At 75.6% G+C, this 50262-nt stretch carries 60 protein-coding genes; 31 read left to right on the top strand and 29 right to left on the bottom strand.

Annotation, left to right across the window (positions count from 1 at the left end; all coding sequences use genetic code 11):
• The coding region (locus ACYVOF_RS10675; protein WP_460866311.1) for a DUF222 domain-containing protein at positions 1-590 on the bottom strand (590 nt) is incomplete at its 3' end.
• Positions 591-712: 122 nt separating this feature from the next.
• On the opposite strand from ACYVOF_RS10675, the gene ACYVOF_RS10670 reads away from it, so the two are divergent.
• The 8 genes from ACYVOF_RS10670 (at position 713) to ACYVOF_RS10635 (ending at position 8019) form a co-directional block, all read left to right on the top strand.
• Entirely contained in the window at positions 713-1129 is a 417-nt protein-coding gene (locus ACYVOF_RS10670; RefSeq protein ID WP_460866309.1) for a hypothetical protein, read from the top strand.
• 143 nt (positions 1130-1272) lie between these two features.
• Positions 1273-1635: a lipocalin-like domain-containing protein gene (locus tag ACYVOF_RS10665; RefSeq protein ID WP_460866308.1), complete on the top strand. Its 363-nt coding sequence runs from the start codon at positions 1273-1275 to the stop codon at positions 1633-1635.
• Between the two features lie 76 nt (positions 1636-1711).
• Positions 1712-2662 carry an ABC transporter ATP-binding protein gene (locus ACYVOF_RS10660; RefSeq protein WP_460866306.1) on the top strand — a complete coding sequence of 317 codons (951 nt, stop codon included), beginning with the start codon at positions 1712-1714 and terminating at the stop codon, positions 2660-2662.
• Entirely contained in the window at positions 2659-3414 is a 756-nt protein-coding gene (locus ACYVOF_RS10655; protein WP_460866304.1) for an ABC transporter permease, read from the top strand. The genes ACYVOF_RS10660 and ACYVOF_RS10655 overlap by 4 nt, the downstream gene beginning before the upstream one ends.
• Positions 3415-3506: 92 nt before the next feature.
• Entirely contained in the window at positions 3507-4004 is a 498-nt protein-coding gene (locus ACYVOF_RS10650) for an FxsA family protein (RefSeq protein WP_460866302.1), read from the top strand.
• Between the two features lie 25 nt (positions 4005-4029).
• Positions 4030-5652 carry an amidohydrolase gene (locus ACYVOF_RS10645; protein WP_460866300.1) on the top strand — a complete coding sequence of 541 codons (1623 nt, stop codon included), beginning with the start codon at positions 4030-4032 and terminating at the stop codon, positions 5650-5652.
• Positions 5649-7271, top strand: coding sequence for an apolipoprotein N-acyltransferase (lnt, locus tag ACYVOF_RS10640; protein WP_460866297.1), 1623 nt, complete (start codon positions 5649-5651; stop codon positions 7269-7271). Before ACYVOF_RS10645 ends, lnt begins: the two co-directional genes overlap by 4 nt.
• On the top strand, positions 7225-8019 hold the full coding sequence (locus ACYVOF_RS10635) for a polyprenol monophosphomannose synthase (RefSeq protein ID WP_460866296.1): 795 nt from the start codon (positions 7225-7227) through the stop codon (positions 8017-8019). Before lnt ends, ACYVOF_RS10635 begins: the two co-directional genes overlap by 47 nt.
• 55 nt (positions 8020-8074) lie before the next feature.
• Here the strand turns inward: ACYVOF_RS10635 and ACYVOF_RS10630 are convergent, their stop codons facing one another.
• From ACYVOF_RS10630 to ACYVOF_RS10620, 3 genes are all read right to left on the bottom strand, one after another.
• Entirely contained in the window at positions 8075-8413 is a 339-nt protein-coding gene (locus ACYVOF_RS10630; protein ID WP_460866294.1) for an RNA polymerase-binding protein RbpA, read from the bottom strand.
• Between the two features lie 86 nt (positions 8414-8499).
• A complete protein-coding gene (locus ACYVOF_RS10625) occupies positions 8500-9240 on the bottom strand; it encodes a thymidine kinase (protein ID WP_460866293.1) in 741 nt (246 codons plus the stop codon).
• Between the two features lie 27 nt (positions 9241-9267).
• Positions 9268-10005, bottom strand: a complete 738-nt coding sequence (locus ACYVOF_RS10620; RefSeq protein ID WP_460866291.1) for a glycerophosphodiester phosphodiesterase family protein — start codon at positions 10003-10005, stop codon at positions 9268-9270.
• Positions 10006-10076: 71 nt separating this feature from the next.
• On the opposite strand from ACYVOF_RS10620, the gene ACYVOF_RS10615 reads away from it, so the two are divergent.
• Together ACYVOF_RS10615 and ACYVOF_RS10610 are read left to right on the top strand one after the other, a co-directional pair.
• Positions 10077-10400, top strand: coding sequence for a hypothetical protein (locus ACYVOF_RS10615; RefSeq protein ID WP_460866290.1), 324 nt, complete (start codon positions 10077-10079; stop codon positions 10398-10400).
• A gap of 230 nt (positions 10401-10630) precedes the next feature.
• The gene (locus tag ACYVOF_RS10610) at positions 10631-11614 is read left to right on the top strand and encodes a transglycosylase family protein (protein WP_460866288.1); all 984 of its coding nucleotides are present in this window, start codon (positions 10631-10633) and stop codon (positions 11612-11614) included.
• Between the two features lie 13 nt (positions 11615-11627).
• On the opposite strand, the gene ACYVOF_RS10605 is transcribed toward ACYVOF_RS10610, so the two are convergent.
• Positions 11628-12188 carry a hypothetical protein gene (locus tag ACYVOF_RS10605; protein ID WP_460866286.1) on the bottom strand — a complete coding sequence of 187 codons (561 nt, stop codon included), beginning with the start codon at positions 12186-12188 and terminating at the stop codon, positions 11628-11630.
• A gap of 62 nt (positions 12189-12250) precedes the next feature.
• On the opposite strand from ACYVOF_RS10605, the gene ACYVOF_RS10600 reads away from it, so the two are divergent.
• On the top strand, positions 12251-12859 hold the full coding sequence (locus ACYVOF_RS10600; RefSeq protein ID WP_460866285.1) for a CGNR zinc finger domain-containing protein: 609 nt from the start codon (positions 12251-12253) through the stop codon (positions 12857-12859).
• Between the two features lie 13 nt (positions 12860-12872).
• Here the strand turns inward: ACYVOF_RS10600 and ACYVOF_RS10595 are convergent, their stop codons facing one another.
• Positions 12873-14081 (bottom strand): glycoside hydrolase family 43 protein, encoded by a 1209-nt coding sequence (locus tag ACYVOF_RS10595; protein WP_460866283.1) that lies wholly within the window; start codon positions 14079-14081, stop codon positions 12873-12875.
• 130 nt (positions 14082-14211) lie between these two features.
• Between ACYVOF_RS10595 and ACYVOF_RS10590 the strand changes: the two genes are divergently transcribed.
• The gene (locus ACYVOF_RS10590) at positions 14212-14688 is read left to right on the top strand and encodes a T3SS (YopN, CesT) and YbjN peptide-binding chaperone 1 (protein WP_460866281.1); all 477 of its coding nucleotides are present in this window, start codon (positions 14212-14214) and stop codon (positions 14686-14688) included.
• A 347-nt stretch (positions 14689-15035) separates the two neighbouring features.
• Entirely contained in the window at positions 15036-15956 is a 921-nt protein-coding gene (locus ACYVOF_RS10585; protein ID WP_460866280.1) for a pseudouridine synthase, read from the top strand.
• 72 nt (positions 15957-16028) lie between these two features.
• On the opposite strand, the gene ACYVOF_RS10580 is transcribed toward ACYVOF_RS10585, so the two are convergent.
• Together ACYVOF_RS10580 and ACYVOF_RS10575 are read right to left on the bottom strand one after the other, a co-directional pair.
• Positions 16029-16463, bottom strand: coding sequence for an organic hydroperoxide resistance protein (locus ACYVOF_RS10580; RefSeq protein WP_460866278.1), 435 nt, complete (start codon positions 16461-16463; stop codon positions 16029-16031).
• Positions 16464-16522: 59 nt separating this feature from the next.
• Complete coding sequence (locus ACYVOF_RS10575) at positions 16523-17161, bottom strand: TetR/AcrR family transcriptional regulator (protein ID WP_460866276.1); 639 nt, start codon at positions 17159-17161, stop codon at positions 16523-16525.
• Positions 17162-17233: 72 nt separating this feature from the next.
• On the opposite strand from ACYVOF_RS10575, the gene ACYVOF_RS10570 reads away from it, so the two are divergent.
• Together ACYVOF_RS10570 and ACYVOF_RS10565 are read left to right on the top strand one after the other, a co-directional pair.
• A complete protein-coding gene (locus tag ACYVOF_RS10570; protein WP_460866274.1) occupies positions 17234-18757 on the top strand; it encodes an MFS transporter in 1524 nt (507 codons plus the stop codon).
• Between the two features lie 85 nt (positions 18758-18842).
• Positions 18843-19223, top strand: a complete 381-nt coding sequence (locus tag ACYVOF_RS10565; RefSeq protein WP_460866273.1) for a DUF1801 domain-containing protein — start codon at positions 18843-18845, stop codon at positions 19221-19223.
• 7 nt (positions 19224-19230) lie between these two features.
• Here ACYVOF_RS10565 and ACYVOF_RS10560 read toward each other — a convergent pair whose 3' ends face one another.
• From ACYVOF_RS10560 to ACYVOF_RS10550, 3 genes are read right to left on the bottom strand one after another with little or no spacing between them, the layout of a single operon-like run.
• Positions 19231-20085 (bottom strand): NAD-dependent epimerase/dehydratase family protein, encoded by an 855-nt coding sequence (locus ACYVOF_RS10560; protein ID WP_460866271.1) that lies wholly within the window; start codon positions 20083-20085, stop codon positions 19231-19233.
• A 48-nt stretch (positions 20086-20133) separates the two neighbouring features.
• Entirely contained in the window at positions 20134-20661 is a 528-nt protein-coding gene (locus tag ACYVOF_RS10555) for a DUF1697 domain-containing protein (RefSeq protein ID WP_460866269.1), read from the bottom strand.
• Between the two features lie 29 nt (positions 20662-20690).
• Positions 20691-21176, bottom strand: coding sequence for a GNAT family N-acetyltransferase (locus ACYVOF_RS10550; RefSeq protein WP_460866267.1), 486 nt, complete (start codon positions 21174-21176; stop codon positions 20691-20693).
• 89 nt (positions 21177-21265) lie between these two features.
• On the opposite strand from ACYVOF_RS10550, the gene ACYVOF_RS10545 reads away from it, so the two are divergent.
• Together ACYVOF_RS10545 and ACYVOF_RS10540 are read left to right on the top strand one after the other, a co-directional pair.
• Positions 21266-21829: a DUF305 domain-containing protein gene (locus ACYVOF_RS10545; RefSeq protein WP_460866266.1), complete on the top strand. Its 564-nt coding sequence runs from the start codon at positions 21266-21268 to the stop codon at positions 21827-21829.
• 19 nt (positions 21830-21848) lie between these two features.
• The gene (locus tag ACYVOF_RS10540) at positions 21849-22610 is read left to right on the top strand and encodes a putative protein N(5)-glutamine methyltransferase (RefSeq protein ID WP_460866264.1); all 762 of its coding nucleotides are present in this window, start codon (positions 21849-21851) and stop codon (positions 22608-22610) included.
• A gap of 31 nt (positions 22611-22641) precedes the next feature.
• On the opposite strand, the gene ACYVOF_RS10535 is transcribed toward ACYVOF_RS10540, so the two are convergent.
• Positions 22642-23154, bottom strand: a complete 513-nt coding sequence (locus ACYVOF_RS10535) for a PaaI family thioesterase (RefSeq protein ID WP_460866262.1) — start codon at positions 23152-23154, stop codon at positions 22642-22644.
• Entirely contained in the window at positions 23151-23669 is a 519-nt protein-coding gene (locus ACYVOF_RS10530) for a winged helix-turn-helix transcriptional regulator (RefSeq protein ID WP_460866259.1), read from the bottom strand. The genes ACYVOF_RS10535 and ACYVOF_RS10530 overlap by 4 nt, the downstream gene beginning before the upstream one ends.
• 171 nt (positions 23670-23840) lie before the next feature.
• Between ACYVOF_RS10530 and ACYVOF_RS10525 the strand changes: the two genes are divergently transcribed.
• Positions 23841-25229 carry an MFS transporter gene (locus ACYVOF_RS10525; protein ID WP_460866314.1) on the top strand — a complete coding sequence of 463 codons (1389 nt, stop codon included), beginning with the start codon at positions 23841-23843 and terminating at the stop codon, positions 25227-25229.
• A gap of 7 nt (positions 25230-25236) precedes the next feature.
• On the opposite strand, the gene ACYVOF_RS10520 is transcribed toward ACYVOF_RS10525, so the two are convergent.
• The 8 genes from ACYVOF_RS10520 to ACYVOF_RS10485 form a co-directional block, all read right to left on the bottom strand.
• Entirely contained in the window at positions 25237-26280 is a 1044-nt protein-coding gene (locus tag ACYVOF_RS10520) for an alpha/beta fold hydrolase (RefSeq protein ID WP_460866257.1), read from the bottom strand.
• Positions 26277-27302, bottom strand: coding sequence for an aliphatic amidase (locus ACYVOF_RS10515; RefSeq protein WP_460866255.1), 1026 nt, complete (start codon positions 27300-27302; stop codon positions 26277-26279). The genes ACYVOF_RS10520 and ACYVOF_RS10515 overlap by 4 nt, the downstream gene beginning before the upstream one ends.
• A gap of 25 nt (positions 27303-27327) precedes the next feature.
• Positions 27328-28581 (bottom strand): formamidase, encoded by a 1254-nt coding sequence (gene fmdA / locus ACYVOF_RS10510; protein ID WP_460866253.1) that lies wholly within the window; start codon positions 28579-28581, stop codon positions 27328-27330.
• A gap of 30 nt (positions 28582-28611) precedes the next feature.
• Positions 28612-28896, bottom strand: a complete 285-nt coding sequence (locus tag ACYVOF_RS10505) for an FmdB family zinc ribbon protein (RefSeq protein ID WP_460866252.1) — start codon at positions 28894-28896, stop codon at positions 28612-28614.
• A 67-nt stretch (positions 28897-28963) separates the two neighbouring features.
• Positions 28964-30688: a purine-cytosine permease family protein gene (locus tag ACYVOF_RS10500; protein WP_460866250.1), complete on the bottom strand. Its 1725-nt coding sequence runs from the start codon at positions 30686-30688 to the stop codon at positions 28964-28966.
• A 193-nt stretch (positions 30689-30881) separates the two neighbouring features.
• Entirely contained in the window at positions 30882-31574 is a 693-nt protein-coding gene (locus tag ACYVOF_RS10495) for an FAD-binding oxidoreductase (protein WP_460866249.1), read from the bottom strand.
• Positions 31567-32178 carry a sulfite oxidase-like oxidoreductase gene (locus ACYVOF_RS10490; RefSeq protein WP_460866247.1) on the bottom strand — a complete coding sequence of 204 codons (612 nt, stop codon included), beginning with the start codon at positions 32176-32178 and terminating at the stop codon, positions 31567-31569. The genes ACYVOF_RS10495 and ACYVOF_RS10490 overlap by 8 nt, the downstream gene beginning before the upstream one ends.
• A 39-nt stretch (positions 32179-32217) precedes the next feature.
• Entirely contained in the window at positions 32218-33270 is a 1053-nt protein-coding gene (locus ACYVOF_RS10485; RefSeq protein ID WP_460866246.1) for an alpha/beta fold hydrolase, read from the bottom strand.
• Positions 33271-33412: 142 nt separating this feature from the next.
• Here ACYVOF_RS10485 and ACYVOF_RS10480 point away from each other — a divergent pair, with 142 nt between their 5' ends.
• Positions 33413-33865 (top strand): nuclear transport factor 2 family protein, encoded by a 453-nt coding sequence (locus ACYVOF_RS10480; protein ID WP_460866244.1) that lies wholly within the window; start codon positions 33413-33415, stop codon positions 33863-33865.
• On the opposite strand, the gene ACYVOF_RS10475 is transcribed toward ACYVOF_RS10480, so the two are convergent.
• Together ACYVOF_RS10475 and ACYVOF_RS10470 are read right to left on the bottom strand one after the other, a co-directional pair.
• Positions 33859-35373 carry a glycerol-3-phosphate dehydrogenase/oxidase gene (locus ACYVOF_RS10475; protein WP_460866313.1) on the bottom strand — a complete coding sequence of 505 codons (1515 nt, stop codon included), beginning with the start codon at positions 35371-35373 and terminating at the stop codon, positions 33859-33861. The genes ACYVOF_RS10480 and ACYVOF_RS10475 overlap by 7 nt on opposite strands.
• Positions 35374-35381: 8 nt before the next feature.
• Entirely contained in the window at positions 35382-35948 is a 567-nt protein-coding gene (locus ACYVOF_RS10470; protein ID WP_460866242.1) for a TetR/AcrR family transcriptional regulator, read from the bottom strand.
• A gap of 20 nt (positions 35949-35968) precedes the next feature.
• On the opposite strand from ACYVOF_RS10470, the gene ACYVOF_RS10465 reads away from it, so the two are divergent.
• The 5 genes from ACYVOF_RS10465 (at position 35969) to ACYVOF_RS10445 (ending at position 41839) form a co-directional block, all read left to right on the top strand.
• Positions 35969-37597: an FAD-binding oxidoreductase gene (locus ACYVOF_RS10465; protein WP_460866240.1), complete on the top strand. Its 1629-nt coding sequence runs from the start codon at positions 35969-35971 to the stop codon at positions 37595-37597.
• Entirely contained in the window at positions 37594-38484 is an 891-nt protein-coding gene (locus ACYVOF_RS10460) for a diacylglycerol kinase (RefSeq protein ID WP_460866239.1), read from the top strand. The genes ACYVOF_RS10465 and ACYVOF_RS10460 overlap by 4 nt, the downstream gene beginning before the upstream one ends.
• A 71-nt stretch (positions 38485-38555) precedes the next feature.
• The gene (locus ACYVOF_RS10455; RefSeq protein WP_460866237.1) at positions 38556-40091 is read left to right on the top strand and encodes an amidase; all 1536 of its coding nucleotides are present in this window, start codon (positions 38556-38558) and stop codon (positions 40089-40091) included.
• Positions 40088-41002, top strand: a complete 915-nt coding sequence (locus ACYVOF_RS10450) for an alpha/beta fold hydrolase (protein WP_460866235.1) — start codon at positions 40088-40090, stop codon at positions 41000-41002. The genes ACYVOF_RS10455 and ACYVOF_RS10450 overlap by 4 nt, the downstream gene beginning before the upstream one ends.
• Before the next feature lie 9 nt (positions 41003-41011).
• A complete protein-coding gene (locus ACYVOF_RS10445) occupies positions 41012-41839 on the top strand; it encodes a DUF1028 domain-containing protein (RefSeq protein ID WP_460866233.1) in 828 nt (275 codons plus the stop codon).
• Between the two features lie 9 nt (positions 41840-41848).
• On the opposite strand, the gene ACYVOF_RS10440 is transcribed toward ACYVOF_RS10445, so the two are convergent.
• A complete protein-coding gene (locus tag ACYVOF_RS10440) occupies positions 41849-42307 on the bottom strand; it encodes a tRNA (cytidine(34)-2'-O)-methyltransferase (RefSeq protein ID WP_460866231.1) in 459 nt (152 codons plus the stop codon).
• 42 nt (positions 42308-42349) lie between these two features.
• On the opposite strand from ACYVOF_RS10440, the gene ACYVOF_RS10435 reads away from it, so the two are divergent.
• From ACYVOF_RS10435 to ACYVOF_RS10425, 3 genes are all read left to right on the top strand, one after another.
• Positions 42350-42829 (top strand): hypothetical protein, encoded by a 480-nt coding sequence (locus ACYVOF_RS10435; protein WP_460866229.1) that lies wholly within the window; start codon positions 42350-42352, stop codon positions 42827-42829.
• A gap of 145 nt (positions 42830-42974) precedes the next feature.
• Complete coding sequence (locus ACYVOF_RS10430) at positions 42975-43586, top strand: phosphatase PAP2 family protein (RefSeq protein ID WP_460866227.1); 612 nt, start codon at positions 42975-42977, stop codon at positions 43584-43586.
• A gap of 17 nt (positions 43587-43603) precedes the next feature.
• Positions 43604-43816, top strand: a complete 213-nt coding sequence (locus ACYVOF_RS10425) for a hypervirulence associated TUDOR domain-containing protein (RefSeq protein WP_460866225.1) — start codon at positions 43604-43606, stop codon at positions 43814-43816.
• 5 nt (positions 43817-43821) lie between these two features.
• Here the strand turns inward: ACYVOF_RS10425 and ACYVOF_RS10420 are convergent, their stop codons facing one another.
• Positions 43822-44205, bottom strand: coding sequence for a hypothetical protein (locus ACYVOF_RS10420; RefSeq protein ID WP_460866223.1), 384 nt, complete (start codon positions 44203-44205; stop codon positions 43822-43824).
• Position 44206: 1 nt separating this feature from the next.
• Entirely contained in the window at positions 44207-44644 is a 438-nt protein-coding gene (locus tag ACYVOF_RS10415; RefSeq protein WP_460866222.1) for an SRPBCC family protein, read from the bottom strand.
• A gap of 79 nt (positions 44645-44723) precedes the next feature.
• On the opposite strand from ACYVOF_RS10415, the gene ku reads away from it, so the two are divergent.
• From ku to ACYVOF_RS10395, 4 genes are read left to right on the top strand one after another with little or no spacing between them, the layout of a single operon-like run.
• The gene (ku, locus tag ACYVOF_RS10410; protein ID WP_460866220.1) at positions 44724-45764 is read left to right on the top strand and encodes a non-homologous end joining protein Ku; all 1041 of its coding nucleotides are present in this window, start codon (positions 44724-44726) and stop codon (positions 45762-45764) included.
• Entirely contained in the window at positions 45757-46659 is a 903-nt protein-coding gene (gene ligD / locus ACYVOF_RS10405) for a non-homologous end-joining DNA ligase (RefSeq protein ID WP_460866218.1), read from the top strand. Before ku ends, ligD begins: the two co-directional genes overlap by 8 nt.
• A gap of 33 nt (positions 46660-46692) precedes the next feature.
• Positions 46693-47454, top strand: coding sequence for a DeoR/GlpR family DNA-binding transcription regulator (locus ACYVOF_RS10400; protein WP_460866216.1), 762 nt, complete (start codon positions 46693-46695; stop codon positions 47452-47454).
• A gap of 8 nt (positions 47455-47462) precedes the next feature.
• Positions 47463-48395 (top strand): D-isomer specific 2-hydroxyacid dehydrogenase family protein, encoded by a 933-nt coding sequence (locus tag ACYVOF_RS10395; protein WP_460866215.1) that lies wholly within the window; start codon positions 47463-47465, stop codon positions 48393-48395.
• 31 nt (positions 48396-48426) lie between these two features.
• On the opposite strand, the gene ACYVOF_RS10390 is transcribed toward ACYVOF_RS10395, so the two are convergent.
• The 3 genes from ACYVOF_RS10390 to ACYVOF_RS10380 all read right to left on the bottom strand — a co-directional run.
• Positions 48427-49098, bottom strand: a complete 672-nt coding sequence (locus ACYVOF_RS10390; RefSeq protein ID WP_460866213.1) for an urease accessory protein UreD — start codon at positions 49096-49098, stop codon at positions 48427-48429.
• 10 nt (positions 49099-49108) lie between these two features.
• Positions 49109-49771: an urease accessory protein UreG gene (gene ureG, locus ACYVOF_RS10385; RefSeq protein ID WP_460866212.1), complete on the bottom strand. Its 663-nt coding sequence runs from the start codon at positions 49769-49771 to the stop codon at positions 49109-49111.
• 45 nt (positions 49772-49816) lie between these two features.
• Positions 49817-50262, bottom strand: a 446-nt coding sequence (locus ACYVOF_RS10380; RefSeq protein ID WP_460866210.1) for an urease accessory UreF family protein, incomplete at its 5' end; no start/stop codon positions are given.

The raw sequence follows: 50262 nt of genomic DNA, 5'->3' as shown, positions 1-50262 counted from the left end.
TCGAGCCGGGCATCGACGGCCCGCCCGTCCTGCGCCCCGAGCAGCCCGTGGACCCCGGCCATGCCGTCCGCCTCCGGGTAGACCCGCACCTCCCGGTCCCCCACGGCCCGCCGCGCCCGGGCGCGGCGCAGGGCCGGATCGACGGCGGCGAGGACCCGGTCACACGCGGCCCCGGCCGCCCCCGCGGTCAGGGCCCGGCCCAGCACCCGGTCCAGGACCTGCTCCTCCACCCGGGCCCGCACCGACGCATCGACCGCGTCACCGGCGAGGTGGGTGAGCCGGTCGAGCAGGGTCCGGCACACCACCCAGGTCAGGTCCCCAGCGGCCAACGCACGCCCCAGCGCGCGGAAGTCGTCACGCAGCTGCTCCCCGTGGAACACCACCAACCGAGCCGCGTGCGTCGAGATCCCCAGTGCTTCCCCCACCTCGAGGACGGCGAACTCGGCGGCGTCCGGGTCCGACCCGCGCCGCCGGTCCGCCACCAACCCCGCCGCCAACCGCAGCTTCGCCGCCGTCGCGGCCGACTCCGCCCGACCCGCAGCACGCAGCGCCGCCACAGCAGCCGCGTCAGAGGTCAAGGTATCGAACACGTGTGCGATTCTACGAGTCGGGGCCGACAAGAATCACGGCTCGGGTTTCGGCGGACTGATGCGACCCGCGGCCCTCCAGCTGCCGCGCGTGCTCCTGTCGTGTCGTCGGCGATGCTTGGCCCGTGCCGAGCAGCGATCCGACGAACAGCGTGGAGCTGCTCATGACACACATCGACGACGTCCTGGTCCCGCTGGGCTTCAGCCGGTGCCAGGGCGATGTCTCCGACGGTTCGGGTCAGATGCTCTGGTGCTCAGCGGCAGACGAGTTCGCTGACCGCTTCCCGAGCCTGCCGGTCAGCGAAACGCCACCGGGCGGCTGGGGGACCATGTGCACCGATGTCTCGGTCCGCGTCGGTGACGGTGGGCGAGTCATCCGAGTCGATGTCGAGGGGCACGACCTCGACACGCTCCTGGCCGGCTCGGGCCTGACCACCGGCGCTGCTCGCGCTGCCACCCTGATCGGCTCGTCGGTCACGGATTGCGGCGCGCTGCCGTCCCTGATCCGCGAGCTGCTCGACGGCTCGAGCGCACAGAGATGATCTCGGCGTCTGGCTGGTCTCGCCAGGAGCGAGGTCCCCACGCACGTGCGCAGCGCCGTCCGCGTCGAGAGCGACGTCGCCCCACCACCGTGCGAGTCCGGCCCACCCCACGTCGACGCGTCCTCGGTCGTAGCGTCGACGCCATGACGAGGGACGAGATCCTGGGTGCCTGGCGACTGGCCGAGGCGACCCAGCACGACAGCTCCGGCCAGGTGGTCGGCCACCCCTTCGGCGAGGAACCGGCCGGGCTCATCCTCTACACCGACGACGGCTACATGTCGGCCACCATCACCAGCGCGGTCTCGGACGACCTGCCGAGCGTCTACGCGGGACCGTTCGAGGTGACCGACGACGAGGTCGTCCACCACGTCGAGGTGGGGGAGGACCCGGCCGGCGCCGGCACGGTGCAGCACCGCGGCGCCCACGTGGCCGACGGCGCGCTGCACCTGCGGGCGCAGGTCGGGGGCGGCGAGGTCCGGCTGCGGTGGGAGCGGCCCGCGCGGTGAGGTCATCCCTGCGGATGACCCACGTCGAGACCCCCGGCTGACGCGGGCGCCCGTCCCCGGCGCCCACGATGGAGCCATGATCGAAGTCCGCAACCTGACCAAGACCTACGGGGCGACCCGTGCCGTCGACGACCTGACCTTCACCATCGCCCCGGGCACCGTCACCGGCTTCCTCGGCCCCAACGGCGCCGGCAAGTCCACGACGATGCGCATGATCCTGGGCCTGGACCGTCCGACGTCGGGCACCGCGCTCGTCTTCGGCAAGCCCTACGCGGAGCTGAAGAACCCGCTGACCCAGGTGGGGGCGCTGCTCGACGCCAAGTGGGTGCACCCCAACCGCTCCGCCCGGGCCCACCTGCGGTGGATGGCCGCGGCCAACAAGCTGCCCGCCTCCCGGGTCGACGAGGTCCTCGACCTCGTCGGCCTCAGCTCGGTGGCCGGCAAGCGCGCCGGCCAGTTCTCCCTGGGGATGTCCCAGCGCCTCGGCATCGCCGGTGCGCTGCTGGGCGACCCGGGCGTGCTGCTGTTCGACGAGCCCGTCAACGGCCTCGACCCGGAGGGCATCGCCTGGATCCGCACCTTCATGCAGCGCCTGGCCACCGAGGGCCGCACCGTGCTCGTCTCCAGCCACCTGCTCTCCGAGATGGCGCAGACCGCCGACCACCTCGTCGTCATCGGCCGCGGCCGGCTCATCTCCGACTCCTCGACCGCCGACTTCGTGGCCCGGGCCAGCGACAGCTCGGTCCGGGTCCGCAGCCCGCGGCTGGACCTGCTGCGCAGCGCCATCACCTCCGCGGGGATGACGATCCGGGAGGAGTCCCACGACGCCCTCGTCGTCGCCGACACCACCCCGGAGCGCATCGGCGAGCTCGCCGCCGAGCACGGCGTGGTGCTGCACGAGCTCTCACCCCAGCGCGGCTCCCTGGAGCAGGCGTTCATGTCCCTGACCGGCGACGACGTCCAGTACGCCGGCGGTGGCCGCGGCCCGGCCGCCCACCCCCAGCAGATGCAGGAGCAGCAGCGATGAGCCTCATGTCCGTCGAGCGCACCAAGCTCATGACCACCCGCTCGCCCTGGTGGTGCCTGGCCGCCGCCGTCGTCGTCTCGCTCGGCTTCGCGATCCTGTTCTCCTCGCTGGCCGGCACGACGGTGGAGGGCGGACCGCGACGCGGCGAGACCCTGACCCTGAGCCCCGGCCTCGTGGTCACGGGGGTCTCGGGGATCGGCCTCTACATCGTCATGATCATGGCCGCGTTGGCCGTGACCACCGAGTACCGCTTCGGCGTCATCCGCACCACGTTCCTCGCCGCCCCGCACCGCGCCGTCGTCATCGGGTCGAAGGCCGCGTTCCTCGGCCTGGTCGGGCTCGTCGTCGGCGAGGTCCTCGCGTTCGGGTCCTACGGCTTCGCCAAGCTCATCAACTCCAGCCTGGGCCCGATCTCCACCGCGGCCGACTGGCGGGCCGTGGCCGGCATCGGGCTCGTCTACGCGCTGGGGTCGGTCCTCGCGGTCGCGGTGGGCACCCTGCTGCGGCAGTCCGCCGGGGCCATCGCCCTGCTGGTGCTGTTCCCGCTGCTCGTCGAGCAGCTCGTGCAGCTGATCCCGACCTACGGCCAGGACGTCTACCAGTGGATGCCCTTCGTCAACGCGAGCAACTTCCTGGGCACCGCCACCCTCGACGGCCCGCTCGGGCCGTGGGGCAGCCTGGTCTACTTCGCCGCGATCGTGGGCGTGGTGCTCGTGGCCGCGCTGGTCGTGGTCGACCGCCGGGACGCCTGACGCCGGGAGAAACCACGCCCGCCCGTGCGTTGGGAGGGCAGTACCACCCGCGACGCCGAGAGCCGGTGCGGGGAGACGAGGAGGCGAGCACCGTGCCACTGATCCTGTTCCTGCTCTACGTCGTCGTCGAGGTGACCGCGCTGGTCTGGGTCGCGAGCGCGCTCGGCGTGCTCGCGACCGTGGGCCTGCTGCTGCTGGGGCTCGTCGCCGGCCTGGCCCTGCTGCGCTCGCAGGGCCGCCGCAGCATCGCCCAGCTCCGCGACGCCGTCCGCCGGGGACGCTCCACCGACAGCGAGGTCGCCGACGGCTCGCTGGTCGTCCTGGGTGGGCTGCTGTTCCTGCTCCCGGGGCTGGTCACGAGCACGCTGGGCATCCTGCTGCTGCTGCCGCCGGTCCGCGCCCTCGTCCGCCCCGCGGTGGCCTCGGCGGCCGCCCGACGGGTCGTCAGGGTGCCGCGGGGGACGGGCGGGCTGGGCCGGCGCGGCGTCGTCGTCGACGGCGAGGTGGTCACCGGTCCCACCGGGGCACCCCCGCGGCGCCCCGGCGACGGTGGCCGCCCCGTGCTGGAGGGCGAGGTCGAGCAGGGCTGACCGGGCGGCAGGGCAGACTGCGTCCGTGAGCACACAGCTGTTGCTGGGCGGACACGTCCAGGCCCCGGGGACCCCCGACGCCACCGCGATGGCCGTCACCGACGGCACCGTGGTGTGGGTGGGCCAGGACCGGCCCGGCCGGGCGCTGCACCCCGACGCCGAGGTCGTCGAGCTCGACGGCGCCTGGGTGGCACCGGCGTTCGTCGACACCCACGTCCACGCGACCTCGGCGGGCCTGGCGCTGCTGGGCCTCGACCTCACCGCCGCCACCTCCACCGAGCACTGCCTGGCCCTGGTGGCCGAGCACGCCGCCGCGCACCCCGAGGACGCGGTGGTCTGGGGCCACGGCTGGGACGAGAGCCGCTGGCCCGGCCAACGCCCCCCGAGCCGCGCCGAGGTCGACGCCTGCGCCCCGGGCCGGCCCATCTACCTCTCCCGGGTCGACGTGCACTCCGCCCTGGCCTCCACCGCGCTGGTCAGCGCCGCCGACGGGGCGTGGCGCGACCCGGGCTGGTCCGACGACGGCCCGCTCGTCGAGCAGGCCCACCACCGGGTCCGCGACGCGGCCAACGGCCTGCTCGGCGGCGGGCAGCGCAGCCGCGCGCAGCACGCGTTCCTCGACCACGCCGCGTCCCTGGGCGTGGTCGCGGTCCACGAGTGCGGGGGCGCCGAGATCGGGGGCCTGGCCGACTTCCAGCAGCTGCTCGCCGTCGGCCGACCCGACGGCCACGGGGTGGAGGTCCGCGGCTACTGGGGCGAGGCGGTGCGGACGGCCGACGAGGCCCGCGCCCTGCTCGAGCGCACCGGGGCGCACGCCCTGGGCGGTGACCTCTTCGTCGACGGCTCCCTGGGCTCGCGGACCGCGTGGCTGCGCGAGCCGTTCTGCGACGACCCGCACGACGGGCACAACACCGGCATGGGGTTCCTCGACGCCGACGCGGTGGCCGCGCACCTCGCCGCGTGCACCGAGGTCGGCGTGCAGGGCGGGTTCCACGTCATCGGCGACGCCGGGGTGGCCGCGGTGGTCGACGGCCTGGCCCGCACCGTGGCGCAGCTGGGCGGGCCCGTCGTGGCCAGCCGTGGCCACCGCCTCGAGCACGTGGAGATGGTCGACGCCGAGCAGGCGGCCGCGCTGGCGGGCTGGGGCGTGCTGGTCAGCGTGCAGCCCGCGTTCGACGCGCTGTGGGGCGGGCCCGACGGCCTCTACGTGCAGCGCCTGGGCCCCGACCGGGGCACCCGGCTCAACCCGTTCGCCACCCTGGCCTCCGCCGGGGTGGGCCTGGCCATCGGCTCCGACGTCCCGGTGACCACGATGGACCCGTGGGCCGCGGTCCGGGCGGCCGTGCACCACCGCACCCCCGGCCAGGGCATCTCCCCGCGCGCCGCCTTCGCCGCCGCCACCCGCGGCGCGTGGCGTGCCGGCGGGGTCCGCGACGGCGTCACCGGTCTGCTCACCCCCGGTGCCCCCGCCTCCTACGCGGTGTGGGACGTCGACGAGCTGGTCGTCGCCGCCCCCCGCGACGCCGTGGCCCGGTGGTCGACCGACCCGCGCGCCGGGGTGGCCCCGCTGCCCGACGTCGCCCCCGGGGCCCGGCTGCCCCGCTGCCTGCGCACCGTCCACCGCGGCCGGACCCTGTACGCCGCGTGAGGACGCTGCTGACGGGCCCCGTGCTGCTGCGGGTGCTGGCCTCCCTCGCCGGGGGGTACGCGCTCTACCTGAGCTTCCCGCCGCGCCACGTGTGGTGGCTGGCCCCGCTCGGGATCGCCGCGGTGGCCCTGGCGCTGCGCGGGGTCCGGGTGCGGGCCGGCTTCGGCTACGGCTACCTCGCCGGGGCGGCGTTCCTGCTCCCGCTGATCCCCTGGGTGGGGGAGTACGTCGGGCCCGTGCCCTGGCTGGCCCTCGCCCTGGTGGAGGCCCTGTTCGTCGGCCTCTTCGGGGCGGTGGGCGCGGCCGTCGGCCGGCTGCCCGCCGGCCCGTTCTGGGTGGCGTGCACCTGGGTGGCGGCGGAGTCGCTGCGCTCCTACGTCCCGTTCGGCGGCTTCCCGTGGGGCCGCCTGGCGTTCGGCCAGCCCGACGGGCTGCTGCTCCCGCTGGCCTCGGTCGGCGGGCCCACCCTGCTCTCGTTCGGGGTGGCGCTCACCGGCACCGGCCTGGCCGCGCTGCTGGTGTCGCTGCGCCGTCGCCGCGCCCTCACCGCGGCCGGGGCGCTGCTGGCCACGGTGGTGCCGCTGGCCGGGGCCCTGGCGCTGGGCCCGGCCACCCGCGCCGCCGACACCTCCGACCGGACGCTGACCGTGGCCGCGGTGCAGGGCAACGTCCCCCGCCTGGGGCTGGAGTTCAACAGCCAGCGCCGCGCGGTGCTGGACAACCACGTGGCCCGCACCCTGCAGCTCGCCGCGGACGTCGCCGCCGGGCGCGTGCCCCGCCCGGACGTCGTCATCTGGCCGGAGAACTCCGCCGACGTGGACCCGCTGCGCAACCCCGACGCGGGTGCGGTCATCGACGAGGCCGCCCGCGCCATCGGGGTGCCCATCCTCGTCGGGGCCGTGCTCGTCGGGCCGGACCGCACCACGACGAACTCGGTCATCGTCTGGGACCCCGTCACCGGCCCGGGCCAGCAGCACGACAAGACGATCCTGCAGCCCTTCGGCGAGTACCTGCCCTACCGCAGCTTCTTCTCGCTGTTCAGCTCCTACGCCGACAAGGCCGGCTACTTCGTGCCCGGCGACGACGACGGGGTGCTCACCGCGGCCGGCGTGCCCGTCGCGGTGTCCACCTGCTGGGAGGTCGCCTTCGACCGCCAGCTGCGGACGGCGGTCCGCGACGGCGGGCAGTACATCGCGGTGCCCACGAACAACGCCACCTTCGGCCGCACGGAGATGACCTACCAGCAGCTGGCCATGTCCCGGGTGCGCGCGGTGGAGCACGGCCGGGCCGTCGTCGTCGCCGCGACCAGCGGCATCAGCGCCGTGGTGGCGCCGGACGGGTCGGTGACGCAGGCGACACAGTTCTTCACCCCCGCCGCACTGGTGTCGCAGGTCCCGCTGCACACCACGACTACTGTGGCCACTCGGATCGGGGAGGCGCCGGAGCTCGCGCTCGCGGCGCTGACCCTGGCTGCCCTCGGGTGGTCGGTGCTGCGGCGCCGCCGCACCGGGGACCCGGCCGGACAGACGACGGACGACGCACGGCCCGCCCCGGGCCGCGAGGAGGACACCGATGGCGGAGCAGGCGCTCCCGGACGGGTCGGGACCGGCCGCAGCTGACGGGCCGGGGCCGGGCGACCGGGTCCTCGCCATCGTCCCGACCTACGACGAGCGGGAGAACCTGCCGCTCATCGTGGGCCGGCTGCACGCCGCGCTGCCCCAGGTGCACGTCCTCGTCGTCGACGACGGCAGCCCGGACGGGACGGGCGAGGTCGCCGACGGTCTCGCCGCGGCCGACGAGCGCGTCCACGTGCTGCACCGCACCGAGAAGGCCGGGCTCGGCGCGGCCTACATCGCGGGCTTCCGGTGGGGGCTGGGCCGCGGCTACGACGTGCTCGTGGAGATGGACGCCGACGGCAGCCACGCCCCGGAGCAGCTGCACCGGCTGCTGGACCGCGTCAACGGGGGCGCCGACCTGGTGCTGGGCTCGCGCTACGTGCCCGGCGGCAGCGTCGTCAACTGGCCCAAGCACCGCGAGTGGCTCTCCCGGGGCGGCAACCTGTACTCCCGGGTCGCCCTCGGGGTCTCGCTGCACGACATCACCGGCGGCTTCCGCGCCTACCGGGCGGCCGTGCTCCAGGCGCTGCCGCTCGACGACATCGCCTCGGAGGGCTACTGCTTCCAGGTCGACCTGGCGTGGCGCACCGTGCAGCTGGGGTACCGGGTCGATGAGGTGCCGATCACGTTCACCGAGCGGGAGATCGGCGAGTCCAAGATGAGCGGCGGGATCGTCCGCGAGGCGCTGCTGCGGGTGACGCAGTGGGGCGTGCGCGACCGCTGGCAGCGGCTGCGCGGCGACCGGGCCTGACACGCGACGACGCCCGCCCCCCGAGGTCGGGGGACGGGCGTCGTGACCGGGTGGCTCAGCCGCGGCGGCGGGCCTTGAGCAGGTCCATCCGCTCCTGCAGCAGCTCCTCGAGCTCCTCGACGGAGCGGCGCTCGAGCAGCATGTCCCAGTGGGTGCGCGGGGGCTTGACCTTCTTCGCCTCCGGGGCGGCGCCGTCGATCAGCTTCGACTCGGTGCCGTGCAGCCGGCACTCCCACGTGCCCGGGAACTCGGCGTCGTCGGCGAAGGGCACCTCGAAGTCGTGGCCCTTGGGGCAGGCGTAGCGCGCGGCCTGGCGGGGAGCCAGGTCGTGGTCGCGGTCGGTCTCGTAGCTGACGGCGCCGAGACGGCTGCCGCGGAGCACACGGTCGGCCATGGGGTCCTCTCCTCCTGCGCAGTGCTGCGCTGGTGTTCACGTCCACCCCGTGCAACGTCCTCGCGGGGTGGTTCGTTCCGCCACCGTCAACCCAGCGGGAGCTCGTCCTGGCGCGGGAGCGCCGGACCGAGGTCCCCGAGGCGGTGGTGCCGACGACAGAGTACCTGGTAGCGCACCTCGTCCCCGGTGTCCGGACCGACCGCGGTGTCGGCCACGACGACCGTGCTGCCCTCGCGGACGACGTGGCCGTGGACCACCCGGGCGTTGAACCGACCGACGGCCCCGCACCAGCACAGCACCTGGACCTGCACCGGGGTGACCTCGTCGGCGAGCTCGACGAGGCGCCGCGAGCCGTCGAACAGCTCGCCGCGGAAGTCGGTGGCGATGCCGAAGCAGAACGCGTCCACCGCGCGCTCGTCGGCCAGCTCCGCCAGCTGGTCGACCTGGGCGGGGGTGAGGAACTGCGCCTCGTCGACGACGACGTAGTCCACCGGGCGCCCACCCGCCCAGGAGCGGCGGACCACCTCGCGCAGGTCGTCGGAGGCGCGGACCTCCAGCGCCTCGCGCACCAGGCCCATCCGGCTGGAGATCTGCGGGCGGCCCGAGCGGTCGTGGCGGGTCAGCACCAGGCCGCGACGGCCCTGCCGGGTCTGGTTGTGGTCGACCTGCAGGGCCAGCGTGGACTTGCCGCAGTCCATGGGGCCGTGGAAGAAGCGGACCCGGCCCGTCGCAGGGGCGGCCGGGCCGCCGCGGGCGGGGACCGCGGAGAGCGCGTCGGTCGGGTCGGGAGTGGGATCGGGCACGGTGTCCTCACCACGGTCGCTCACCCGGGCAGTCTCGCAGCCCGGCCCGGCTCAGCCGGGCCAGCACCCCCGGGCGACGAGCAGGTCGCGCAGCAGGTCGGGCCGGTCGGTGATGACGCCGTCCACCCCCAGGTCGAGCAGCCGGGCGGTGGCCCGCGGGTCGTCGACCGTCCAGGCGTGCACCTCGAGGCCGAGGCGGTGGGCCTGCAGCAGCAGCCGCCGGTCGACCAGCGGGGCCGCCGCCGGGCCGAGGGGGACCTGCGCGCACAGGCCCGCGGGCAGCCACCGGTGCGGCAGGTCGACCAGCGCCACGGCACGCACGCGCAGCGCCAGCACGCCGGCGGGGGAGAGGGCGGTGCACAGCCGGGGCCCGGCGGCGGCGCGCAGCCGGGCCAGGCGCCGGCCCGAGAAGGACGCCAGGCACACCCGGTCCCAGGCATCGGTGGCGGCGAGGTCCTCGAGCACGCCGGGGACCGCGTCGTCGGTCTTCACGTCGACGTTGAACCGGGTGCGGGGCAGTGCCCGCAGGGCCTCGCGCAGGGTCGGCACGGGCTCGCGGCCGCCGACGCGGGCGTGGGCGAGCTCGGCCGCGGAGCGGGCGGCCACCGGGCCCGACGCGGTGGTCGTGCGGTCGAGGCCGGCGTCGTGGTGCAGCACCGCCGTGCCGTCCGCGGCCGCGCGGGCGTCGGTCTCGACATAGGCGTAGCCCTCGTCGACCGCCCGGGTGAACGCGGCCAGGGTGTTCTCGAGCCCGGCCAGGTCGGCGGTGTGCCAGCCCCGGTGGGCCATGGCCCGCGGGTGCGGGCCGGCGAGGTACGGGTGTACCGGGCCTCCCCGGGACCGTCGTAGGGTCATCGCTCGTGGCCAACTCCGTCGAGCACTGCGGGTGGTGCGGCCGCGAGGTGGCGAGCAACCCCGTGGGCCGGCGGCGGCGGTACTGCCAGCAGTCGTGCCGGCAGCGAGCCTACGAGCAGCGCGTCGCGCTGCGCGACACCGTGCTGCCCGCCGGGTCGGTGGTCCTGACCGCCGAGGAGGCGGGCGGGGTGGCCGACCGCGCGTTCGCGGTCCGCTGCGCCGCGGAGGACGTCGCCACCGCGGTCACCGACGGGGCAGGCCCCGCCGAGCTCGCCCGCCTGGCCGCGGACCTCGTCCGGCTGGCCCGCGCGGCCGAGCGCCTGCGCTGAGCCTCACGCACCCGGTCCGGACGACACGCCGGACCGCGGTACGCGTGTGACTCGTGGTGTCGAACTACAGTGTTGTTCTTTCGTGATGCGCTTGTGACGCCTGTTCCTGCTGGTTACCGTGCTCCTGTCCCGCGACGCTCCGCGACGCGGTCGAGCCCCGGGGAGCACCGTTGCGCCGAGTCGTCCCGACCCGTGTCCACCCTCGTCCGCCCCGTCGTCTGCGCCGGCTCGTGGCCGCGCTGCTCGTCACCGCCGCCGGCGGGACCGGCGCCGCCGTGCTCGCCGCCGGGAGCGCGGCCGCCGACCCGCCCGCCTCGGACTGGGCCAAGGTCCGCATGTGCGAGTCCAGCGGCAACTACGCCATCAACACCGGCAACGGGTACTACGGCGCGTACCAGTTCAACCAGGCCACGTGGACCAGCGTCGGTGGGCAGGGCCGGCCCGACCAGGCCTCCCCGCGCGAGCAGGACTACCGCGCGCTGTACCTCTACCGGATGCGCGGCTGGCAGCCGTGGACCTGCGGGGCCGGCCTGCGCGAGGACGGTGACGCCCGGTCCGGGCGGGTGCCCACCTACGCCGAGTCGGCCTACATGGGGGGAGCCGGCACCGTGCCGGTCGTGACCCCTCCCGTCGTGACACCGCCCGTCGTGACACCACCTGTCGTGACCCCGCCCGTGGTCGTGCCACCGCCGCCCGCACCGGTCCCGGGCGGGGGTGGGGTGCCGAGCGACCCGGGCACCTTCGCGGCCTGGCCGGTGGCGATCTTCTTCCCCGGCCAGTGCGACCCCGCGGCCGTGCCGTTCCAGCGGCGCATGGCCACCTTCGGCTACGCGACGGTGCCCGACGGCTGCATCACGGGGGAGACGTCGCGGGCGATCCTCGACGAGCAGCGAGCCAACACCCTGCCGGTGACCGGGGTGCTCGGTCCGCTGACCTGGGTGGCGGCCTGGTACGGCGTGGACCCCGACACCAGCCCCGGCGACCCGAACGCCTGGCCCGGGGCGCTGTACCTCCCCGGCCAGTGCGACCCGGCGATCGGACGGTGGCAGCGCTCGCTGGCCTCCTACGGCCGGGCCGTCGACACCGGGGGCTGCCTCACCCCGCAGACCCTCGGTGTCCTCGACGAGGTGCAGCGGGCCAACGGGCTGCCGGCGCTGCCCCTGCTCGGGCCGCTGAGCTGGATGGCGGCGTTCGCGCCCGACGCCCAGCACTAGTCGACGGGTCCGCTCAGCCGCCCAGCGCCGCGCAGGTGTCGACCTCGGTCCCGTGGTCGACGAGCATCGTGCGCGTGCCGTCGGGGGCGAAACCGACCACGTGGACACCGTCGAGGGAGTAGTAGCCCTGCGGGAAGCCGTCGCCGGCGTGGAAGCCCAGGCCCACCGGGCCGTAGGTCGTGTACGTCTCCAGCGAGCCGTCCTCGCGCAGCTGCTGCACCGCGGTGCCGCTGGCGTTGGTGGTCACCGTGGCACCCGTCCGGAGGTTCGTGAACGTCCCGATCAGCAGGCCGTGGAACTCGACGGTCCGGACCGCACCGTCCGCGTACCGGCTCAGGACGCGGCTGCTCAGGTCCTGGCGGTCGGGGGTGTAGGAGAACGCGTCCTGGCAGTAGACCCCGGCGGCGACGGTGAACGGCTCCTGCGTCTCGGGCTGCCACGGCTCGGGCCGCGCCCCGGGCACGGCCGGCGACGGGGTGACCGGGGTGGTGGCGGCCGTGGCGGGGGAGCCGAGGAGCCCCGCCGTGACGGCGAGCGCGGCGAGTCCCGCCGCGGTGGTGGTTCGGGTGCTCATGGTCGACCTCCGTGTGTGGGGCAGATAACCGTTTGACGCCATCAAACGGTTAGAATGACCAGGTGGTCAAGAGCACGCCCGTCTGGTGGGTCACCGTCGAGGGCCTCGTCCTGCCCGCACCGGTGGCCGGCCAGCCCGGCCTCGAGCTGGCCAACACCTGGGCGGGCTGGGCCACTGACGGCACCCCGCTCGCCCCCACGGACAGGGCGGAGCGGGACTACCTCCGGACTCCGGCCCACCTCGACGTGCTGGCCCGGGACCGCGGCCTGCTCGACCCCGGCGCGCCCGCCTCGGACGAGGGCGCCCTGGCGGCGGCGCGCACCCTGCGCCCGGCCGTGCACCGCGCCGCCCGCGGCCTCGCCCGGGCCGACGACCTCGCGCTGCTGGGCTCCCTCGCGACCGAGGGCCGGACGCACCAGCAGCTGGTGGACACCGGGGACGGCGTGGCCTGGCGGTGCGCCGGCGACGCCGGGCCGAGGACGGCGCTGCTCGCGTTCGCCCTGGCGACGGCCGCCCTGGTCACCGGCGACGACGCCCGGCGGGTCCGCGCGTGCGGTGGCCACGAGTGCGGGTGGCTGTTCCTCGACACCTCGGGGCGCCGGCGCTGGTGCCGGATGGAGGTGTGCGGCAACCGGTCCAAGCAGGCCGCTTTCCAGGCGCGCCGGACCTGAGCTGCGCGACGGCTCAGGGCACGAACACCGGCGCCCCCGACGACACGTCCAGGACGTCCGCCCACAGCGCCCGCACGCCGCCGTTCGCGTACCCGACCACGCCGTCCCACGCGTGGTAGACCATGACCAGCCGACCCGCTGCGTCGACGACGAGGCTCTGCCCGCCCGGGCCCTGTGCCCGGCCGTGCGAGCCCACCCACGGGGTGGTCGTCGAGGTGTTGGTGCACGGTCCCTGGGGACCGTCGCAGGTCGCGTAGCCGATGCCGTAGGCGGCGCTGGTGTAGACGTTGCCGCTGTAGAACAGCAGCCAGCCCCGGCCGGTGTCGACCAGGGACGGGCCCTCGACGTTGCCGAGGTTCCAGGAGATGCCGGTCGAGCGCAGCAGCGGGACCGCGGGCGCCGTGGCCGCGAAGCCGAGGCCGTCGTCGGTCAGCCGGCGTGAGAACAGCGTCGCGGCACCGGCGTCGTTGGTCTTCCACGCCAGGTAGCGGGTCCCGGTCGTGGTGTCGGTGTACGGGGAGGGGTCGATCGACCCACCACCGGCGGCCTGGCAGACCATCGGCGCCGAGCTGCTGTCGACGAACTGGTCGGCGATCCCGGTGGCGGTCGCCGTGGAGATGCACTCGGCGCCGCCGCGCTGGTGGACCGTGTAGTACAGGACGAACCGGCCGCCGACCCGCGCCGGTTCCGGGGCCCAGGTGCCCAGGCTGTCGGCCCAGGACGGCAGGGAGCGCAGGGCGTCGGCGGGGGTCGGCCGGGTCCAGTGGACGAGGTCGGTCGAGGTCAGCCGCTGCAGGTTGACCGCCCCGTCCTGGGTGGCGAACGCGTGGTAGGTGCCGTCGACGAGGATCACGGCCGGGTCGGGGAAGTCGCCCGGGTACACCGGGGCCGTCGACGGGGGGACCGCCGTCGGACCGGGCACGACCGTGGTGGTCGGGGTGGACGTGGTCGTCGTGGGGGTCGTGGTGGTGGAGGTCGGGGCGGTCGTCGCCGTGGTGGGGGTCGTGGTGGGCGCGGCGGTCGTGGTGGTGGTGGCGGTCGTGGTGGTCGGCGGCACGCCGGTCGTCGTCACCGGGGTGGTGCCGGTGGGCACCGCGGTGGTGGTCGACGCGGCCGAGGTGGTCGGGGACCCGCCCGGCCCGGGGACCGCCGGCGGGGGCAGCAGCGGCTCGCACCCCACGACCAGGAGCCCGGCCAGGAGTAGTCCTGCGGCACCTGTCACGGCACGTGCCGGCCTCATCACGGGCGGTTCGTACCACGGGGCGAGCCCGGCCCGGACCGGTTCCGCGGAACCGCCGCCGTTCTTGTCGGACCCCGGTGCGACCCTGCGGTGGGAACGAGGGGAGGCGGCTGTGGGTGAGGAACGGACCACGTGGCTGCGCAGCCACGTCCGGCTGCTGCTGCAGGAGCACTGGGGGTCGACGCGGGTCGAGGTGGACGGCGACGGTGACATCCCGTTCCGCTGCGGCTCCGCCGCGTGCTGGGTCTCGGTGCACGACGCGGACGGGGCGCCGTTCGTCCGGGTGTGGGCGCAGGCCGCGCTCGAGGTCGCGTGCACCAAGGCGCTGCTGGTCGAGCTGAACGACATCAACGTGCGCAGCGCGTTCGTCACCGTGTCCTGGCACCACGGTGCGGTGTTCGTGGAGCACGCGCTGGCGGGCCCGGCGGTCGTCGCGGACGCCCTCGGCGCGGCGTGCGACCGGGTCGGCCAGGTCGCCGACGAGATCGGCCCGCTGCTGGCGGCCATGTTCACCGGACGGACGCCGTACCCACCGGAGACCGCGCCACTGCCGGGGTGGTCGTGCGGACCGGAGGACGACGCGTGCTGACGACCCGCCTGACGCGTGGTGATACGTCACACTGACGAATCAAGGGCCACGGGCTGGGGCGGTGGGGCTTCGGCACCCGCCGCCGTGAACGGCGATGACACCCGGTGCGGGCGTGACGTTCGGGCGGGCTTCGGCACCCGCCGCCGTGAACGGCGATGACACCCGGTGCGGGCGTGACGTTCGGGCGTGCAGCGCCACGCGGTGGCCGCACGGGGCGACGCTCGACGACGACCTGGGCTGTGTGAGGCGCGCACCGGGCAGCCCGCGTCCCGTCCTGCAGTGCCGATAATCGACATTATGTCATCTAGCCGGGAGATCCGGGTGGGCGCCGGCTCTAGGGTCGCACCGTGCCCCCGCGCTCACCGCTCCCCCCGCGCCACGGGCTCGCCTCGGCGTGGGTGCGCACCCCGGACCGGGCCCGGGTCGAGCCGGCGTGGCCGAGCACCGCGGACTGGCTGCGCGAGCGGCTGGGCGACCGGGTCGACGTGACGCGGCTGCTGGCCGACGGCCGCTTCGTCTACGACGACCTGCGCCCCGTCACCCCCGCCGACCCCTACCGGCCGCACACCTTCGTGTGGTTCCACCGCGACCTGCCCGACGAGGTACCCGTCCCGGGCGTGATGCCGGTGCTGCTGCGCGACGAGCGGATCGTCGTCGTGGACAAGCCGGCGTTCCTCGCCACCATCCCGCGGGGCCACCACGTCCGCGAGAGCGTCGTCGTGCGGCTGCGCGCGGAGCTCGGCCTGCCCGAGCTCTCCCCGGTGCACCGCCTCGACCGCGTCACCTCCGGCCTGCTGGTGCTGGCCACCGAGCGCCGCTGGCGCGCGCCCTACCAGCGGCTGTTCGAGACCCGCGCGGTGCGCAAGACCTACCGGGCCCTGGCCCCCCACGCACCGGACCTCACCCTGCCGGTGGCGGTGCGCGACCACGTGGCCACGTCCCGCGGCGGGGTGCGGGCCAAGGTGGTGCCCGGCGCCCCGGTCAACGCGGAGACGCTCGTCGAGCTCGAGGGCCGGCTCGGGGACCACGGCGTCTACCGACTGACGCCGAGGACGGGGCGGACCCACCAGCTGCGGCTGCACCTGTGGGGCCTCGGGATCCCGATCGTCGACGACCCGTTGTACCCGGTGGACCGGCACGTCCCGCTCGACGACGTCTCCCGGCCGCTGCAGCTGCTGGCCGCCGAGCTCGCCTTCACCGACCCGGTCGACGGCAGCCTCCGCCACCTCGTCAGCGACCGGGCGTTCCCGCTGCGCGCCGCAGCCTGACCCGCGTCCCCGCACGACGACGGCGCCGGACCCGGGGTGGGTCCGGCGCCGCCGGCGGGGGTGACGGGTCGGTCAGAAGGACTCGACCGCGGTCACGGTGACGGGGACGTTGCCGCGGGTGGCCTTGGAGTACGGGCACAGCTCGTGGGTGCGGTCCAGCACCTTCTGCGCGGTGGCCAGGTCGACGTCCGGCACGATGCCCTCGATCTCGACCGTGATGGCGTAGCTCTCGCCCTCCGGGCCGAAGCCGACGTGGGTGCGGACCTGGGCAGACTTGGTGTCGATGCCCATCTCCTTGCCGGTGAGGCCGAGCGCCCCGGTGAAGCACGCGCCGAACCCGGCGGCGAACAGCTGCTCGGGGTTGACGCCGGTGCCGGGGCCGCCCATCTCCTTCGGCGGGGTGAGCACGAGGTCGAGCTGGCCGTCGTCGGTCTTCGCGCTGCCCTGCCGCCCGCCGACGGTGGTGGCGTGCGCGGTGTAGACGATCTTGTCCGGGGTGTTGGTCATGTCTGCGCCAACGCCCGCGGCCGCCGGTCCTGTTCCCCCGCACCGGTCGGCCCCTGCTCTCAGGCGCGTCCCGCCCCGAAGCGCATGCCGTCGGTGAGCAGGGAGACCATGCGCGCCGACTGCTCGGAGCTGCTGTCGGCGAGGCACACGCCGCTGATGGAGCGCAGAAGGTCCATCGGCTCGACGTCGGAGCGCAGGGTGCCGTCCGCGACCCCCGCCTCGACAAGCCGGGTGATGGCCACCCGCATCCGCTCCTTGGACGCGGCGATCAGCTCGGCGTTCACCTGCGCGGCCTCCGGGGACGCCGCGTCGGCCACGGCCTGCTTCAGGGCGGTGGCCATCCCCCGCTTGCGCCCGACGTGGGCGACGAACCGCTGGGTCCAGGTCTCCAGCGCCTCGACCGGTGACGACGCGGCGAGCAGGTCGTCGACGCCGTCGCAGAGCCGCTCGACCTCGGCCTGGTAGACGGCCTGGATGAGCACCTCCCGCGTCGGGAAGTTGCGGTAGAGCGTCGCGATGCCGACCCCGGCGCGCTCGGCGATGTCCTCCAGCGAGGTGTCGACCCCGCGCTCGGCGAACGCGTCGCCCGCGGCCCGCAGCAGCGCGTCGCGGTTGCGCCGGGCGTCCGCCCGCATCGGTCGTGCCGTCGCCCCGCCCGTGCCCATCGCGCCGACGTCCTCTCCCGGTCCGGTTGCCAAGTGGAGGCTGCCTCCACTAACGTAACTGGAGGCGCCATCCGCTTCACCCATCATGACTGAGAGCAGGTCCTCGTGCCAACCGTCACCCCCCACGCGGCCACCCCGCGTCCCCCCGCCCCGAGCTCACCCCCGCGCCGGGCCACCCGCCGCACGCGGCTGCTGGCCCACCCCTCCGTCGCGCTCGCCGCGATCCTCACCGTCCAGCTGATGGTCGTGCTCGACGTCAGCATCGTGAACATCGCCCTGCCGGACCTGCGCACCGCTCTCGGGTTCAGCGCGACCGACCTCTCGTGGGTCGTCAACGCCTATGCCCTGTCCTTTGGCGGGCTGCTCCTGCTCGGCGCCCGGGCGGGCGACCTGCTGGGCCGCCGACGCACCCTGGTCGCCGGCGTCGCCCTGTTCACCCTCGCCTCCCTGGCCGGTGGGCTCGCTGAGAGCGGCACCACGCTGCTGGCCGCCCGCGCGGTGCAGGGCGTCGGCGCAGCGCTGGCCTCCCCCTCGGCGCTCGCCCTGCTCATGACGGCGTTCCCGTCACCCCGCGAGCGGCTGCGCGCGCTGGGCCTCTACACCGCGGTGTCCATCGGCGGCAGCGCCGTGGGCCTCGTCGCCGGTGGCGCCCTCGTGCAGTGGGCGTCGTGGCGGTGGATCTTCTTCGTCAACGTCCCCATCGGTCTGGTGCTGGTCGCGCTGGTCCGGGCGGTGCTGCCGGAGACGGAGCGTCGGCGCGGGCAGTTCGACGCCGCCGGGGCGCTGACCTCCACGGCGGGGATGACCGCCCTGGTCTACGGCTTCGTCACCGCCGCCTCGCACGGCTGGGCGGAACCGACCACCGTCACCTCTTTCGCCGCGGGCGTCGCGCTGCTCGGTGTCTTCGTCGCCGTCGAGCGGCGTGCGCAGGCCCCGATCGTCCCGCTGCGGCTCTTCGCCGACCGCAACCGCTCCGCCTCCTACGTGGGCCGGCTGCTGCTGGTGGCGGGGATGATGGGGATGTTCTTCTTCCTCACCCAGTTCCTGCAGAACGTGCTGGGCTACAGCGCGATCCGCGCCGGGCTGGCGTTCCTCCCACTCACCGTGGTGCTGTTCGCCGCCTCGCAGCTCAGTGCGCGGGTGCTCGTCGAGCGGCTCGGGGCCAAGCCCCTGATGGTCGGCGGCATCGCCCTCTCGACGACCGGCCTGCTGCTGCTCACCCGGCTCTCGGAGACCAGCTCCTACGCCGAGCTGCTCGCGACGCTGGTGCTCTTCGGCGCGGGCAACGGGCTGGCCTTCGTCCCGCTCACCGCGGCGGCGCTGCACGGGGTCGACCCCGCCGACGCCGGCGCGGCCTCGGGGCTGGTCAACGTCATGCAGCAGGTCGGCGGCGCGCTGGGTCTCGCCGTCCTGGTCACGGTGTACGGCACCGCGTCCAGCCACGCGGGCGTGGTCCCGGGGGCCGGACCGGCGCTGCAGGCGCAGCACGCTTTCGTGGTCGGGGCCGACCGGGCCTTCCTTGCCGCGGCGACTTTCCTCGCCCTCACCGTCGTGCTGGTCGCCGCCGTGGTCCGCTCCCCCGCGGCCCCCGGCACCGGGGCCGCGCTGCCCACCGCCGCCGAGCACTGACCGACCCCTCGACGCCCCGCCCCGGCGTGCACCACACTCCGGGGCGGGGCACCGGGGTCACCGGGCGGCGGCGGGAGGAGCGAGCGTGGCGGACAGCGGGAAGATCGACGAGCTGGTGGCCACCCACCCGGACTGGCGGGGTGAGACCCTCGCCGCGGCGCGGCGGGTGATCCTGGCCGCCGACCCGGGCATCACCGAGCACTGGAAGTACATGGGCTCCCCCGTGTGGGAGCTCGACGGACCACTGGTGGTCGGCAACATCTTCAGGACCAAGGTCAAGCTGGGCTTCCAGCACGGCGCGTCGCTCGACGACCCCGCGGGGGTGTTCAACGGCGAGCTGGGCGGCAACCAGCGCCGCTCCTACGAGCTCGGCGAGGGCGACGTCCTGGACGAGGCCGCCCTCGACGGCCTGGTGCGCGCGGCGGTCGCTCGCAATCGCGCCGCGCGGGCCGCCCGGAAGCGCTGACCGCGGGTCACCGGGCGGTTGCGAGCTCGTCGACCAGCGACCGCGCGGTGGGCTCCCAGCCCAGCTCGGTGCGGGCCTTGGCGCCCCGACCCTGCTGGTCGAGCAGCAGCGCCTCGGCGAAGCCCTCCCCCAGCCGCCCGGCGGCCTCCTCGGCGCTGCCGGGGACGACCGACCCGTCCGGGCCGACGGCGGCGAGACCCAGCTCGCGGACGGTGGGGCTCTGCCCGCTCACGCCGATGTAGGTGCCTCCGGTGGACCGCTCGAGCGCCAGCAGGTACAGCGCGGCGAGGTCGGTGGTGGCCACGGTGGTCCAGTGCTGCTCGCCCGAGCCGATCAGCACCAGGGCGCCGTCGTCGTCGCGCGGGCCGTCGGCCAGCATGCGGGTGATGCCCTCGCCGCCGGGCCCGTAGACGATGCCCGGGGCCACCAGGGTGGCGCGGACGGTGGAGCCGAGGACCTTGGCCTCGGGCCCGGCACGCCACGCGGTGATGGCGGGCGGCGACTGCGGGTCGTCCTCGGTGATGTCCTCACTGTCGCCCCACACCCACGCCCCGCCGGTGTGGACGTAGGGCTTGTCGGTGCCCCCGAACGCCGCGATCACGGCGTCGGTGACGGCCTCGTCCATGCCCGGGCCCTGGTTGTCGGCGGCGAGGTGCACGGCGCCGTCGACGCCGCGCAGGGCGTCGGTCAACCACGCCACGTCGGTGATGTCGCCGACGAGCGGCTCGGCGCCCGCGGCGCCGACCGTCTCGGCCGACGCCTGGCTCCGCACCGCGGCGACGACGTCGTGCCCCGCCGTCCGCAGCGCCGTGAGGGTCGCCGACCCGATGAGTCCTGTTCCGCCCGTGAGAAGGATGCGCATGTCGGCGTCAACGCGCGGCGCGGGGTCGCTCTTCCCGGGGGGCGCCGGTCAGAGACGGGTGACGAGCCGGCGTAGCATCGTCGTGTTCCGGGCGGTGGTGGGCACGCCGGGCAGGGCGTCGCGCCACTGCTTCGGCCCGAGGGTGGTCTCCACCGACCGGTCGTGGATCAACCAGTGCACGTCGCCGCCGCGCACCGCCACCTCGTCGCGGTGGTTCGACATCGCCTCGACGGCCGCCCGCTGGGCGGCGTCCAGGGGCGTCAGCGGCAGCAGCACGAAGTGGGTGTCGCCCGGCGCGACCTCGCCCCAGGGCCGCTCGGTGGCCAGCGCGCGGACCTGCTCGGCGGTGCGCACGAAGGTCGTGATCTCGAAGCCCCACTCGTCCTCCAGCGCCGCCCGGATGTCGCGCTCCAGGGTGGTGGCCCGGCGGCGGCTGGTGAGCAGCAGGTTCCCGCTGGCGACGAAGCTCGAGACGTCGTCGAGGCCCAGGCCGACGAGCAGCTCGCAGGCGCGGGCCATCCGCACGGTGCGCCGACCGACGTTCACCGCGCGCAGGAAGGCGACGTACCGCGCCACCACCCGATCCCAGCACAGCGGGACGGGGATCAGAGGACGAGCTTGTAGCCCACGTGGGAGTCGGTGAACCCCAGGCCCTCGTAGAACCGGTGCGCGTCCTCCCGGGCGCGGTCGGAGGTCAGCTGGACCAGCCCGCAGCCGCGGCCGCGCGCCTCCTCGACGGCCCACCCGAGCATGGCCGCCCCCAGCCCCCGGCGTCGGTGCGACCGCGCCACGTGCACGCTCTCCAGCTGCGCGCGGCGGGCGCCGCGACGGGCCAGGCCGGGGATGACGGTGAGCTGCAGGGTGCCCGCCAGCACCCCGTCGGCCTCGGCCACGACGAGCAGCTGGTGCGGGTCGAGCTCGATCTCGGCGAGCGCGCAGGCGTAGGCGGGCAGGTCGTCGGCGTCCTCGCGGACCGCGCTGACGGGGTCGTCCACCAGCATCGCGACCAGGTCGGGCAGGTCGGCCGGGGTGGCCCGGCGCAGCACCGCCGACGTGCCGGCGGGCAGGGTGAGGACCGACGAGTGCTCCACCGACCTACCGAACCACCCGGCGGGCCGCCGTGGGGGTCGGGGCGGTGATCGACCGGCGGCGACGCCCGGTGGGGACGACCATCGGGGGCATGCCCCGCCGCACCCCGCTCGCCGCCGTGCTCGTCGCCCTCGTCGTCCCCGCCGTCGCGCTGGCCGGCTGCTCCTCGGGCGGGGACGCCCCCGCGTCCTCGGCGCCGACCTCGACGGCGGCCGACGCGGCGTTCGTCCGGCACATGCTCCCCCACCACGAGCGGGCCCTCGAGGTCGGCCGCCTGGCGCTCGAGCGGGGCTCCGACCCCCGGGTCCGCGCCTTCGGCCAGCGGATCCTCGACGAGCAGACCCCCGAGCGTGACGCCCTGGCCGGCTGGGTCACCACCCTCGGCCTCACCCCGGAGCCCGGGGACGCCGCGATGGCCGACGGCTACGTCGACGACGCGGCGCTGGCCCGGCTGCGGACCGAGGCCCAGCCGGCCTTCGACCGCGACATGCTGCTCGCCTCCGCCGACAGCGAGACCGGGGCCGCCGCGATGGCGGCCCGGGAGCTCGACGCCGGCACCTACGGTCCCGCGCGGGCGCTGGCGACGAACATCGCCACCGCGCCGCAGGGCGAGATCCCCCAGCTGCGGGACCTCGCCGCCCAGCTGCCCGGGTGAGCGGGGCTAGCGTCGGCGTGTGACCCCGGCGGAGGTGGTGGACCGGCTGCGCCGCGCGGGGTGCGTGTTCGCCGAGGACGAGGCGGCGCTGCTCGTCGAGGCTGCCCGCGGTGGCGCCGGGCTGGAGGCGCTGGTGGCGCGCCGGGTGGCGGGCGAGCCGCTCGAGCCGCTGCTGGGCTGGGCGGCCTTCGACGGGCTGCGGGTGCCGGTGGCGCCCGGGGTGTTCGTCCCGCGACGGCGCACCCGGTGGCTGGTGCGCGAGGCCGTGCGGCTGGCCCCGCACGCGCGCCTCGTCGTCGACCTGTGCTGCGGCAGCGCGGCCGTGGCGCTCGCCCTGGCCGCCCGGCTGCCCTCGGCGCGGGTGCACGCCGCCGACGTCGACCCGGCCGCGGTGGCGTGCGCGCGGCGCAGCCTGCCCGCCGCGGACGTGCACCTCGGGGACCTCTACGCGGCGCTGCCCGACGCGCTGCGCGGCCGCGTGGACGTGCTCGCCGTGAACGCGCCGTACGTGCCGACCGACGCCATCGCCCTGATGCCGCCGGAGGCCCGCGACCACGAGGCGCGGGTGGCGCTCGACGGGGGCCCGGACGGCACCGACGTGCAGCGGCGGGTCGCCGCCGGCGCGCCGGAGTGGCTCTCCCCCACCGGGGTCCTGCTCGTGGAGACCGGTGCGGACCAGGCGGTGCGGACCGCCGACCTGGTCACCGCAGCGGGGCTGCACGCGGTGACGACCCGCTCCGAGGACCTCGACGGCACCGTCGTGCTCGGCACGCGGCGCTGAGGGCCACCGGCACCGGCACCCGGTGCGGTCCTCAGCCCGGCGGCGGCAGGACGAACACCAGCAGCGTGCTCGTCGCGGTGGCCACCACGGTGCCGGAGGCGTCGCGCACCTCGCCCTCGGCGAAGGCGACGCGTCGCCCCGGCTTGACCACCCGTCCGGTCGCGGTCAGCGTCCCGCTGCGCGCCGTCACGGCGGCGAGGTAGCTGACCTTGAGCTCGAGGGAGGTGTAGCCGATGCCCTGGTCGAGGGTGGTGTGCACGGCGCACCCCACGACGGAGTCGAGCAGCGTGCACACCAGCCCGCCGTGCACGATGCCGATCGGGTTGTAGTGCGACTCGTCGGGCTCGCAGGCGAAGACGACCTCGCCGCGCTCGACGCGGGTCACCGTCATGCGCATCAGCTCGGAGATGGGCGGCGGCGGGATCGTCCCGTCCGCCAGGGCGCGCATCGCCTCCAGCCCGGGCAGGCCTGCCGCCGCCGCGGCCGCGGCCAGCGGGTCCTGCCAGCTCACGGTCCGCGAGCGCACCCGCTCGGGGGCGCTCACGCGCCGGTCCCCGGCTCGGGCCGCACCTCGTGGACGGCGTCGTGGGCGTGCTCGGCCGCCCCGGTCCGGACCAGCGCGAAGCCGCCCGCCCCGGTGCGCTCGCCGCACGTGCGGCACCGCCACTCCCCGACGACCTCGTGGCGGTCGCCGTCCGCGCCGTGCACCGCCCGCACGGGGACCTCCTGCACCGCCCAGCGGTCCCCCCACTGCCGCAGCGCCTCCAGCACGGGCACCAGGCCCCGGCCCGACGCGGTCAGGTGGTAGTCCGACCGGGGCGGGTGCTCGGAGTAGGGCCGCCGCTCGAGGATGCCCGCGTCGACGAGGCGGGCGAGCCGGTCGGCCAGCCGGTCCCGGGGCGCCCCCGTCCCCCGGACGATCTCGCTGAAGCGGTGGTTGCCGAAGAGCACCTCCCGCACCACGAGCATGGTCCAGCGGTCGCCGACGAGGTCCAGGGCCGCGGCAGCCGAGCACGCCCGGCCCGGCAGCGCGTCGGGGTCGATCAGGTGGGTCTGCACCGGAGCAGGTTTGCACATCAAACCGACCTCGCGCTACCGTCCCGTCGGTCGGTCCGACTCTCCTACTCACCCCCCCCCCCCCGTGAGGTCACCGTGGCACTCGTCGACCCCGCCGAGCCGAGCACCACCGAGCCGAGCACCGCCGCGGCCGACGTCCGGGAGGAGCGTGGCGTGCGCCCCGGCGCCGTCCTCGCGGTGCTCTCGCTGGCGGCGTTCATGGCCAGCCTCGACCTGTTCATCGTCAACGTGGCGTTCGACGACATCGGCCGGGACCTGGCCCGCACCGCCGGGGCGATCTCGCTGTCCGACCTGAGCTGGGTGCTCAACGGCTACGCGATCGTCTACGCCGCCCTGCTGGTGCCCCTGGGCCGGCTGGCCGACCGGTACGGCCGCAAGCGCGGGTTCCTCCTCGGGCTCGCGGTGTTCGTGCTGGCCAGCGCGGCGTGCGCGGCGAGCCAGGGGCTCTGGGCCCTGGTCGGGTTCCGGCTGCTGCAGGCCGCGGGGGCGGCGCTGCTGACCCCGACGAGCCTGGGCCTGCTCGTCGCCGCCACGCCGGTGGCGGAACGGGCACGCGCGGTGCGGATCTGGGCGGCCACCGGCGCGCTGGCCTCCGCCGCCGGCCCCGTCGTGGGCGGCCTGCTGGTGGCCGCGTCGTGGCGCTGGGTGTTCCTGGTCAACCTGCCCATCGGCGTGCTGGCGATCGTCGCGGCGGTGCGCCTGGTGCCGGACGTGCGGGAGGACCGCAGCGGGCCCGTGCCCGACCTGCTGGGCGCCGCCGTGCTGGCCCTCGGGATCGGGGCGCTGACCCTCGCCCTGGTCGAGGGCCCGGAGTGGGGGTGGGCGAGTGCGGGCGTCCTCGGCGCGGCCGTGGTCGCCGTCCTCGGGCTGGTCGTGTTCGCCCGGCGCTGCGTGACCCACCCGGCGCCGGTGGTCGAGGCCTCGCTGCTGCGGGTGCGGGCGTTCGCCTGGTCGAACCTCACGTCGCTGGTGTTCAGCGTCGCGTTCGCCGCGTCGCTGCTCACCCTGGTGCTGTGGATGCAGACGGTGTGGGGATGGTCGGCGCTGCGGACCGGGCTCGCGGTGGCGCCGGGGCCGCTGATGGTCCCCCTCTTCGCCGTGGTCGCCCAACGGCTCTCCCGCCGCGTCCCGGTCGGGTGGATCGCGGCGGTCGGGTGCGTGCTGCTCGGCGCCGGCGCGGTGCTGGTGGCGGTCTCGGTGGGGCCCGACCCGAGCTACGCGGCGACGGTGCTGCCCGGCTGGCTGGTGGGCGGGGCCGGGGTGGGTCTGGCCCTGCCGACCATCCTCGGCTCGGCCACGCTCGACCTGCCGGCCGACCGGGCCGCGACCGGGAGCGCGGTGGTGAACATGGCCCGCCAGATCGGCTTCGTGCTCGGCATCAGCCTGCTCGTGGTGCTGCTGGGCAGCCCCGTCGGCTACGCGTCGGCCCACGCCGGGTTCCAGCGGGTGTGGTGGGCGCTGGCGGCCGTGTCCGCGGTGGCCGCGGTGGCCGCGCTCGGGATGACCCCGCGCACGGCCACCGCTCCGGACCGAACCCCGTAGACCCTCCTCAGACCTCCGTGGCCAGCAGCTCCGTCACCGCGGCGTCGATGACGTCGGTGTCCACGGGGTTGGCCCCGCCGCCGGCGAAGTGCCCCCACACCCCCGGGATCACCCGTACCTCGCCACCGGGGATGAACTGGCTCGCCCAGTGCTCGTCCTCCGGCGGGAAGTAGAGGTCCTTCTCCGCCGGTATCGCGACGAGCCTGGCGCGGATGGACCGCAGGGCCGCCTCGGTGTCGCCGTCGAACCCGGGGGTGTTCCCGACGTCGGCGTGCTGCCAGGTCCACAGCATGGTCAGGAGGTTGTTCGCGTCCCGGTCGTCGAGGAAGAAGCCCTCCCAGAAGCCGACGAGGAAGTCCTCCAGCGAGGTGAACCCCAGGCTGCGCCACTGCTCCTGCCAGTAGAAGGCCTGTGAGAAGCCCCAGCCCGCGTAGACCCGGGCCGCCGCCCGCAGACCCCGCTTCGGCTGGGAGGAGTACCGGCCCCCCGCCCACGCCGCGTCCGCCTCGATGGCCGCACGCACGCTCTCCAGGAAGACCTCGTTGTGCGGCGCGGTGCGTGGGGACCCGCAGAACGGCAGCGCGCGCGGCACCATCTCCGGGTGGCTGACGCACCACTGGTAGGTCTGCCCGGCGCCCATCGACCAGCCCAGCACCAGCGCGAGGCGCTCGATGCCGAAGTGCTCGGTGACCAGACGGTGCTGCACCTCGACGTTGTCGTGCATCGTGACGTCGGGGAACCGGTCCGCGTCGAAGGGCTCGGCCGCGGTGCTCGGCGACGTGGAGAGCCCGTTGCCCAGCATGTTCGGCACGATGATGAAGTACTTCTCCGGGTCCAGCCCGCGGCCGGGCCCGATGAGCCACTCGTTCTCCCAGTGCCGCCCGGAGTACCACGTGGGGTAGACGATGGCGTTGGACCGGTCGGCGTCGAGCTCGCCGTAGGTGGTGTAGGCCAGGGTCGCGTCGCGCAGCGTGGTCCCGCACTGCAGCTCGACCCGCTCGAGGGGGAACCTCTCGTAGGCGTCCCGCGAGCCGTGCAGCGGCGCGCTCACTCCCCCGGCCTCGGGATCCCGGCCACCGGGGTGGCCTCGGTGCCGATGGTGGGCCGGGTGATCTCCTCCACCTGCTTCTGGGCCAGCGCCGGGTCCGTCACCCAGGTCCGGTAGAAGTCGAAGGGGCAGTCCGCGATCCCCTTGTCCCCGTCACCGGACTGCACCACGCCGGTGTAGCCGCGGTGCAGCAGCTTGAACAGGTGGTTCTGGGACTGCCAGTTGGCCCGGGCGTCCCGGATCGCCGACACCGAGAGCTCGGCGTACTGGATGCCCATCTCCTCGGTGCCGCACTCCCCCAGGGTGCGCCCGTCGAACCCGATCACCGAGGAGTGGCCGAAGTAGGAGTACACGCCGTCGAAACCGGTCGCGTTGGCCACGGCCACGTAGCAGTTGTTCATCCACGCCATCGCCTTCGCGACCAGGACCTGCTGCTCCTTGGCCGGGTACATGTACCCCTGGCAGCGCACCACCAGCTCGGCGCCCTTCATGACGACGTCGCGCCAGATCTCGGGGTAGTTGCCGTCGTCGCAGATGATCAGCGAGATCTTCATCCCCTTCGGACCGTCCACGACGTACGTGGTGTCGCCGGGGTACCAGCCCTCGATGGGTGTCCAGGGCATGACCTTGCGGTACTTCTGCACGATCTCGCCCTGGTCGTCGACGAGGACGAGCGTGTTGTAGGGGTTCTTCTCCCCGGACTCGTTCTTCTCCCCCGTGAGCGAGAAGACCCCCCACACCCCCGCCTCCCGGCAGGCGGCGGAGAAGATCTCGGTCTCGTCGCCGGGGACGCTCGACGCTGTCGCGAACATCTCCTCGCGGTCGTACATGATCCCGTGGGTCGAGTACTCCGGGAAGACGACCAGGTCCATGCCGGGCAGGCCGGTCTTCATGCCCTTGAGCATGTCCGCGATCTGGCGCGCGTTGTCCAGCACCTCCTCCCGGGTGTGCAGCCGGGGCATCCGGTAGTTCACGACGGCCACCCCCACCGTGTCGGGGCTGGCGCTGATGTCTCCGTGTCGCATGTCGGGCCTCTCGTGACGGGGCGGGTCAGAAGCTGGAGCGGGGCACGCCGATGCCGGGGTCGATCTGCACCGGCCCGGACGCGGACGGGGTGAGGTCGATGTCGAAGATCGCCGTCGGCAGGTACACCGTGGAGCAGGAGTTGGGGATGTCGACGACCCCGGAGAGCCGGCCCTCGATCGGCGCCGCGCCGAGGATCATGTACGCCTGCTCCGGGGTCCACCCGAACTTGGTCAGGTAGTCGATGGCGTGCAGGCACGCCTGCTGGTAGCTCAGGTGCGAGTCGAGGTAGCGCTGCTCGCCGTCCAGGGTGACCGACGTGCCGGAGAAGGCCAGCCACTGGGAGTACTGCGGGTCGGTGTTGCCGGGCATGAAGATGGCGTTCTCGCGGACGCCGTAGGTGTCCATGCCGCCGGGGATGACGTCGACGTGCAGGTCGATGAACCCGCCCATCTCGATCGCGCCGCAGAAGGTGATCTCCCCGTCGCCCTGGGAGAAGTGCAGGTCCCCCATGGAGAGGTTCGCCCCGTCGACGAACACCGGGTAGAAGACGCGCGTCCCCTTGGTGAAGTTCTTGATGTCCTGGTTGCCGCCGTTCTCCCGGGGCGGCGCCGTGCGTGCGGCCTCGCCCGCCACCCGGTCGAACGCCGCCCCGGTCAGCGAGCCGAGGATCGCCGAGTCGGGCTCCGGGGGCAGGGCCAGTGGCGGCACGCGCTGCGGGTCGGTGGCGATGAGCGCGCCCTCGCGGGCGTTCCACGTGCGCAGCAGGTCCGCCGACGGTGCGGTGCCCATCAGTCCGGGGTGGACTATGCCGGTGAAGCTGACCCCGGGGACGTGCCGGGAGGTGGCCTGCTGGCCGCGGAAGTCCCAGATCACCTTGTACGCGTCGGGGAACTGCTCGGTGAGGAACCCTCCCCCGTTCTGCGTGGGGAAGATGCCGGTGTACCCCCAGCCCTGCCCGGCCAGCGGGCCGGAGTCCTCCTGCGGGATGGGTCCGAGGTCGACGATGTCGACGACGAGCAGGTCCCCGGGCTTGGCCCCGGTGACGTGGAACGGCCCGGAGAGCACGTGCACCGAGTTCAGCGGCGCGTCGCGGATGTCGTCCGCCGAGTCGTCGTCGTGGATCGCCCCGTCGAACCACTCCCGGCAGTGCACCCGGAACGTGTCCCCGGGCTTGACCGTGACCGGCGCGGGGATGTGGGGGTGCCACCGGTTGTGGCCGGTGAACACCTGGTCGGTGAACTTCTTGGACGAGTCGAGGGGGAAGACGAGCTCGGGCACGGTGGGCGCTCCTCGGACGGGTGGACGGGGTCAGGGACGGGGCAGCGTGCGGTGCAGCGGGTTGGTCGTCACGGGGGTGCCGCGACGGCCCGACGCCGGCGGTCGGGACACGACCTCGGGCCGGTCGGCGCTGGCCTCGGTGCGGTCGATGGCCCGCACCAGGTCCCGGCGGCCGGATCCCAGCCGCGGCGCGCGGAACACCCGGGCCGCGGTGTCCCCGCACCCCGGGCACGAGGCGCTCGGGGGCGCCTGCCCCATGGGGGCACGCAGGTCGAACGGACCGTCCTGCGGGCAGCGGTACGAGTACGTCACCACGGCGGACCTCCCACCCGGGTCGGGGTCAGCACGAGTGTGACCCCGACCCGGCCCGCGTGGGGGACGGTCACCCGGCTGCCGGGGCCCGGCCGGGCATCGGCAGGTCGACCGAGCCGGCGGGGCTCTTCTTGCACACGTCGTGGCACGCCTTGTCGAGGCTGCAGCACAGCGAGCAGATGGCGCCCTCGTGGAACGGGCAGTGCGCCATGTCGGGCCGCTCGAACTCGGTCTCGCACACCGTGCACCCCAGCAGCAACCCGGAGTTCAGCCCGTCGACCACGAGCGGCTCGGCGAGGGTGTCCTCCCGCGCCAGGTAGTACCTCCCACCCGTCGCCTTCGCGAGGACCGGCGCGAGGACGAAGGCCAGCACGAGCGCGATGTAGGGCGAGTACGCGGCGGCGTAGTCCCCGAAGGCGCCGAAGAAGGCCAGGATGGACACCACCGACGCCACGACCATGGACCCGAAGCCCACCGGGTTGACGGTGTGCAGGTGCGCGCGCTTGAACTCGATGATCGGTGGGCTCAGGCCGAGCGGCTTGTTGATGACGAGGTCCGCGACGAGGGCGCCGATCCAGGCGATGGCCACGTTGGAGTAGAAGCCGAGCACGGTGTTGAGGAACCCGAAGACGCCGAGCTCCATCAGCGCGACCGAGATGCCGATGTTGAAGAAGATCCACACGACCCGCCCCGGGTGGTAGTGCAGCACCCGGGAGAAGAAGTTCGACCAGGACAGCGAGCCGGAGTAGGCGTTGACCACGTTGATCTTGACCTGGCTGAGCACCACGAAGAACACGGCCACGGCCAGCACCACGCCGGACGGGACGAAGGTGCCCAGACCCGCCAGGTACTGCTGGATGGGCTCGGTGGCCACGCTGGCCCCGACCTGGGTGAAGATGTAGAACGCCAGGAAGGCGCCGCCGAGCTGCTTGAGCGCGCCGAGCACGACCCAGCCCGGGCCGGCGGCGAGCACGGCGGCCCACCAGCGACGGGTGTTGGCGGCGGTCTTGTCCGGCATGAAGCGCAGGTAGTCGACCTGCTCCCCGATCTGGGCGATGAGCGAGAGCGCGACGCCCATGCCCAGTCCCGCACCGAGCCAGGTGAAGGTGGACCCGGTGTCGGCGGACCCGCCGAAGCTCATCCACCGGGAGTACGCCCCCGGGTCCTGGATGGCGATGCTGACGAACGGCGCGAACATGAGGAACAGCCACACGGGCTGCGTCCACACCTGCAGCTTGCTCATCGCCGTCATCCCGAACAGCACGATGGGGATGACGACCAGCGACGCCACGAGGTAGCCGAGCCACAGCGGCATGCCGAAGCCGAGCTCGAAGGCCTGGGCCATGATCGAGCCCTCGAGGGCGAAGAAGATGAACGTGAAGCTGGCGTAGACGACCGAGGTGATGGTCGAGCCGAGGTAGCCGAACCCGCCGGCGCGGGTCAGCAGGTCCATGTCGATGGAGTGCTTGGCCGAGTAGTACGAGATCGGGATGCCGGTGAGGAAGATGGTGACCGCGGCGACGAGCACGGCCACGATCGCGTTGGTGATGCCGTGGGTGACGGCGATGGACGCCCCGATGGAGAAGTCGGCGAGGTAGGCGATGCCACCCAGGGCGGTGGAGGCGACGGTGAACTCGCTCCACCGCCGGAACGACTTGGGGGCGTAACGCAACGAGTAGTCCTCGAGGGTCTCGTTGGCGACGGCGCGGTTGTAGCTGCGGGGGCTGGTCGCCGGGGCGTCCGACGGCAGCGACGGGGGCACGAGCGATGGGCTGGACTCGGTCGTGGAGCTCATGGGTCACCTCGGGGCTGGGGAGGGTCGAGCGGCGGGCACCGTCCCGCACCACGGCGTGTCGGGGTGATCGGCTCGGCACAGCGTCGGGTGAGCACGTGTCCACCCGGGAGCCGTCGTGTGACGATCATGGGTCCTGATCCTCACCGCGCCCGAGATGACCGGTTCCTCCCAGTTACCCGAGGGTCGTTGTCGCTCAGCCGGTCTCGCCGAAGCGCTCCACCCGGACCGCGTCGGCGGACAGCCCGGCCGCGAGCAGCAGGTCGGTCGCGGCGTCGGCGAAGCCGGCCGTGCCGCACACGTAGGCCGTGCCCCGGGGGGCGGGGAGGTCGACGGCGGTGAGCCGGCCGGCGGGGCGGGTGCGGGTGGCCTCCCGGGAGAGAGCGAGCACGGCGCCCGCCGCGTCGAGCTCGTCGGCGTACGGCAGCTCGGCGCGGGTGCGGGCGGCCGCGACCACCGACAGCAGGTCGGTCCGTCCGAGGTGGACGGCGTGGCGCAGCATGGCCACGAGCGGGACGACGCCGGTGCCCCCGCCGACGAGCAGTGCCGGACCCGCACCGCGCCAGGTGAACCAGCCGCCGATCGGCCCGCGCACCTCCAGGGCGTCGCCGGGCTCGACGACCTCGGCGAGGTGCCCGGAGACCTCGCCGTCGGGCAGGTGCTCCACGCACAGCTCGACCAGCGGGTCCGACGGGGCGGAGGCCACCGAGTACGAGCGCTGCGCGGTGTAGCCGTCGGGGGCGCGCAGCCGGACGACGTAGTGCTGCCCGGGCCAGTGGTCGACCCGGTCGGGCACGTCGAGGCGCAGTGCGACCAGGCGCGCGCCGACGTCGCGCACCCCGGCGACGGTCGCGGTGCGCCAGCCGCCGGCCGGCGCCGGCTCAGTCACCGCTGTAGCGCTGCTCGCGCCACGGGTCGCCGAGGTCGTGGTACCCGTTGCGCTCCCAGAACCCCGGCTCGTCGTGGTCGAGCAGGGTGATGCGGCTGACCCACTTGGCGCTCTTCCAGAAGTACAGGTGCGGCACCAGCAGCCGCACCGGGCCGCCGTGCTCCCGGGTCAACGGCCTGCCCTCGTGGGTCCACACCAGCCACGCCTGCCCGCCCCGCAGGTCCGCGAGCGGCAGGTTGGTGGTGTACCCGGTGTGCGCGGTCACCAGGGCGTGGGTGGCGGTGGGCAGCGGGCCCGCCGCGTCGAGCAGCCCGTCGAGCCCGGTGCCGCCGAAGCTGGTGGCCAGCTTGGACCACGTGGTGACGCAGTGGATGTCGCCGTCGTAGCGGGAGGCGGGCAGCGCGTGGACGTCGTCCCACGTCCAGGTCCGCTCCGTCTCGACGAGGCCGTCGACGGTGAGCGACCACCGGTCCTCGGTCAGCCGCGGGGTCGCCTCGGCCGTGAGCACCGGCCAGCCGTCCCCGACGTCGTACTGCCCCGGGGGCAGCCGGGGGTCGCGCTCGGCGCGTCGTCGTCCGGTGAAGCCCCTCGTCGGTCCGCTCATGCCCCGCTCAACCACCCGACGGCCCGCGCTCTTCCCCGCTCAGGACGCGAGCAGCTCGGCGAGGGCGGCGTCGACCTGCTCGGCGTAGGCGGGCCCGCTCAGGCCGAACAGCGCGGCGTGGCCGTGGACGTCCTCGATGACCCGCAGCGTGCTGCCGGGCACCAGCGCCTGCTCGGCGGCGCAGTCGGGCACCGGGAAGAACTGGTCGGTGCTGATCGGCATCACCGTGGTGCGCGCGGTGATGCGTCCGAGCGCGGCGGCGAGGTCTCCCCCGGTGTGGCGGCTGACGTCACCGTGCTGCCACTTCCACGACTGCGCCACCAGGTCCGAGGCGTCCATGGGGTCGAAGTAGCCACCCAGGAAGCCGACGGCGAAGTCGTCGGCGGAGCTGAAGCCGAGCGCGCGCCAGTGCTCGTCGGTCCAGAAGTCGTTGCTCAGCACGTGCAGCGCGAACAGCCGGGCGTGCCGCTCGAGCCCGCGGCGCACGTCGACGGAGCGCTCGTAGTACCCGTCGGCGTAGCCGGGGTCGGAGGTCAGCGCGTCGACCAGCGTCGTCCCGAAGATGCGGCAGTGCTCGTAGATCCGCGCCGTGCCCGCCAGCGGCGCCGCTCGCAGCACCTTGTCCGGGAACCGCACGGCCCACTCGTAGGTCTGCTGCGCACCCATCGAGCCGCCGAACACCAGCGCCAGCTGCTCCACCCCGAGGTGCTCTCGGAGCAGCCGCTCCTGGGCGACGACGTCGTCGCCGATGCGCACGTGCGGGAACCGGCCGCGGCCGGCCGGCCCGTCGGTGGTGTGCGGGGACGTGCCCAGCCCGCTGCCGATCTGGTTGACCAGCACGACGAACCACTGCTCCGGGTCCAGCGCACGTCCGGGCCCGACGTAGGTGTCGCGCATGATCGAGTGGTTGCCGGAGTACCAGGTGGGCACCAGCACCGCGTTGTCCCGGGCCGCGTTCAGGGTGCCGAGGGTCTGGTAGGCCAGCTGCACCCCGCGCAGCGTGGTCCCCTCCTCCAGGACGAGGTCGCCCACGTCGGCGAGCTCGAAGGGCCCGTGCTGGGCCGAGGTGTAGTACGGGTTGTCGACGGCCACGGTGCCTCCTCGCTGCGGGCCGCCCCGGTGCGGCGCCTGCCGCGATCCTGCCGTGGTGTGCCGCGCGTCACAACGCCGGGGTGGGCACGCCACGCCGGGCCGCGGTGGGCACACTGGGTGGCCCGAGCATCAGGAGCCCCCCGTGCGCCCACCCGTGCCCCCGTTCGACGAGACCACCGCCCGGCAGAAGGTGCAGGCGGCGGAGGACGCCTGGAACACCCGCGACCCGGAGAAGGTGGCCGGCGCCTACACCCCGGACTCGGAGTGGCGCAACCGCTCCGAGCACGTCGTCGGCCGCGACGCGATCGTCGCGTTCCTCACCGCCAAGTGGGAGCGCGAGCAGGACTACGCGCTGCGCAAGTCGCTGTGGGCGTTCACCGACGACCGCATCGCGGTGCGGTTCAGCTACGAGTGGCACGACGCCGACGGGCAGTGGTGGCGCAGCTACGGCAACGAGAACTGGGAGTTCGACGCCGAGGGCTACATGCGCCGCCGCGAGGCCAGCATCAACGACGTGGCCATCGACGAGGCCGACCGCCGCATCCACGGCCCGCGCGGGGACGACGAGGCCGGGCAGGACCTGCCGGTCTACTGAGCCAGGGCCTGCTCGGCGGCCGGGCGGGCGGACTCCCCGTCGGCGGTGACCACGCCGAGCCGGGTGCGCCGCTCGAGCAGGTCGGCGGCGTCCAGCGCGCCCTCGCAGGCGACGCCGAACGCCAGCTCGCCCCGGGTCACGTCGGTGCCCGGCGCGACGGGCTCCGGCCCGGCCGCGTGGACCGCCGGGGCCTCGGTGCCGTAGCGCTCGACGAGTCGGCGGGGGGCGGCCACCCCGGCCAGCTCGGCGCGGCGGGCGGCCCCGACCAGCGGCAGCCGGGCGGTGCGGCAGGGCCCCGCCGCCAGCCCGCCCGCGGCCGCGGCGGCGTCGACGCCGTCCTCGGCCATCCGCCGGTAGGTGGTCAGCTTCCCGCCGACGACGCTGAGCACGCCGTCCGGGCTGGTGAGCACGGCGTGGCGGCGGGAGACGTCGGCGGTGGCCCCGCCCGCCCCGGTGTCCAGCAGCGGGCGCAGGCCGGAGTACGTGCCCAGGACGTCGCCCCGGCCCAGCGGGGTGGCGAGCGCAGCGTTGACGGTGTCGAGCAGGAAGTCGACCTCCGCCGGGGTCGCGGTGGGCACGTCGGGCGGGGGCCCGGGCGCGTCCTCGTCGGTGAGGCCGACGTGGACCCGGCCGCCGCCGGCGGGCAGCGCGAAGACGAACCGGTTCAGCTCGCCGGGCACCGGGACCATGAGCCCCACCGCGAGACCGCCGACGGCCGCCGCGGGCACCACCAGGTGCGTGCCGCGGCTCGGGCGCACCCCGATGCTGGGCACCACCTGCGCGGCCCACACGCCCGCCGCGCTGACGACCGCGCGGGCCCGCACCCGGGCGGTGGCCCCGGTGAGCCCGTCGCGCAGCAGCGCCCCGTCCCCGGTCACCTCGTGCGCCGAGACCCGGGTGAGCACCCGGGCGCCGTGGGCGGCGGCGGTGCGGGCCACGGCGACGACGACGCGGGCGACGTCGACGAGCCGCCCGTCCCAGGCCACGAGCCCGCCGCGCAGGCCGTCGCGGCGCACGGCGGGGGCGAGGGCGGCCGCCGCGCCCGGGGAGACCCGGCGCGAGCGGGGCACCGCCCCGGCCCCGGTGCCCGCGGAGCGGCGCAGCGCGTCCCCGGCGAGGAAGCCGGTGCGGACCAGGGCCGCGCCCGCCCGGCCGGTCCCCGGCAGCAGCGGCACCAGCTGGGCCATCGGGGTGACGAGGTGCGGCGCGGTCCGGGTCATGAGGACGTGGCGCTCCACGGCGCTCTCCCGGGCGATGCCGACGTCGCCGGTGGCGAGGTAGCGCAGCCCCCCGTGGACCAGCTTCGAGCTCCAGCGGCTGGTCCCCGAGGCGAGGTCGTGCCGCTCGACGAGCGCCACCGACAGGCCGCGGGTGGCGGCGTCCAGCGCGAGACCCACCCCGGTGATGCCGCCGCCGACGACGAGCAGGTCCAGCGCCGCGCCGCCGGCCACCTCGTCGAGCTCACGGGCCCGTCGCGCCCGGCTCAGCGCGCTGCCGGGGCCGACCACGTCGGCGCTCACGGCCGCAGGTACCCGTCGAGGGCGCGCCGCAGCTCGGCGTCGAGGTCGGCGGGGGCGAGCACGGGCGACACGGTGGCCGCGGAGACCACGGCCGCCTGCGCCAGCAGCAGGACCACCGCCGCCAGCCGGCCGGGGTCGCCGGGACGCACGGTCGCCGACTGCTGGGCGGCGGTGACGGCGGCGGTGAGGACCTCGAGCACGGCCAGCTGGCTCTGCCCCAGCCGCTGGGAGGTGTAGGTGGCCAGCAGCTCCGGGTCGCGGGCGAGGATGGTGGCGAGCAGCTCGTTGCCGCGCAGGGCGGCCACGGTGTCGAGGACGGCGGCGACCAGGCCGGCGCGGTCGCCGTCGCCCACGGCGGCCGGCAGCAGGGCCGTGACCTCCCGGGTGACGACGTCGGCGACCAGCGCCGCCACGTCGGGCGAGCGGCGGTAGACGGTCGGCCGGGAGACGCCGGCCTCGCGGGCCACCTCGGCCAGGGTGGTGCGGCGGACGCCGTGGGCGAGCACGCAGCGGCGGACCGCGTCCAGGATGGCGTCGTCGACGCTGACGTTACGAGTTGGCATTGTGTGTAACACTGTAACGCATGACGAGCGCAGCGCTGCCGACGTCGGCCGGACCCGCCCCCGCGATGGCCTGGAACGCCTGGGGCGTGGCGGAGGCCGCGCACCCGCTGCCCGAGCAGGTGCGCACCCTGCTGGGCCAGGCGCTCGGGGTGGAGCACCGCGACACCCCGTCGGTCGCGGAGGCCGACGTGGTGCTGGAGCCCGTCGTGCTGCCCGCCGCCGCCCGCGCGGCCCTCGAGGCCGCCGTGGGCGCGTCCGGGGTGGACAGCTCCGACGCGACCCGGCTGCGGCACGCCGGCGGGCGCTCCACCCCGGACCTGCTGCGCCGCAGGGGCCGTGCACCCCAGGCCGCGCCGGACGCGGTCGTCGCCCCGGGCAGCGTCCCCGAGGTGCAGGCCGTCCTGGCCGTGGCCGTCGAGCACGACCTGGCGGTGGTCCCGTTCGGCGGCGGCACCGGCGTGGTCGGCGGGGTGGACCCGGTGCGGGCGGACCGTGCCGGGGTCGTCTGCCTCGACCTGCACCGCTTCGACCGGCTGCTGGCGCTCGACGAGGTCTCCGGCACCGCGACCCTGGAGGCCGGACTCCGTGGCCCGCAGGCGGAGTCACTGCTGCGGGAGCGCGGGTTCTCCCTCGGGCACTACCCGCAGAGCTTCCGCCACGCCACCGTCGGCGGCTTCGCGGCCACCCGCTCCTCGGGGCAGGCCTCCGCCGGGCACGGCCGCTTCGACGACATGGTCGAGGCGCTGACCCTGGTCACCCCGCGCGGGGTGCTGGCCCCCGGCCGCGCACCCGGCTCCGCCGCCGGGCCCGACCTCACCCGGCTGGTGCTCGGCTCCGAGGGCACCCTCGGCGTCATCACCGACGTGACGGTGCGCGTGCACCGCGTCCCCGAGGTCACCCGCTACGCCGGGTGGTCGTTCCCCGACCTGGCCACCGGGGCCGACGCGCTGCGGACCCTCGCCCAGTCCGGGTCGCTGCCCACCGTGGTGCGCCTGTCCGACGAGGTGGAGACGGCGATGAACCTGGCCCTGGCCGCCGACGTCGGCGGGGCGAGCCCGGCCGCGGGCGGGTGCCTGGCCGTGACGACCGTGGAGGGCACCACCGCGCACGCCGACGCCCGCCACGCCGAGGTCACCGCGCTGCTGCGCGCGGCCGGCGGCACCCCGCTGGGCGAGGCGCCCGCGCGCGGGTGGGAGGCGGGCCGGTTCGACGCCCCGCACCTGCGCGACGCGCTGCTCGACGTCAACGCGGTGGCCGAGACGCTGGAGACCGCGACGACGTGGTCGCGGCTGCACGCCCTCAAGGCCGCCGTCACCACGGCGCTGGTCGAGACCCTCACCGCCGCGGGCACTCCCCCGCTGGTCATGGCCCACGTCAGCCACGTCTACCCGGCCGGGGCGTCGCTCTACCTCACGGTCGTGTTCGCCCGCGGGGACGACCCGGCCGCCCGGTGGGCGGCCGCCAAGACCGCCGCGGGCGACGCGATCGCCGCGGCCGGGGCGACGATCACCCACCACCACGCCGTGGGCCGCGACCACCGGCCGTGGATGCGCGCCGAGGTGGGCGACCTCGGCCTCGACGTGCTCCGCGCCGTCAAGGACGCCCTCGACCCGGCGGGCGTGTGCAATCCCGGGGTCCTGATCCCGTGACCGCTGTCCCCACCCGCCGGCTCACGCTGCTGGTCGGCCCGCGCGCCGGCCGCGGCCGCGCCGACGGCCTGGCGGAGGCCGCCGCCGGTCGGCTGCGCGGGGCCGGGTGCGAGGTGCAGGTCGTCACCGCCCCCGACGCGGCGGCGACCACGGCCGCCGCGCGCGCGGCGGTCGACGCGGGCACCGACGCGCTCGTCGCGGTGGGTGGGGACGGGATGGTGCACCTCGCCCTGCAGCTCGTCGCCGGCACCGAGACCCCGCTCGGGGTGCTGCCGGGGGGCACGGGCAACGACGTCGCCCGCACCCTCGGTGTGCCGCGCGACGACTCGGCGGCCGCGGTCGAGGTCCTGCTCGACGGCCGCACCCGGCGGGTCGACCTGGGCCGCACGGGCCCGACGTGGTTCGCCTCCGTGCTCGCGGCGGGCTTCGACTCCCGGGTCAACGCGCGCACCAACCGGATGCGCTGGCCGCGGGGCCGGGCGCGCTACACGGTGGCCACCCTGGTGGAGCTGGCCCGCCTCGAGCCGCTCGCGTTCACCGTCGAGACCGCCGAGCAGACCCTGGAGCTCGACGCGACGCTGGTGGCCGTGGGCAACGGCACCAGCTACGGCGGCGGCATGCGCATCTGCCCCGACGCCCGCCTCGACGACGGCCTGCTCGACGTCACGGTCGTCGCCGCGAGCAGCCGCACGTCCCTGGTGCGCACCTTCCCGACGGTGTTCCGCGGCACCCACGTGCTCGACGACCGCGTCACCACGCTGCGCACGGACCGCGTGCGGCTCACCGCCCCCGGCGCCGGCGCCCACGCCGACGGCGAGCCGGTGGCCACCCTGCCCGTCGACGTGGAGTGCGTGCCGCGGGCGGTGACGGTGCTCGTCCCCCGCTGACCCACCCCACCCGCCTACGGTGGTCGACACCCCGGGGCCGCCCGCCCCGGGACCCCACCCGGGAGGCCGTCGTGCCCATCACCCCACCCTCGCGCGCCGACGTCCTGCGACTGGCCGCCGTCCACGGCTTCGCCGTCTCCGAGGACGACGTCGACGAGTGGGTGGCCCTGGTGGCCGGCGGCGTCGCCGGACTCGGCCGCCTCGACGAGATGGTCGAGGACACCGAGCCGGTCCGCTGGCCCCGCGCCGACCTGGGGCACCGGCCGGACGTGGCGGACAACCCGTTCGGCGGCTGGGCGTGGCGCTGCTCCGTCCCGGGCGCCCCCGACGGCCCGCTCGCCGGGCTGCGAGTCGGGGTCAAGGACAACATCGCCGTGGCCGGCGTCCCCCTGCTCAACGGCAGCCCCATGATGGAGGGCTACGTGCCGCGGGAGGACGCCACCGTGGTGACGCGGCTGCTCGACGCCGGAGCCGAGGTGGTGGGCAAGACCGCGGTGCCCGGGTACTGCTTCGACGGCGGTGGCATCACGGGCTACCCCGACCCGCAGCCGGTCAACCCGTGGGACCCCACCCGCATGGCGGGCTCCTCCTCCAACGGCAGCGCCGTCGTGCTCGTGACCGGTCAGGTCGACCTGGCCCTGGGCGGGGACCAGGGCGGCTCGGTGCGGCTCCCCGCCTCGTGGAGCGGGTGCGTGGGTCACAAGCCGACCCACGGCCTGGTCCCCTACACGGGCGCGTTCCCCATCGAGACCTCGATCGACCACCTCGGGCCGATGGCCCGGGACGTGGCCACCTGCGCACGCGCGCTGGCGGTGCTCGCGGGCGAGGACGGCCTCGACCCGCGCCAGCAGGGCGTGGTGGTGCAGGACTACGTGGCCGCGCTCGAGCTGGGCGCCCCGGGCCTGCGGGTCGGCGTGCTCACCGAGGGCTTCGGCATCGAGGGCGTCTCCGACCCCGCGGTGGATGCCGCCGTGCGGGCCGCGGCCGAGGCGCTGCGCGGGGCCGGCGCGACCGTCACCGAGGTGTCCGTGCCCTGGCACCCCGACGGGCTCGCGATCTGGAACGCGGTCGCCACGCAGGGGGCCACCGACCAGATGGTCCGCGGCGACGCCGTCGGCACCGGGTGGCGGGGCCACTACCCGACCGCACTGGTCGACGCGTACGGCACCGCCCGCCGCGCGCGGGGCGCCGACTACCCGCCCACCGTGGTCTCCACCGTGCTCACCGGGGACTGGATGACCGAGCGCAGCGGGCACCACTACTACGCGAAGGCCCAGAACCTGGCCCGGGGCCTGCTGCGTCGGTACGAGGACGCCCTGGCCGGCGTCGACGTGCTGCTGCTGCCCACCACGGCCACGACCGCCCGTCCGGTCCCGGACCTGGGGGCACCGGTCGGCGAACGGGTGGCGGCGGCGCTGGGCAACCTGCACAACACCGCCCCCTTCGACGTCACGGGCAGCCCGGCGCTGTCCGTCCCCTGTGGCCTCGCCGACGGTCTCCCGGTCGGGGCGATGTTCGTGGGCCGGCGCTTCGACGACGCGACGGTGCTGCGCGCGGGTGCGGCCTACGAGGCGGCCCGCGGGCCGTGGCAGGGCCCGCCCGCGTGACCGAGCTGGTGCCCACGCCGGACGGCCGCGAGCTCGAGGTGCTCGTCACCGGGCCGGCGGACGGCCCGGTGCTTCTCTTCCACCACGGCACCCCGCAGGCCGCGGTGCCGTTCCCGCTGCTCGAGCGGGAGGCGGCGGCGCGGGGCCTGCGCGTGGTCACCGCCTCCCGGCCCGGCTACGGGCGCTCCACCCCGCGCCCGGACGGGGCCACCACCGCCACCGTGGCCGACGACGTCACCGACACCGCGACCGTGCTCGACCACCTCGGCGTCGGGGACTTCCTGACCGTCGGCTGGTCCGGGGGCGGGCCCCGCGCACTGGGCTGCGCGGCGCGGCTGCCCGACCGCTGCCGCGGCGCGGCGTGCTGCGTGGGCATCGCGCCGCACGCCGGGTGGCCGGGCGGTGGGATCCCCGGGGGCGCGTTCCCGGGCGACGTCCGCGACGGCATGGGCGAGGAGAACGTCACGGAGTACACCGCCGCGCTGGCGGGCCCCGACGCCCTCGACGCCCACCTGGCCGGGGAGACCGCGCTGTTCACGGTGACGGGGCCCGAGCTGGCCGAGCAGCTCGGCTCGCTGGCCCCGCCGGTCGACCGGGCCGCGCTCACCGGCGAGCTCGCCGGGACCCTGGCCGCGGCGTTCCGCCACGCGGGCGCGCAGGGCACCCGGGGCTGGCGCGACGACGACCTCACGCACCTGCGCCCCTGGGGGTTCGACCTCGCCGCCGTCACCGTGCCGGTGGCGGTCTGGCAGGGCCGGGAGGACACGATGGTGCCGCTGGCCCACGCCGAGCACCTCGCCGCGACCGTGGCCGGGGCGCGGCCCCACCTCGTCGACGGCGAGGGCCACCTCTCGCTCCTGACGAGCCTCGGCGGCATCCTCGACGACCTGCTGGCCCACGCGCGCCCCTAGGCTCGGCCGGTGACCTTCTCCATCGCCGCCCGCAGCGCCGACGGCCGCCAGCTCGGGGTGGCGGTGGCCAGCAAGTTCCTCGCGGTCGGGGCCGCGGTGCCCGCCGTCCGCTCCGGGGTCGGCGCGATCGCCACCCAGGCCTTCGTCAACCTCGCCTTCGGCCCGCAGGGCCTGGCCCTGCTCGCGACCGGGGCGGACGCACCGTCCACGGTCGCCGGTCTCGTGGCCGCCGACCCGGGGTCGGCGTCCCGCCAGGTCGGGGTGGTCGCGACGACCGGGGACGGCGCGAGCTTCACCGGGGACGAATGCCACCCCTGGGCCGGCGGGCTGACCGGGGACGGGTACGCCGTCCAGGGCAACATCCTCACCGGGCCCGAGGTGGTCGAGGCCATGCAGGCGGCGTTCACCGCCCACGACCCCGACGCACCGCTGGCGCGCCGGCTGCTGGCCGCGCTCGCCGCGGGGGACGCCGCCGGCGGGGACAGCCGCGGCCGGCAGTCCGCGGCCCTGCACATCGTCTCCCCCGGCGGCGGCTACGGCGGGGGCAGCGACGTGCTCGTGGACCTGCGCACCGACGACCACCCGGACCCGCTCGGTGAGCTGGCCCGGCTGCTCGACCTGCACGACCTGTACTTCGGCCGGCCCGACCCCGCCGCGCTGCTGCCGCTGACCGGCAACCTGGCCCGCGAGGTCGCCGCGCTGCTCGCGGGCCGCGGGTACCCCGGGCCCGACGTCGAGCGCGACCTGGCCTCGTGGGCGGGCGTGGAGAACTTCGAGGAGCGCCTGGTGCCCGGCTCGATCGACCCGGTGGTGCTGGAGCAGCTGCGGGCACGCTGACCGGCCCGCTCAGGACCCCTCGCGGTAGCCGTGCTGGCGCCAGGCCTCGTACACCGCCACGGCCACCGCGTTGGAGAGGTTCAGCGAGCGCCGGCCGGGGATCATCGGGATGCGCACCTGCCCGGTGACGCGGGGGTCGGCGAGCACCTCGGGGGCCAGGCCGGTGGGCTCCGGGCCGAACAGCAGCACGTCGCCGTCGGCGTAGGCCAGCTCGGAGAACCCCTGCGCCGCACCGGCGGTGAACGCCCACACCCGGCCGTCGAGCGCGGCCCACGCCCCGGCGAGGTCGTCGTGGACGCTCACCCGCGCCAGGTCGTGGTAGTCGAGACCCGCGCGGCGCAGCTTCGGCTCCGACAGGTCGAACAGCGGCGCCACGAGGTGCAGGTGCACACCGGTGGCCGCCGCGAGCCGGATCGCGTTGCCGGTGTTCGGCGGGATCCGGGGCTCGTGGAGCACGACGTGGATCACGCGCCCAGCCTGGCACGCGACGGCGTGGCAGGGTCGGCGGCCATGGCAGCGAGCACACGGGACGGCGCAGGCGACCACCGCCGCCTCGAGCTGGTCCGCGGGACCTGGGGCGCGGCGTGCCTGCTGGCCCCCCGGGCCGTGCTGCGCTCGTGGGGCGCCCACCGGGACACGACCAGCGTGGTGGTGACGCGCGTGCTGGGGGTGCGCCACCTCACCCAGGCCGCGCTGTCGGGCAGCGCCCCCACCCCGCGCACCCTGGCCATGGGGACGTGGGTCGACGCGGTGCACTCCCTGACCGCCCTCGCCCTGGCGGTCCGCGACCCCCACCGGGCACGGGCCGGGGTGGGCGACGCCGCCGTGGCCGCGCTGTGGGCGGCTGCCGGGCTGCGGGACCTGCGCCGCAGCGAGCCCGGTCCCGAGGTGCCCGCCAGCCGGCGCGACCGCGCGGCCCAGGCGGTGCTGCCCCGGGTCCCGGGGGGCGCCCCGCTGCTGCGGCTCGCCACCGGCTCGGCGCAGCGCTGACTCCCAGCCCGCTCCCAGCGACCGGCCAGGTCGGTCCGGGACCGTCGACGGCGTGACCGCCCCCAGCCCGACCCCGACCGCGCGCCCGGCCCACGGTTCCCCTGCGTGCCGACCGGCGCCCGCGACCGATGACCACCCCTCCCCCGTGGTGGCCGCAGCCGCGGCCGCCGCCGCGGCGGGCGGGGTCTGGCTGGTGCAGGCCACCGCCGTCGGCACCGCGACCGGCCAGCGGGTGGACCAGGCCGTGATGGTGGCGGCCGCCGGGGTCCCCGGCCTGGTGGGCCGGCTGACCGCGGCCCTGCTGGACCACCTGGGCCCGGCCGAGGTGGCGGGCGTCCTCGCCGTCCTGGCCGTGGTGGTGCTGCGGCGCGGGGTGCCGCGCGCCGGGTCGGTCGCCGCCGGGGTGCTGCTCGGGGCCGACCTGACCACCCAGCTGCTCAAGGCCACGCTGGCGCGTCCCGACCTGGGCCTGGGCACGAGCGGCTCGCTGCCCAGCGGGCACGTCACGTTCGTCGCGGCGCTCGCCGTGGCCGGGGTGCTGGTGGCCGCGCCGCGGTGGCGGGTCGTCGTGGGCGCCCTCGGTGCGGTGGCGGTCGCGCTCACCGCGGTGGCCGTGCTGGTGCAGCAGTGGCACCGGCCCAGCGACGTGGTGGCCGCCCTGCTCGTCGTCGCGGGGTGGGTGCCCCCGGCCCGCCTCGCGCTGCGGCGCCGCCGCACCGACCCCATCCTGGTCCCGGCCGCACCCGGCGGCCGCTGAGCGAGCAGGAGGCAGTCGTGGCGCACCGCAAGGGCACCGAGGTCAGCTGGAGCTGGGGGCAGGGCACCGCCAAGGGGGAGATCACCGAGGTCCACACCGACAAGGTGACCCGCACGGAGAAGGGCTCGGAGATCACCCGCAACGGCACGGACGACAACCCCGCCTACGTCATCAAGCAGGACGACGGCACCGAGCTGCTCAAGCTCGACAGCGAGGTCGAGAAGGCCTGAGCGCCTCAGCCCGCGAGCCGGTCCAGGGCGCGGGAGGCCACCCGCAGCGAGAACCCGGCCAGCGGCAGCTCGACGAGCACGGCGAGGGTGAGCGCCACGGCCAGCCCGGAGCCGGACGAGGTGGTGACGTCGAACCACGCGTCGGTGACCAGCATCGCCGCCGTGGCTGCGGCGGGCAGCACCACCCGCGGGCTGCGACGCACCGCCAGCACCCCGGTCGCCAGCATGACCGCGGCCAGGCCGACGTCGAAACCGACCCAGGCCAGCGCGTAGTGCGCGGCCACGTGGCGGCTGGGCAGGCGCACCGCGAGCACCACCACCCACAGCGCCAGCCCGACGGTCAGGGCCAGGTACAGCCGGCCGACCCGGGCGGGTGTGCGGGTGGCCACCTCAGATCCGGCGGCCCTCGGCCAGCAGCACCAGCCGGCGCAGGCTCTCCCGGTTGCGGGGGCCGATGGCCAGCTGGCGCAGCGGGCCGGGCACGAGCTTGCCGGGGCCGTGGCTGGCGTCCTCGGTCATCGTGATGAGGCTGCCCTCGCCGTCGGGCTCGACGGTCAGCTCCACGCGGGCCTCGCCGGCCGGCCACCCGCGGGCCTGCAGCGCCATGCGCCGCGGTCGCTGGTAGAGGACGCACGACGTGGTGTCGTCGATGAGCGTGGGCCACGGGCCGACGGAGTGGTGCAGCTCGGCGCCCACCCCGGGCCAGGTGCTGTCGACGGCGCGCATCCGGGACGCGCCCACCACCCAGCCGGCGTAGAGCCACCCGTCGGCGAGCACGTCGAAGACCTCGTCGGGGGTGGCGGTGGTGCGGCGGCGGACGTTGATCACTCCCCTTGTCTACGCCTGCCGGGTCGGCGACACCGCGCGGGAGCGCGCGCCGGGACGGCCCGACGTTGTTCAATGGGCCATGCGAGCAGTGTGGAAGGGCGCGATCTCGTTCGGCCTGGTGTCGATCTCGGTGCGCCTCTACACCGCCACCGAGGAGCACGACTTCCGGCTGCACCAGGTGCACAAGGCCGACCAGGGTCGCGTCCGGTACCGCAAGGTGTGCTCGGTCGACGGCGAGGAGCTCGCCGCGGACGACATCGCCAAAGCCTACGAGCTCGACGACGGCCGGCTGGTGGTGCTCGAGGCGGCGGAGCTGGCCGAGCTGCCCGTGAGCACCGACCACTCCATCCAGGTCCTGGAGTTCGTCGAGCTGCGCCAGGTCGACCCGATGTACTTCCAGAAGACCTACTACGTCGAGCCCGACCCGGCCGCCGAGCGGCCGTACGTGCTGCTGCGCCAGGTGCTGCGCGACGCCGACCGCATGGCGCTGGTCAAGATCACGATGCGCCAGCGCGAGTCGCTGGCGGTGCTGCGCGCCCGCGACGACGTCATCGTCCTGCACACCATGATGTGGCCGGACGAGATCCGCACCCCCGACTTCCCGTTCCTCGACAAGGAGATCGGGACGCGGAAGAACGAGCTGGACATGGCGCAGTCCCTGGTGGACACGATGTCGGGCGAGTTCGCCCCGCAGGGCTACACCGACGACTACCGCGACGCGATGGGCGCCATGATCGAGGCGAAGGCGGAGGGCACGGCGCTGCCGGCGGCCCCCGAGGCGCCGAAGGGCAGCGGCGAGGTGGTCGACCTGATGACCGCGCTGCGCCGCAGCATCGAGCGGACCAAGGGCCCCGCCGCGATCGAGACCCCCGCCGCGGCCCCGAAGGAGGAGGCCCCCGCCGAGAAGACGACCGCGAAGAAGGCCCCGGCGAAGAAGACTGCTGCGAAGAAGGCTGCGACCACGAAAGCCGCTGCGAAGAAGACACCGGCCACGAAGAAGGCCACCACGACGAAGGCCGCCGCGACGAAGGCCGCCGCGACGAAGGCACCGGCGAAGAAGACCACTGCGAAGAAGACTGCTGCGACGAAGGCACCGGCGAGGAAGGCCTCGGGTGGCTGACCACGGTGGGGCGCAGACGGTCTCGGTCGACGGCCGCACGCTCAGGGTGACCAACCTGGACAAGCCGCTCTACCCCGACGGGACGACGAAGGGTGACGTGCTGCGCCACGTGCTCGCCCTCGCCCCCGGCCTGCTGCCCCGGGTGGCGGACCGGCCGGTCAGCCTGCGCCGCTGGCCGGACGGCACCGCGGGCAGCTCGTTCGTCCAGAAGCACGCCAAGGCCGACACCCCGGACTGGGTGCGCACCGAGAGCGTCGAGGGCCGCGGCCACGACCCGGTGCGCCACGCCGTGCTCGACTCCGTCGCCGCCCTCGTCTGGGCCGCCAACCTGGCCGCGCTCGAGCTGCACGTGCCGCAGTGGCGCTTCGACGGCCACGAGCGCCGCGACCCGGACCTGCTGGTGCTCGACCTCGACCCGGGCGAGCCCGCCGACGTCCTCGACTGCGCCCGCGTCGCGGTGCTGCTGCGCGAGCGGCTGCACGACGACGGGCTGACGGCGTTCCCCAAGACCTCCGGCGGCAAGGGCCTGCACCTGCTGGTGCCCGTCACCGGCGGCGACACCTCCGGCTACGCCAAGGCCCTGGCCACGGCGCTGGCCGGCGACCACCCGGACCTCGTCGTCGCGACCATGGCCAAGGTGGACCGCCCGGGCAAGGTCTTCCTCGACTGGAGCCAGAACAACCCGGCCAAGACGACCATCGCCGCCTGGTCGCTGCGCGGCCGGGACACCCCCACGGTGTCGACCCCGCTGACCTGGGACGAGGTGGCGGCCGCGGCGCACGACGAGGTCGGGCCGGACGCGCTCTCGTTCTCCCCCGACGAGGCCGCCGCCCGGCTCGACGCGGGGGACCCGCTGGCCGACCTCACCTCCCGCGCGGCCCCCCTGCCCGGCTGAGGGTGCCGGGCGCCGCCGTGGCAGGGTGCCACCGTGTTCGCCGAGGAGCGCCAGCAGCAGGTCCTCGCCCTCGCGCGCCGCGACGGCCGGGTCGGCGTCACCGACCTCGCCGCCCGGCTCGACGTGACCCCGGAGACGATCCGGCGCGACCTGGGCCTGCTGGAGCAGGCGGGGGTGCTGCGCCGCGTGCACGGCGGGGCGATCCCGGTGGAGCGCCTCGGCGCCGAGCCCGGCCTGGACGAGCGCGACCGCGCGGCCGCCGCCGAGAAGGACCGCATCGCGGTGGCGGCGCTGGACCAGCTCGCCGGCGCGCGGTCGCTGCTGCTCGACGCGGGCAGCACCACCGCCCGGCTGGCCGACCTGCTGCCCGACGACCCCGGGCTGACGGTGTTCACCAACTCCCCCACGGTCGTCACCCGGCTGGTCACCCGGCCCCGGCTCACCGTGGTGCTGCTGGGCGGCCGGGTGCGGGCCCGGACCCTCGCCGCGGTGGGGGCGACGACCCTTGAGCAGCTCGAGCGGCTGCACGCCGACGTGGCCGTCCTCGGCACCAACGGCGTCTCGGTCGAGCGCGGCCTCACCACGCCCGACCCGGAGGAGGCCGCGGTCAAGGCCGCCATGGTGCGGGCGGGCCGCTGGACGGTGGCGCTGGCCGACTCGGCCAAGGTCGGCAGCGACCACCTCGTGCGGTTCGCCGAGCTGCGCGCCGTCGACGTGCTCGTCACCGACACCGGGCTGGGCGAGGACGCGGCCCGCGCGCTCACCGCGGCGGGCCCCGAGGTCGTCCGCGCCTGAGCAGGAGCATGATCGGGGCCGTGAGCAGCTCCCCGCGCGTCCACGTGTCCCCCGCCCACGACGGTCTCGCCGAGGCGGTCCGCGCCGGGGGCGGCGAGCTCGTCGACGCGCTGGACGGGGCCGACGTCCTGGTGTGGTCCACCCCGCGGCCGGGCGGGTTCCCCGAGCTGCCCGGGTCGGTGCGCTGGGTCCAGCTGCCGCTGGCCGGCATCGAGGCCTGGGTCGACGGTGGGGTGCTGCGGCCCGGCCCCACCTGGACCTCGGCCGCCGGGGCCTACGCGGCCACCGTGGCCGAGCACGCCGTAGCCATGCTGCTGGCCGGGGTGCGGGGCCTGCCCCGCGCGGTGCGGCAGACCAGCTGGGACCCGGCGGCGGTCGGGCCCCCGATCGGCACCCTGGCGGGCGCGACGGTCGGCATCCTCGGGGCGGGCGGCATCGGCCGGGCCATGATCCCCGCGCTGCGCGGCCTCGGCGCCGAGGTGCTGGCCGTGACGCGGTCCGGCCGGCCCGTCGACGGCGCGGTCCGCACCCTCGACGCCGCGCACGCCGGCGAGGTGTGGGACGCGGCCGACCACGTCGTCGTCGCCGCGCCGGCCACCTCGTCGACACGCCACCTCGTGGGGGCCGACGAGCTGGCCCGGCTCGGTACCGGCGGCTGGCTGGTCAACATCGCCCGTGGGTCCCTGGTGGACACCGACGCGCTGGTGACCGCCCTGCGGGACGGGACGATCGGCGGGGCCGCGCTGGACGTGACCGACCCCGAGCCGCTGCCCGACGACCACCCCCTGTGGACGCTGCCCACCGCGCTGGTGACCCCGCACGTGGCCAACCCGTCGCACCACGCGGCCGCCGCGCTGGCGGACCGGGTGCGCGACAACGTCTCCCGCTGGGCGGCGGGCGAGGAGCTGCTCGGCGTCGTCGACCTCGACGCGGGGTACTAGCCGACCTCGACGCGGGCTACCAGCGGACCGCTCAGGGGCACGCGCCGGGCGGCAGGGTCGCGCTGAGCTCGGTCGTGAGCGCGCCGCCCCCGGCGAGGGCGAGCCGCACCGCGTGCCGGTCCGCGCTGACCCACTCCCCCGCAGGCACCGCGGGCCCCACCTCGAGCAGGCTGCGCAGGGCGCCGGCGTGCTCGAGCCGGTCGTGGGTGGGCGAGCCCGGGCCCAGCGCCACCTCGTGGCGCAGCCGGGGCCGGCCCGCCACGTCGACGTCGAGCACCCCGGTCCAGCGGCCGGGCTCCTCACCGGCGCGGCCCAGCTGGACCCGCTCGAGCACCGCCAGGGCGGCGTCCGCCGCGACCCGGGCCCGGGTGCGGGTGCGGTGCCGGGCCCGCCCGGTGACCACGGTGGGCTGCGGGCACACCACCAGCGACGCCGCGTCGGCCACCTCCAGGGACCAGTCCGCGCAGCTGTCGGGGCGCTCCCGGCCGGGCAGCACCACCGACGCCGCCACGCTGCACACCCGCAGCACCGCACCGGGCTCGACGACCACGCGCACGTGCACCTCGTCCCCGCCGAGCGGACCGGCGGCGGCCCCGAGCAGGTGCACCACCCCGTCGGTGCTCACCCGGGCGGTCAGCGCCCCCACCGCCTGCACGCGGGGCCGGCGGCCGACGCGGCCCACGACCTCGACGTGCGTCCTCACCGGTGCGAGCTCACGGCGCGGGCACGGCGGCGAGCTGCTCGCGGACCCACGCCAGCACCGGGCCGGCCGACGGGTCCTCCCGCAACGAGACCAGCGCGGTCGGCCGCGTCCCCCGCACGGCGCCCGCGTCGTCGGCCATCACCTGCAGGCTCGCGCCCACCAGCGGGGCGAGGTCGGTCTTGTTGACCACCAGCAGGTCCGACAGCGTCACCCCCGGGCCGCCCTTGCGCGGCACCTTGTCCCCGCCGGCCACGTCGATGACGAACACCTGGGCGTCGACGAGGCCGCGGGAGAAGGTGGCGGTGAGGTTGTCCCCACCGGACTCCACGAGGACCAGGTCCAGCGGCGGCAGGGCGGCCACCAGGTCCTCGACGGCGTCGAGGTTGGCGGTGATGTCGTCGCGGATCGCCGTGTGCGGGCAGCCCCCGGTCCGGACCGCGGCGATGCGCTCGTCGGGCAGGACGGCGTTGCGGCGCAGGAAGTCCGCGTCCTCGGTGGTGTAGATGTCGTTGGTCACCACGGCCAGGGAGACCTCGTCGCGCAGCTCCCGGCACAGCGCGGCCACCAGCGCCGTCTTGCCCGACCCGACGGGTCCGCCGATGCCGATGCGCAGGGGGCCGGCGGCGCGCTCGTGGTGCTCGTGGGGGTCTCCGGCGTCGAGGTGCGGGGGCACGGGGGGTCCTTCCGGGTCGGGGTCGGGGTCGGGCGACGGGCGGGGTCAGGAGGCGAACAGGGTGAGGTCGCGGCGGACGTGCCGCTCGGCCAGCAGGTCGGCCCACGGGTCGGCGGGGGCGGGCAGCTCCCCGCGGGCCACGGCGTCGCGGGCGGCGGCGGCCACCTCGTCGCACAGCCCCGTCAGGCCGAGCGTGCAGGCCGCGACCTCCCCGGGGTCCAGGGCGAGCAGGCGCTGCGCCGCGGTGGCCGCGCCGGTCAGCGTCGTCCACACCACGGCCAGCGCGGCGTCGTGCGGGCCGAGCCCGGCCACCCGGGCCACCACCCCGAGGGCGACGCCCTGGTGCGGCCGGCTGCCGAGGGCGGCGAGGTCCGCACCGGGCCAGGTCACCCGGGCCAGCCGCAGCAGCCCGCGGCCCTGGGCCCGCGACGCCGCGCGCAGGGCCGCCGACGGCGTGCGGGCGTCGGCCTCGGCGTCGAGCACGGCGGGAA

The organism is Rhodococcus aerolatus (genome assembly GCF_054783215.1).
The sequence above is the reverse complement of the archived record's forward strand: the minus strand, read 5'-3'. Positions and strand labels throughout refer to the sequence as shown.

Bases quoted from the DNA above. Each gene is read 5' to 3' on its own strand.
- ACYVOF_RS10665 (WP_460866308.1), top strand. From the start codon at position 1,273: ATGACGAGGGACGAGATCCTGGGTGCCTGGCGACTGGCCGAGGCGACC.
- ACYVOF_RS10660 (WP_460866306.1), top strand. From the start codon at position 1,712: ATGATCGAAGTCCGCAACCTGACCAAGACCTACGGGGCGACCCGTGCC.
- ACYVOF_RS10655 (WP_460866304.1), top strand. From the start codon at position 2,659: ATGAGCCTCATGTCCGTCGAGCGCACCAAGCTCATGACCACCCGCTCG.
- ACYVOF_RS10635 (WP_460866296.1), top strand. From the start codon at position 7,225: ATGGCGGAGCAGGCGCTCCCGGACGGGTCGGGACCGGCCGCAGCTGAC.
- ACYVOF_RS10630 (WP_460866294.1), bottom strand. From the start codon at position 8,413: ATGGCCGACCGTGTGCTCCGCGGCAGCCGTCTCGGCGCCGTCAGCTAC.
- ACYVOF_RS10620 (WP_460866291.1), bottom strand. From the start codon at position 10,005: ATGGCCCACCGGGGCTGGCACACCGCCGACCTGGCCGGGCTCGAGAAC.
- ACYVOF_RS10605 (WP_460866286.1), bottom strand. From the start codon at position 12,188: ATGAGCACCCGAACCACCACCGCGGCGGGACTCGCCGCGCTCGCCGTC.
- ACYVOF_RS10580 (WP_460866278.1), bottom strand. From the start codon at position 16,463: ATGACCAACACCCCGGACAAGATCGTCTACACCGCGCACGCCACCACC.
- ACYVOF_RS10560 (WP_460866271.1), bottom strand. From the start codon at position 20,085: ATGCGCATCCTTCTCACGGGCGGAACAGGACTCATCGGGTCGGCGACC.
- ACYVOF_RS10545 (WP_460866266.1), top strand. From the start codon at position 21,266: ATGCCCCGCCGCACCCCGCTCGCCGCCGTGCTCGTCGCCCTCGTCGTC.
- ACYVOF_RS10515 (WP_460866255.1), bottom strand. From the start codon at position 27,302: ATGCGACACGGAGACATCAGCGCCAGCCCCGACACGGTGGGGGTGGCC.
- ACYVOF_RS10500 (WP_460866250.1), bottom strand. From the start codon at position 30,688: ATGAGCTCCACGACCGAGTCCAGCCCATCGCTCGTGCCCCCGTCGCTG.
- ACYVOF_RS10490 (WP_460866247.1), bottom strand. From the start codon at position 32,178: ATGAGCGGACCGACGAGGGGCTTCACCGGACGACGACGCGCCGAGCGC.
- ACYVOF_RS10470 (WP_460866242.1), bottom strand. From the start codon at position 35,948: ATGCCAACTCGTAACGTCAGCGTCGACGACGCCATCCTGGACGCGGTC.
- ACYVOF_RS10465 (WP_460866240.1), top strand. From the start codon at position 35,969: ATGACGAGCGCAGCGCTGCCGACGTCGGCCGGACCCGCCCCCGCGATG.
- ACYVOF_RS10435 (WP_460866229.1), top strand. From the start codon at position 42,350: ATGGCAGCGAGCACACGGGACGGCGCAGGCGACCACCGCCGCCTCGAG.
- ku (WP_460866220.1), top strand. From the start codon at position 44,724: ATGCGAGCAGTGTGGAAGGGCGCGATCTCGTTCGGCCTGGTGTCGATC.
- ACYVOF_RS10395 (WP_460866215.1), top strand. From the start codon at position 47,463: ATGATCGGGGCCGTGAGCAGCTCCCCGCGCGTCCACGTGTCCCCCGCC.